The organism is Mesorhizobium abyssinicae, from assembly GCF_049887195.1.
Taxonomy (GTDB): domain Bacteria; phylum Pseudomonadota; class Alphaproteobacteria; order Rhizobiales; family Rhizobiaceae; genus Mesorhizobium; species Mesorhizobium abyssinicae.
The window spans coordinates 1-56,927 of the sequence record NZ_JARAKC010000013.1 but is presented as its reverse complement, the minus strand read 5'-3'; the positions used below and the strand labels follow the sequence as shown (position 1 = coordinate 56,927).

The window sequence follows — 56,927 nt, the reverse complement described above, 5'->3', positions numbered from 1 at the left end:
TGATGGAGTTCCTGCTGATCAACCATCCGCTCGACTGCCCGATCTGCGACCAGGGCGGCGAATGCGACCTGCAGGACCAGGCGATGGCCTTCGGCGTCGATTCCTCGCGCTATCACGAGAACAAGCGCGCGGTGGAAGACAAGTATATCGGGCCGCTGGTCAAGACGGTGATGAACCGCTGCATCCACTGCACGCGCTGCGTCCGCTTCACCACCGAGGTCGCCGGCATTTCCGAACTCGGCCTGATCGGCCGCGGCGAGGATGCAGAGATCACCACCTATCTCGAGCAGGCGATGACCTCGGAGCTGCAGGGCAATGTCATTGACCTTTGCCCGGTCGGCGCGCTGACCTCCAAGCCGTTCGCCTTCCAGGCGCGGCCGTGGGAGCTGACCAAGACCGAATCCATCGACGTCATGGATGCGGTCGGCTCGGCGATCCGCGTCGACAGCCGCGGTCGCGAGGTGATGCGCATCCTGCCGCGCGTCAACGAGGCGGTGAACGAGGAATGGATCTCGGACAAGACCCGCTTCATCTGGGACGGCCTGCGCACGCAGCGCCTCGACCGCCCCTATGTGCGCAAGGATGGCAAGCTCGTTGCGGCAAGCTGGGCGGAAGCCTTCGCTGCGATCAAGGACGAGGTGGGCAAGACGGCGTCCGAGCGGATCGGCGCCATTGCCGGCGATCTCGCCGCGGTCGAGGAAATCTATGCGCTGAAGCTTCTGATGGCGGCGCTCGGCTCGAAGAATACCGACTGTCGCCAGGACGGCGCCGCGCTCGATCCCTCGCTCGGACGCGCCAGCTACATCTTCAACCCGACCATCGAGGGCATCGAGCAGGCCGACGCGGTGCTGATCATCGGCGCCAATCCGCGCTTCGAGGCCTCGGTGCTCAATGCCCGCATCCGCAAGCGCTGGCGCATCGGTAACCTGCCGGTCGGCGTCATCGGCGAGGTCGGCGACACGCGCTACGACTATGAGCAGATCGGCGCCGGTCCGGAATCGCTGAAGGACCTGGCCGACGGCAACGGCAAGTTCTTCCAGGTGCTGAAGAAGGCGACGCATCCGCTGATCATCGTCGGCCAGGGCGCGCTGGCGCGCGCCGACGGCGCGGCCGTGCTCGGCCAGGCGGCCAGGCTCGCCGCGTCCGTCAATGCCGCCCGCGCCGACTGGAACGGTTTTGCCGTGCTCCACAATGCCGCCGGCCGCGTCGGCGGCCTCGACCTCGGCTTCGTGCCGGGCGAGGGCGGCAAGGGCGTCGCTGCCATGCTCGGCGAGACGGACGTGCTGTTCCTGCTCGGCGCCGACGAGATCGACATGGCCAAGACCGGCGGCGCGTTCGTCGTCTATGTCGGCACGCATGGCGACGCCGGCGCGCACCGCGCCAACGTCATCCTGCCAGCCGCCGCCTACACCGAAAAGTCCGGCACCTACGTCAACACCGAAGGCCGCGTGCAGCAGACCAATCGCGCCGGCTTCGCGCCCGGCGACGCGCGCGAGGACTGGGCGATCCTGAGGGCGCTGTCGGATGTGCTCGGCAAGAAGCTGCCCTTCGATTCGCTGCCGCAGCTGCGCGCCAGGCTCTATGGCGAATATCCGCATCTTGCCCGCATCGACCAGGTTCTGGCCGGCAGCGCCGACGACGTTGCCAAGGTGGCGAAGCTCGGCGGTCGGCTGAACAAGGGCACCTTCACCTCGCCGGTGAAGGATTTCTACCTGACCAACCCGATCGCGCGGGCCTCTGCCGTGATGGCGGAATGCTCGGCGCTGGCCAAGAGCGGCTTCAAGCAGGCGGCGGAATAAGCATGGAAACCTTCTTCTCCTTCTACGTGCTGCCGGCGCTGCTGATCCTGCTGAAGTCGGTCGTGCTGATCGTCGTGCTGCTGATCTTCGTCGCCTACATCCTCTACGCCGACCGCAAGATCTGGGCGGCGGTGCAGTTGCGCCGCGGTCCGAACGTGGTCGGCCCCTGGGGCACGCTGCAGGCCTTCGCCGACCTGTTGAAGTTCGTCTTCAAGGAGCCGGTGATCCCGTCAGGCGCCAACAAGGGCGTCTTCCTGCTGGCGCCGCTGGTGTCGGCGGTGCTGGCGATCTCGGCCTGGGCGGTCATTCCGGTCAACGAGGGCTGGGCGATCGCCAACGTCAATGTCGGCATCCTCTACGTCTTCGCCATCTCCTCGCTCGAGGTCTATGGCGTGATCATGGGCGGCTGGGCGTCCAATTCGAAATATCCGTTCCTCGGCGCGCTGCGCTCGGCCGCGCAGATGGTGTCCTACGAAGTCTCGATCGGCTTCGTCATCGTCACCGTGCTGCTTTGCGTCGGCTCGCTCAACCTGTCCGACATCGTCATGTCGCAGCATGATGGGCTCGGCACGCGGCTTGGCCTGCCCAACACCTTCCTCGACTGGCACTGGCTGTCGCTGTTCCCGATGTTCGTCATCTTCTTCATCTCGGCGCTGGCCGAGACGAACCGCCCGCCCTTCGACCTGGTGGAGGCCGAATCGGAACTTGTCGCCGGCCACATGGTCGAATATTCGTCGACGCCGTTCCTGCTCTTCTTCCTCGGCGAATATGTCGCCATCGTCCTGATGTGCGCGCTGGCCACCATACTGTTCCTCGGCGGCTGGCTGCCTCCGTTCGACTTCGCCCCCTTCACCTGGGTGCCGGGGCTGATCTGGTTCGTGCTCAAGGTCTGCCTGGTGTTCTTCGGCATTTCCATGGTCAAGGCGTTCGTGCCGCGTTACCGCTACGACCAGCTGATGCGGCTGGGCTGGAAGGTCTTCCTGCCGATCTCGCTGTTCATGGTCATCGCCACCGCGGCCTTCCTCAAGCTCACGGGATTTGCGTGATGTCCGCTCTCGCCCAAGCCGCAAAGGCGCTGCTGCTGAAGGATTTCGTCAGCGCTTTCTTCCTGTCGATGCGCCAGTTCTTCGCGCCGAAGGAGACGATCAACTATCCGCACGAGAAGGGGCCGATCAGCCCGCGCTTCCGCGGCGAGCATGCGCTGCGCCGCTATCCGAACGGCGAGGAACGCTGCATCGCCTGCAAGCTGTGCGAGGCGATCTGCCCGGCGCAGGCCATCACCATCGAGGCCGGCCCGCGCCGCAACGACGGCACGCGCCGCACTGTGCGCTACGACATCGACATGGTGAAGTGCATTTATTGCGGCTTCTGCCAGGAGGCTTGCCCGGTCGACGCCATCGTCGAAGGGCCGAATTTCGAATTCGCGACGGAGACGCGCGAGGAGCTTTACTACGACAAGGACAGGCTGCTCGCGAACGGCGACCGGTGGGAGCGCGAACTGGCGCGCAACATCGCGCTGGACTCGCCCTATCGCTGACATTTGACGCATGGACGGGGCGAGGGGCCTCGTCTAAGGAACACGCGGCTTCGCAACCGGAGGCGGAAACGAAGCCAGAAAGAGCAAACAGGACGAACGTCCTGTTTGGACAGGAACCCGGGGGAACCCCATGCTGAGTGGACTAGAGGCGGCTTTCTTCTACCTCTTCGCCTTTGTCGCGGTGGCGTCGGCGTTCATGGTCATTTCGTCGCGCAACCCCGTGCATTCGGTGCTGTTCCTGATCCTGACCTTCTTCAACGCCGCCGGCCTGTTCATGCTGACCGGCGCCGAGTTCCTGGCGATGATCCTGCTCGTCGTTTATGTCGGTGCGGTCATGGTGCTGTTCCTGTTCGTCGTTATGATGCTCGACGTCGACTTCGCCGAGATGAAGGAAGGCGCGCTGCAATACGCCCCGATCGGCGCGCTCGTCGGGCTGATCCTGGCGGCGGAGCTGATCGTGGTGCTCGGCGGCTACACTTTCGCGCCGCAGCTGGCCTCGACGGTGGCCAAGCCCATTCCGGATCTCGCCCAGCGCACCAACACCGCCGCGCTCGGCGACATCCTCTACACGGACTACCTCTATTACTTCCAGATCGCCGGCCTCGTGCTGCTGGTCGCCATGATCGGCGCCATCGTGCTGACGCTGCGCCACAAGCCGGGCGTCAAGCGGCAGTCGATCGCAGCCCAGGTCGGCCGCACGCCGGCGACGGGCATGGAAATCCGCAAGGTCAAATCGGGCGAGGGCATCTGAGATGGTCGTCGGCATCGCGCACTACCTCACCGTATCGGCGATCCTGTTCACGCTCGGCGTGTTCGGCATCTTCCTGAACCGCAAGAACGTCATCGTCATCCTGATGTCGGTCGAACTGATCCTGCTGGCGGTCAACATCAATTTCGTCGCCTTCTCGGCGGCGCTCGGCGATCTCGTCGGACAGGTGTTCGCGCTGTTCGTGCTGACGGTCGCCGCGGCCGAGGCCGCGATCGGTCTTGCCATTCTCGTCGTCTTCTTCCGCAACCGCGGCTCGATCGCGGTCGAAGACGTCAACATGATGAAGGGTTGACGGGACAGTCATGTATCAAGCGATCGTCTTCCTTCCGCTACTCGGCTTCCTGATCGTCGGCCTGTTCGGCACGTCGCTCGGCGCCAAGGCGTCCGAATACATCACCTCCGGCTTCCTGGTGATCTCGGCCGTGCTGTCGTGGATCGCCTTCTTCTCGGTCGGCTTCGGCGAAGGCGAGGTGTTCACCGTGCCGGTGCTGCGCTGGATCCAGTCGGGCGGGCTCGACGCGTCCTGGGCGCTCAGGATCGACACGCTGACGGTGGTGATGCTGGTCGTCGTCAACACCGTGTCGGCGCTGGTCCACATCTACTCGATCGGCTACATGCACCACGATCCGAACCGGCCGCGTTTCTTCGCCTATCTGTCGCTGTTCACCTTCGCCATGCTGATGCTGGTGACGGCCGACAATCTGGTGCAGATGTTCTTCGGCTGGGAAGGCGTGGGTCTCGCCTCCTACCTGCTGATCGGCTTCTGGTACAAGAAGCCGTCGGCCAACGCCGCGGCGATCAAGGCTTTCGTCGTCAACCGCGTCGGCGATTTCGGCTTCGCGCTCGGCATCTTCGGCGTCTTCGTGCTGTTCGGCTCGGTCAATCTCGGCACCATCTTCGCCAATGCGGCGAGCTTCGTTCCGGCGGAGGGCGCCGAGCACGGCGCCGCCGTGCTCACCTTCCTTGGCTATGCTCTCGACAAGCACTCGGCGATGACCGTGGTCTGCCTGCTGCTCTTCATGGGCGCGATGGGCAAGTCGGCGCAGGTGCCGCTGCACACCTGGCTGCCCGACGCCATGGAAGGCCCGACGCCGGTCTCGGCGCTGATCCATGCCGCCACCATGGTGACGGCGGGCGTGTTCATGCTGGCCCGGCTGTCGCCGCTGTTCGAGCTGTCGCATTCGGCGCTGACGGTCGTCACCTTCATCGGCGCGTTCACCGCCTTCTTCGCGGCCACGGTCGGCCTGGTCCAGAACGACATCAAGCGCGTCATCGCCTATTCGACCTGCTCGCAGCTCGGCTACATGTTCGTGGCGCTCGGCGTCGGGGCCTATGGCGCGGCGATCTTCCATCTGTTCACGCACGCCTTCTTCAAGGCACTGTTGTTCCTCGGTTCGGGCTCGGTGATCCACGCCGTGTCCGACGAGCAGGACATGCGCAACATGGGCGGCCTGAGGACGCTCATTCCGAAGACCTACTGGATGATGGTGATCGGCACGCTGGCGCTGACCGGCGTCGGCATTCCGGTGACGGTCATCGGCACCGCCGGCTTCTTCTCCAAGGACGCCATCATCGAGAGCGCCTTTGCCAGCCACAATCTGTTCGCCGGCACCGCTTTCGTGCTGCTGGTCGTCGCCGCAGCCTTCACGTCCTTCTACTCCTGGCGGCTGATTTTCATGACCTTCCACGGCCAGCCGCGCGCCAGCCACGAGGTCATGCACCATGTCCATGAATCGCCGCCGGTGATGCTGGTGCCGCTGTTCATCCTGGCGGTGGGCGCGCTGTTTGCCGGCATCATCTTCCATGGCGCCTTCATCGGCGAGGGCTATGGCGAGTTCTGGAAGGCATCGCTGTTCACGCTGCCGGACAATCACATCCTGCACGAGATCCACGAACTGCCGCTGTGGGTCGAACTGGCGCCGTTCATCGCCATGGTCATCGGCTTCGCGGTTGCCTGGAAGTTCTACATCCGCTCGCCGGAATTGCCCGCCAGCGTCGCCGCCAACCATCGCCTGCTCTACGCCTTCCTGCTCAACAAGTGGTATTTCGACGAGCTCTACGACGTCCTGTTCGTGCGGCCGGCGAAACGCCTCGGCAGGTTCCTGTGGAAGACCGGCGACGGCGCCATCATCGACGGGCTCGGGCCTGACGGGGTCTCGGCGCGCGTCGTCGATGTCACCAACCGCGTCGTCAAGCTGCAGACCGGCTACCTCTACCACTACGCCTTCGCCATGCTGATCGGCGTTGCCGCACTCGTCACCTGGATGATGCTCTGATGACCGCCTGGCCAATCCTCTCGCTGGTCACCTTCCTGCCGCTGGTAGGGGTGCTGCTCATCCTGTTCATAAACGACGACAGCGAAAACGCGCGCCGCAACATCCGCGCCATCGCGCTGTGGACGACGAGCATCACCTTCGTCATCTCGCTGTTCATCTGGAAGGGTTTTGACAATTCGCAGGCCGGCTTCCAGTTCGTCGAGAAGGCCGCCTGGCTGGATTCGGGCATTTCCTACCACATGGGCGTCGACGGCATCTCGATGCTGTTCGTCATCCTGACCACCTTCCTGATGCCGCTCTGCATCCTGGCGTCGTGGGAAGCGATAGACAAGCGGGTCAAGGCCTACATGATCGCCTTCCTGCTCCTGGAAACGCTGATGATCGGCGTCTTCTGCGCGCTCGACATCGTGCTGTTCTACGTCTTCTTCGAAGCCGGCCTGATCCCGATGTTCATCATCATCGGCGTCTGGGGCGGCAAGCGGCGCGTCTACGCCTCGTTCAAGTTCTTCCTCTACACGCTCGCCGGCTCGGTGCTGATGCTGCTCGCCATCATGGCGATGTTCTACCAGTCCGGCACCACCGACATCACGACGCTTTTGACGCACAACTTCCCGGCCAACATGCAGACCTGGCTGTGGCTCGCCTTCTTCGCCTCCTTCGCGGTGAAGATGCCGATGTGGCCGGTGCACACCTGGCTGCCGGACGCGCACGTCGAGGCGCCGACGGCGGGCTCGGTGATCCTGGCCGCGATCCTCCTGAAGATGGGCGGGTACGGCTTCCTGCGTTTCTCGCTGCCGATGTTCCCGCTGGCGTCCGAGATGTTCGCGCCGCTGGTATTCACGCTCTCGGTCGTCGCCATCATCTACACCTCGCTGGTGGCGCTGATGCAGGAGGACATGAAGAAGCTGATCGCCTATTCGTCGGTCGCCCATATGGGCTTCGTCACCATGGGCATCTTCGCCATGAACCAGGAAGGCGTGCAGGGCGCGATCTTCCAGATGCTCAGCCACGGCCTCGTCTCCGGCGCGCTGTTCCTGTGCGTCGGCGTCATCTACGACCGCATGCACACGCGCGAGATCGACGCCTATGGCGGGCTGGTCAACAACATGCCGAAATATGCCACCGTGTTCATGGTCTTCACCATGGCCAATGTCGGCCTGCCCGGCACCAGCGGCTTCGTCGGCGAATTCCTGACCATGCTCGGCGTGTTCCGGGTCAACACCTGGGTGGCGTTCTTCGCGGCCACCGGCGTCATCCTGTCGGCGGCCTACGCGCTCTGGCTCTACCGCCGGGTGATCTTCGGTTCGCTGACCAAGGACAGCCTGAAGGGCCTGCTGGACCTGTCGACGCGCGAGAAGGCGATCATCTACCCGCTGGTGGTGCTGGTCATCTTCTTCGGCGTCTATCCCGCGCCCGTCTTCGACGCCACGGCCGCATCGGTCAAGGCGCTCGTCACCAATGTCACCGCATCCATCGGCTCCGCGCAGACCGCGGCGGCGAACTGACCAGGGGTTTTGCGAACCATGACGCCGGACCTTCTCTCCAGCTTTTCGCTCTCGACGCCGGAGCTGATCCTCGCCATCGGCGCGCTAGCGCTGCTGATGGTGGGCGCCTATTCGCGCTCCAACACCACCATGACGGTGACCGGCCTTGCCGTCGCCATACTGGTGCTCGCCGGCTTCTGGGTCGCCTCTTCCGGCGGGCAGGGCACGGCTTACGGCGGCGCTTTCGTCCAGGATACCTTCGCCCGCTTCATGAAGCTGCTGGCGCTGATCGGCTCGGCGGTGACGCTGGTCATGTCGATGCGCTTCGCCAAGCAGGAGCATTTCGACAAGTTCGAGTATCCGGTGCTGATCCTGCTCTGCACGCTGGGCATGATGCTGATGATCTCGGCCAACGGCATGATCGGGCTCTATCTCGGCCTCGAACTCCAGTCGCTGGCGATCTATGTGTTGGCGGCGATCAACCGCGACAGCGTCCGCTCGACCGAGGCGGGCCTCAAATATTTCGTGCTCGGCGCGCTGTCGTCGGGCATGCTGCTCTACGGCATCTCGCTGATCTACGGCTACACCGGCAACACCGGCTTCCAGGAGATCGCGACAGCGCTCGGCAGCGGCGAGCGCCAGCTTGGCCTCGTCTTCGGCCTGGTGTTCGTGCTGGCCGGCCTTGCCTTCAAGATCTCGGCGGTGCCGTTCCACATGTGGACGCCGGACGTCTATGAGGGCGCGCCGACCCCGGTGACGGCCTTCCTGGCGGCGGCCCCCAAGATGGCGGCGATGGCGCTGATCGTGCGCGTCACCATGGGCGCGTTCAAGCCGATCGCCGCGGACTGGCAGCAGATCATCGTCTTCATCTCGATCGCCTCGATGGCGCTCGGCGCCTTCGCGGCCATCGGCCAGACCAACATCAAGCGGCTGATGGCCTATTCTTCGATCGGTCACATGGGCTACGCGCTGGTCGGCCTCGCCGCCAACAGCCAGGCCGGCGTGCGCGGCGTCGCCATCTACATGCTGATCTATCTGGTGATGACGCTCGGCACCTTCGCCTTCATCCTCGCCATGCGGCGCAAGGAGGGCAATGTCGAGCAGATCAGCGATCTCGCCGGGCTCGCCTCGACCAACCCGATCATGGCGACGATCCTCACCATCCTGATGTTCTCGCTGGCCGGCATTCCGCCGCTCGCCGGCTTCTGGGGGAAGTGGTACGTCTTCCTCGCCGCCATCAACGCAGGCCTCTACGCGCTGGCGATCATCGGCGTGCTGGCCTCGGTGGTGGGCGCCTACTATTATCTGCGCATCATCAAGATCATGTGGTTCGACGAGCCGGTCGGCGGCTTCGTGCCGATGGCCAGCGAACTGCGCCTCGTGCTTGGCGTCAGCGGCGCCTTCGTGCTGTTCTACGTGCTGATCGGCGGGCCGATCGGCACCTATGCCGAAGCCGCGGCGAAGACCTTCTTCTGACGGGATGGCGTTTCGGCTGGCTCCAACCGCGGCGTCGGAAGGGTTCCGGCTCGAAGCCCATGATACGGTCGGCTCCACCAACGCGCTGGCGCTTGCCCATGCGCGGGCCGGCGATCCGGGCAAGCTGTGGGTCGTTTCCAAAAAGCAGGAAAGCGGGCGCGGCCGGCGGGGCCGGACCTGGGCGACGCCCGAGGGCAACCTGGCCGCGACATTGCTCATCGTCAGCGGCGGCGAATTGCGGCTCGCCGCGACGCTCGGCTTCGTCGCCGGACTGGCGCTTGCCGATGCGCTCGATGCCGTCGTACCGCAAGGCAGGATCGCGATCGGCGTTGACGGCGCAAGCCAGGGCAAGAACCGCTTCGAGCTGAAATGGCCGAACGACGTGCTTGCCTCCGGCGCCAAGCTCGCCGGCATCCTGCTGGAATCGGCGCTGCTCGAAGGCGATCGCTTTGCGGTGGCGGTCGGCATCGGCGTCAATGTGGTGGCATATCCCGAGGATTTGCCGTATCCGGCGACATCGCTGCGCGCGCTTGGCGCGAATTGCGATGCCGAGACCCTGTTTCTGGCGCTGTCGGATGCCTGGAACGAGAATGCCCGGCTGTGGGACGACGGGCGCGGGCTTGCCGCCATCAGGCGGCGCTGGCTGGCGCGCGCGGCGGGGCTGGGCGGCGAAGTTGCTGTCAGGGTTGACGGTAATGTGGTGCGCGGCACGTTCGAGACCATTGACGAGGACTGCCGTTTCGTGATCCGCGACGATGCGGGAACTGTCGTGACGATCGCCGCCGGCGACGTGCATTTCGGCGCCGTCGCGTCGGCCCGGGTTTGACGGGCCAGGAAGGAAAGAACATGGCGAAAGCGGAAAACGCCGAACTCGTCTTCGTGCCGCTCGGCGGCGTCGGCGAGATCGGCATGAACTTCGCCCTTTACGGCTACGGACCGGCCGATGCGCGCGAGTGGATCGTCGTCGATGTCGGCGTCACCTTTCCCGACACCGCGCATCCGGGCGTCGACCTGATCCTGCCCGACACGCGCTTCATCGAGGAGAACCTCGACAATCTGCGGGGCATCGTCATCACGCACGCGCACGAGGACCATTACGGCGCGCTGCTCGACATCTGGCCGAGGCTGAAGGCGCCGGTCTGGATGACGCCGTTCACCGCCGGCCTGCTGGAGGCCAAGCGGCAGGGCGAGCAGGGCGCGCCGAAGGTGCCGGCGATGATCTACCGGGCCGGCGAGAAATTCACCATCGGCCCGTTCGAGATCGAGGCCATCCCGGTCGCCCACTCGATTCCCGAGCCGATGTCGCTGGCGATCACCACGCCGGCTGGCACCGTCATCCACACCGGCGACTGGAAGATCGATCCGGAGCCGACGATCGGGCCGAAGACCGACGAGGCGCGCTTCCGCGCCTATGGCGACAAGGGCGTGCTGGCGCTGGTCTGCGATTCGACCAACGCGCTGCGGGAAGGGGAATCGCCTTCGGAAGTGGCGGTCGGCGAGGGGCTGAAGGGCGTCATCCAGAGCGCCAAGGGCCGCGTCGCCGTCACCACTTTCTCCTCCAATGTCGGCCGCATCGTTTCCATCGCCAGGGCGGCGCGCGACGCCGGCCGCCAGTGCCTGGTGCTCGGCCGTTCGCTGAAGCGCGTCATCGATGTCGCCGGCGAGCTCGGCTACATGGACGGGCTGCCGGAGTTCATCGCCGAGGAGGATTACGGTTTCATTCCGCGCGAGAACCTGGTCATCATCTGCACCGGCAGCCAGGGGGAGCCGCTGGCGGCACTTGCCAAGCTGTCGCGGGACGAGATGAAATCGGTGTCGCTGACGGCCGGCGATACCGTGGTGTTTTCCTCGCGCACCATCCCCGGCAACGAGAAGGCGATCCTCGAGATCAAGAACCGGCTGATCGACCTCGGCATGAAGATCATCGAGGACGGCGATGCGCTGGTGCACGTCTCCGGCCATCCGCGCCGCAGCGAATTGCGCAAGATGTATGAATGGGTGCGGCCGCAGATCGGCGTGCCGGTGCATGGCGAGGCGGCGCATCTGGTGGCGCAAGGGTCGCTGATGTCGATGTCCGGCATCGGCCAGGTGGCGCAGGTGCGCGACGGCGACATGCTGAGGCTCTATCCGGGCGCCGCGACCATTGTCGACCAGGTGCCGTTCGGCCGCGTCTACAAGGACGGCCGGCTGATCGGCACCGACCAGGCGATGGGCATCCGCGACCGGCGCAAGCTGTCCTTTGCCGGCCATGTCGCCGTCAATGTCGTGCTCGACGACAAATACGAGCTTGCCGGCGATCCCGACCTGGTGGCGATCGGTGTCGCCGAGGCGGACGCCAGCGGCGAGACCCTGGAGGACCTGATGCTCGATGCGGCAATCGGCGCCGTGGACTCGATCCCCCGTCAGCGCCGAAAAGACCTCGACCTGGTGCAGGAAGCGGTGCGCCGCGCGGTGCGCGGTGCCGCCAACGAAGCCTGGGGCAAGAAGCCGCTGGTGACGGTGTTCGTCACGCGGTGACGAACAAGGGAATAGGGGAGTAAGGCAGTAGGGGAATAGGGAAGAATAAGCAGTCTGTATTTGTTCAGACTCGTTTCCCTACTCCCATACTGCCCTACTCCCTTACTCCCCTAAAGCGGAGCGCTTTATGCTCGGACGCCTGAACCATGTCGCGCTTGCCGTGCCGGATCTGGCCGCGGCAATGGCGGCCTATCGCGACACCCTCGGCGCGCGGCTGAGCGCACCGCAGGCGCTGCCGGAACATGGCGTGACCGTGGTGTTCGTCGATGTCGGCAACACTAAGATCGAATTGCTGGAACCGTTGGGCGAGAACTCGCCGATCACAGCCTTCCTGGAGAAGAACCCCTCGGGCGGCATGCACCATGTGTGCTATGAGGTGGATGACATCGTGGCCGCGCGCGACCGGCTCAAGGCCAGCGGCGCGCGCGTGCTGGGTGACGGCAGCCCGAAGATCGGCGCGCATGGCAAGCCGGTGCTGTTCCTGCATCCCAAGGATTTCTTCGGCACGCTGGTCGAACTGGAGCAATCATGAGCTGGGTCTCGTTCATCGCGCTGTTCTTCGCCACCTGGTGGGTGGTGCTGTTCGCCGTCCTGCCGTTCAGCCTCAGAACCCAGGATGAGGACAAGGATGTGACGCTGGGCACCGTTCCCAGCGCGCCGCGCGGGCCGCACATGCTGCGCGCGGCGTTCCGGACGACGATCGCCACGCTGGTTCTTCTCGGCATCTTTTACGGCATCACGCGGGGGCTTGGCCTCGGCATCGACGACATCCCGCACGTCGTGCCGGACTTCAACCAGACGCCGAAGAATTAACGACGCAGTCGAGCCAAAGTCATCCCATTGCTTGCGAGTCGGTTCAGCCGGAAATCCGGTAGCCGGCTTTCGAATTCTCGTTGCGCTGACGTAGGGTAAAGCAGTTTGGCAATCTGTCGTGCTAAGCAGATGATTGCACAAAAAAAATGCAAGGCACGAGGCCTTGCAATTTAAACGCGTCCGATCTGTTTCCGGTATCCGGCGGCTGCGAGTAACCGCGCCTAGATAGCATCCTCCCAAGACTTTGACCGCGTAGGAGAGCAGATTTTTTTCCGCCCTCTCGGTTATCGGGGCACACTAGCCTAAGGCAGATGAAATTGTCACGAAGAATTTTGCCCGGAAACGGGCAATATCGTGCTGCAGTGCACAATAGTACGGCATGCCTTGCTTGTGAAACGATCAACCGGGCGGATGCAGCACTTCGGCCGCTCGCTCGGGTTTCCAATCCGCCATGAAATGGCTATGAAGCCGGGGCAAGCAGCCCATGCCGCGCCGATTCCGGCGGGGCCATCCTCACTTACGGACCAGTCCATGCGTTTGTCGCGCTATTTCCTGCCCATTCTCAAAGAAAATCCGCGCGAGGCCGAGATCGTCTCGCACCGGCTGATGCTGCGCGCCGGCATGATCCGCCAGCAGGGGCAGGGCAGCTTCTCCTGGCTGCCGCTGGGCAAGCGCGTGCTGGACAAGGTCTGCCGGATCATCCGCGAGGAGCAGGACAGGGCGGGCGCGCTGGAGATCCTGATGCCGACCATCCAGTCGGCCGAGCTGTGGCGCGAAAGTGGGCGCTATGACGACTACGGCAAGGAGATGCTGCGCATCAAGGACCGGCAGGAGCGCGAGATGCTCTACGGGCCGACCAATGAGGAAATGGTCACCGAGATCTTCCGCGCCTATGTGAAGTCCTACAAGGACCTGCCGCTCAACCTCTACCACATCCAGTGGAAGTTCCGCGACGAGGTGCGGCCGCGCTTCGGCGTCATGCGTTCTCGCGAATTCCTGATGAAGGACGCCTATTCCTTCGACCTCAACTACGAGGGCGCCAAGGCCGCCTACAACCGGATGTTCGTGTCCTATCTCAGGACGTTCACGCGCATGGGCCTGCAGGCGATCCCGATGCGCGCCGACACCGGGCCGATCGGCGGCGACCTAAGCCACGAGTTCATCATCCTGGCCGACACCGGCGAGAGCCAGGTGTTCTGCCATCGCGACTATCTTTCGCTCGCCGTGCCGGGCGCGAACACCGACTTTTCCAACGACGCCGAGATCGCCGACATCGTCAAGACGTGGACGACGCCATACGCGGCGACCGACGAAATGCATGACGAGGCGGCCTGGGACAAGGTCTCCGAGAGCGACAAAGTCTCGGCGCGCGGCATCGAGGTCGGCCATATCTTCCATTTCGGCGAGAAGTATTCCAAGCCGATGGGCGCCAAGGTGACCGGGCCGGACGGCAAGGATCATTTCGCCTCGGGCGGCTCCTACGGCATCGGGCCCTCGCGACTGGTGGCGGCGATCATCGAGGCCAGCCACGACGACAACGGCATCATCTGGCCCGACGCGGTGGCGCCGTTCGACATCGGCCTGATCAACATGAAGGCGGGCGACGCCGAATGCGACCGCGTTTGCGACGAGCTCTATGCCGCGCTCTCCGGCGCTGGCAAGGACGTGCTCTATGACGACACCGACCAGCGGCCGGGCGGCAAGTTCGCCACCGCCGACCTGATCGGCCTGCCCTTGCAGGTGATCGTCGGGCCGCGTGGCGTGGCGAGCGGCGAGGTCGAGATCAAGAACCGCAGGACCGGCGAGCGCGAGACGCTGCCGATCGAAGCGGCGAAGAAGCGCCTCGGTATCGCCGCATGAGCCAGGCGGCCGCAGCCAAAGCCCCGGCCGTCAAAGCCCCAGCCGCCGGCGCCTTTTCGGTGTTCGAGCGCATGGTTGCCTGGCGCTATCTGCGCTCGCGGCGCAAGGAGACGGTGATCTCGGTCATCGCTTCGATCTCCTTCCTCGGCATCATGCTGGGGGTGGCGACACTGATCGTCGTCATGGCGGTGATGAACGGGTTCCGCGCCGAGCTCTTGACCCGCATCCTCGGCGTCAACGGCCATCTGATCGCGCAGCCGCTGGATTCGCCGCTGGAGGACTACGCCCAGGTGGCGGGCCGCATCAACGGCGTGGCCGGCGTCAAATACGCCATTCCGCTGATCGACGGCCAGGTGCTGGCGCAAGGCAATGTTGGCGGCGGCACCGGCGCGCTGGTGCGCGGCATACGCGGCGAGGACCTCGGCAAGATCTCGATCGTCTCCAGCAATATCAGGCAAGGCACGCTTGACGGCTTCGACACCGGCGAGGGCGTGGCGATCGGCAAGCGCATGGCCGAGAATCTCGGCCTCGTGCTCGGCGACACAATCACGCTGATCTCGCCGGACGGCGACGTGACGCCGCTCGGCACGACGCCGCGCATGAAGGGCTACAAGATCGCGGCGATCTTCGAGGTCGGCATGTCGGAATATGACAGCTCGATCGTCTACATGCCGTTCTCGGAAGCGCAGCTCTATTTCAACATGGACGGGCGCGCGCAGACCATCGAGATCTATGTCGACAATCCCGACAATGTCGACGCGCTGAAGCCGCTGGTCGAGCAGGCGGCGCAGCGGCCGATCGACCTTGTCGACTGGCGCCAGCGCAACGAGACCTTCTTCTCGGCGCTACAGGTCGAGCGCAACGTCATGTTCATGATCCTGACGCTGATCGTGCTGGTGGCGGCGCTGAACATCATCTCGGGCCTCGTCATGCTGGTGAAGGACAAGGGCCACGACATCGCCATCCTGCGCACGATGGGCGCCACGCGCGGCGCGATCCTGCGCATCTTCCTGATGACGGGGGCGGCGATCGGCGTCACCGGCACCATCGCCGGCGTGCTGCTCGGCGTCGTCATCTGCCTCAACATCGAATCGATCCGCCAGTTCTTCTCCTGGATGACCGGCAGGATCCTGTTCAATCCCGAGCTCTATTTCCTCAGCCAGCTGCCGGCGAAGATGGATGCGCGCGAGACGACATATGTCGTCATCATGGCGCTGGGCCTGTCCTTCCTGGCGACGGTGTTTCCGGCCTGGCGGGCGGCGCGGCTCGATCCGGTCGAAGCCTTGAGGTACGAGTGATGGCCGAAGCCATTATCGAGCTGAAGGGCGTCGAGCGGCACTATGTCCAGGGGCCGCGCAAGCTGACCATCTTGAACGGCGCCGATTTCTCGCTGCGCCGCGGCGAGATGGTGGCACTGGTGGCGCCGTCCGGCACCGGCAAGTCGACGCTGCTGCACACCGCCGGCCTGCTTGAGCGGCCGGATGCCGGCGACGTGATTCTCGGCGGCCGCGCCTGCGGCCGGCTTTCCGACGACGACCGCACGGCCATCCGCCGCAACGACGTCGGCTTCGTCTATCAGTTCCATCATCTGCTGCCGGAGTTTTCCGCGCTGGAAAACATCATGATGCCGCAGCTGATCAAGGGGCTGTCGCGCAAGGAAGCGGCCGAGCGGGCGGCACAGCTGCTCGACTACATGCAGATCGGCAAGCGGGCGCAGCATCGCCCGTCGGAGCTCTCCGGCGGCGAGCAGCAGCGGGTGGCGATCGCACGCGCCGTCGCCAATGCGCCGCTGGTGCTTTTGGCCGACGAGCCGACCGGCAATCTCGACCCGGTCACCGCCTCCTATGTGTTCGAGGCGCTGGAAGCGCTGGTCCGGCAATCGGGCCTCGCGGCGCTGATCGCCACCCACAATCACGAGCTGGCTTCGCGCATGGATCGGCGGGTGACGTTGGCCGAGGGCAAGGTCGTCCCCCTTTAGGTCACGGCGATATTCGGGTGAGGCCGGCCTGCGAAAGGCGGCTTCCTGCGCTTCCGGTGCTCACGTACTTCAATGCCGCTCCGCTCCGGTTCTCGGACCCACCATTCTCGACTCGGCCTGACCCGAATCTCGGCGTGCCCCGGCGACCTGACTGGCAAGACTTTCTGTCTGCCGTGAACGCAAGACCGGCGCGCAGCCCGTCAACCTTTCCTTAACCCTGCCGGATTGAGCGCCCGAAATTTCCGGGCCGCGCCTTTCTGAGGTCGTTGACATTCGAACAAAATTAGAACAAAATACGAACATACTAACAACTGGAGAGAGTTATGTCGGACCTTGTTCAGGATGTTGTGTCGCTCGTGTGCATGAGCACGTTTCTGATTTCCATGGCGATCTGGATCGGCGCCATGTGAGGACCATGCCTTGCGGCCGGCTGCCGCAAGCGCTTTCGACGTTAAGCTTTTCTTGCCGCCATTGACGCTAGGGTGCCCGCGAAGACAGGGAGCAACACCGGTGTCGCCGATCGTGATGGCCATCCTCCTGGCCGGCAATCTCGGACTGATCTTTCTGCTGATGACCGTGCCGCTCGGCCTGCGCACGGTCAGGGTGTCGAGGCTGGTGGCGGCGGACCGCCACCGGCTCTGGCAAGCGTTGTGGCCGTTCGGCAGCGATGCCGGCTGGTCGGGCGAGATCGTTTCCGCTGAGGCGCTCGACGGCCAGGGCATGGCCCGGATCGTCCTGTCCTGGGAAGGGCGCGACGGCCAGCCGATCGAACGCAAGGTCGTGCTGGAGGATGTCGTCGAAGGCGGCCGCTTTTCCATGCGCGTCCTCGATGATTCATCGCTCGATGCCTCCTTCTGGGCCAACTACCGCCAGACCACCGAACTGGTGGCCGAGGGCACCGCGACGCGGGTAAGCCTCGGCCAGACCGATCGCTATCGCGGCGTCGCCTTCCTGATCTTCCGCTATTTCGCCATGCGGCGCGAGCTCGGCAAGCTGCAGCGCTGGGCAAGGACCGGAGAGTATCGCAAGGGCGGCTGGTTCGAGCATCCGCTCAGCCAGGTGGGATTCGCCGTGCTTTCAGCCTTCATCCTGTGGCCGTTCTTCGGCCTCAGCCTCGGCGGCCTGGCGCTGGCCGCGATCCTGACCTCGGTGGTCGCCCTGCACGAGCTCGGCCATATGGCGGCATTCCGGCTGATGGGACATAGCAGGGCGCGCATGATCTTCATCCCGCTGCTCGGCGGCATCGCCATCGGCGGCAGGCCCTACGACAGCCGCTTCGAAGTTGCCTTCGTGGCGCTGATGGGCGCCGGCTTCTCGGCCTTCCTGGTGCCGGTGCTGATCGCCGCCAGCGGGCTTGCCAGAGGCGAGGGGCATGGCGCCGTCGCCGCGCTGCTGGCGACGCTTGCCGGCTTTTCCGCGCTGTTCAACATCGCCAATCTGGTGCCGGTGTGGAAGTTCGACGGCGGCCAGGTGCTGCGCCAGATCTGCCCCGGCCCGATCGCCCTGGCGCTGGCTTCGTTCCTGCTGCTGTCCGCCCTGCTGGCGCTCGGCTGGCTGGCCGGCTTTTCGCCGGGCTTCCTGCTTGCGGCCGGCGTCGTGTTCCTGATCCTCAGCCTGCTCACCATGGGCAGCGCGGTGAAGCCGCGCCATGAGCTGAAGCCGATCCGGACCTTCGACCGATTCGCCATGGCCGGCGCGCTGCTCGCGGTCTTCGCCATCCATGGCTATGGCGTGCTGTGGGCGTCCACGCTGCTGGTCTGAACTGGTTCCGGACAGGTTCTCAGCCGGCCTTGCGGGCTGCCTCGACGGGTGAAGCCGCGACAGGGCCGAAGACATGCTCGAAAGCGGATTTCAGCGCCAGGTCGAGGTCGGCCATGGTCACCGGCAGGCCAAGGTCGACCAGGCTGGTGACGCCATGATCCTGGACGCCGCACGGCACGATGCCGGTGAAGTGTCCGAGTTCCGGCTCGACATTTATGGCGATGCCGTGAAAGCTCACCCAGCGCCGCAGCCGGATGCCTATTGCCGCGATCTTGTCCTCGGCCGGCGTGCCGTCGGCAAGCGCGGGACGATCCGGCCGCACGACCCAGACGCCGACCCTGTCCTCGCGCCGCTCGCCGCGCACGTTGAAGGCGGCAAGCGTTGCGATGATCCATTCCTCGAGCGCGGCGACAAAGGCGCGCACGTCCTCGCGCCGGCGCTTGAGGTCTAGCATCACATAGGCGACCCGCTGGCCAGGGCCGTGATAGGTGTATTCGCCGCCGCGCCCTGCCGAAAAGACCGGAAACCGGTCCGGCTCGATCAGGTCCTCGATGCGGGCGCTGGTGCCGGCCGTGTAGAGCGGCGGATGCTCGACCAGCCACACCATCTCGCCGGCCGCACCAGTGCGGATCGCCTCGGCGCGCGCCTCCATGAAGGCGATCGCATCGGGATAGGCGGTGAGGCCGGGCTCGATCCGCCATTCAACCGGCGCGGAGCCGGGCAGGGGCAGGAACGACGTGGCGATCTGGCTGCGTTCTGGCATGATAAATCTCGTGTGCTCCCTCATATGGCGGCAATGGGGGAAAACGTCCAGTTCCCCGGCGTTTTCCAAAGCTGTGGAGCCTTGTGCCGCCAGCTCTGTACGATGCATGTCGCTCCCCCAAAACCGCTACGCACTTTTGGGCGACATGCATTGGCGATTATTCCGCACGGCGCACTTGTTTCGCCGGAAACGATTTGCTACAGGCCCCGAGCCGGTTCGTTCCGGCTCCTACCACGTGCGGTCGTGGCGGAATTGGTAGACGCGCAGCGTTGAGGTCGCTGTGGGGCAACCCGTGGAAGTTCGAGTCTTCTCGACCGCACCAAAATCTCCCTGTTGAATTTTCAACGGTTGCGGCAAAGAGCCCAACCAGCCGCCGGGACGTCGGGTAGCCTGCCCGGTCAGGCCGCCGTTTGAGGCGTGCGCGCCGGTTTGGCGGCTAAGCTCCTGCGTTGCTATGTCAGGCGCGGCAACCCGCGAGCAAAGGTTGTCATTGCGTGCAAAATGCAACCACAAGGAAACCCAATTTAAAGAATGCCAAAGTACCTTCGCCAGCTGTTCCGGGGAGGTTCCTTTGCCTTACAATCCTGCGCTGGATGGATTGCGCGCCATCAGCATCCTGGCTGTTTTGGCTTTCCACTGCGAGGTGCCGCTGCTGCATGGCGGCTTCTTCGGGGTCGATCTGTTTTTTGTGCTTAGCGGCTTTCTGATCACCACCATGCTGCGCAACGAACTTGACGAGACCAACAGCATCGATCTCGGCCGCTTTTACTGGAACCGGCTGGTACGCCTCACTCCGCCCCTTTATCTGATGCTGGCGGCAATCCTGCTCATCGGTCTGGAGACGCCCGGAAAAACTCTTATTGCAGCTGTCTACCTGACCGATTTCTTCGCGCCCTATGAGCACTTCTACGGTGTCCTGCGGCACACCTGGTCGCTGGCCGTGGAGGAGCAATTCTACCTGGTATGGCCGTTGCTGCTGGTGGGCATATTGCGCCTGCCTCGACCGGCTGCCGTGGTTGTCGCCATGTTTTGCATCGCGACAGCCTGGAGGATCGTGCTGCTGCAGGAATTGCCGAGCGAATGGGTCTACTATCGTCCCGACGCCCGCCTGACAGGCTTGCTTGCGGGTGCGATCGTGGCTTTGGCAAAGCCGGAGTTCAAAGACCTATCCCAACTGGACAGCATCGGCAGAACGGCCGCGGGCACAATCCTGCCGTTCATGGTAGGCACGCAGATATTCACGCCGGTCTCGCTGCTGATCATGCAGCCTCTGGTCGAGGTTTCGGCAGCGGCCTTGGTTGTCGTGGCGACGGACAGCAGGAGTGAAATTCATCGCCTCTTGTCCCACCCCATGCTGGTGCGGGTCGGGGTCCTTTCCTATTCGATCTACCTTTGGCATTACCCGATCGCCAACGTCATGAAGCAGTCCTATGGCTGGGCTCCAACCCTGTTCGTAACGGCTGTCCTGTCGATGGCTCTCGCCGTGCTGACGCACAGTCTCGTCGAGATCCCGATGAGGGCGCTTCGTCTGCGACGTCGCGTCGTTGTAGGCTGATTTTGCAGATCTGCCCCGACTGGGACCGTCGCCGGCGCTATCCCGTCCAGCCAAGGCCGGCCGAGATGCAGTTGATCGAGACGAGCAGGGCGTCGGTCGCCCGCTTTTGATCCGCTGTGCCGGTGTTTGCCCGGACTTCCCGCAGCAGATCGACCTGCAGCCGGTGGATGTCGTCCATCTGTCGTCGCAGATTGTCGAAACGCCGCTTGAACATCGGAAAGCGCGCGGAAAGATCGCCTCCCGTGAGGTCGCCGATCAGGCGTCGCGTCAACTCGTATTCGGCACCGATGCGGGCGTGGATTCGCCCGGCCGCATCGCTGTCGGACACCAGGCCGGCGTAGAGCCGCGCGATCTCCATGTCGGACTGGTAAAGCGTCTTCTCGGCCTCGTCGACGATCAGGCGGAAGAAGCGCGAGTGCTCGAACATGCGGGCCAGAAGGTCGCGCCCGGCCTCGCCGCGCACGGTGACGAAGGAACTCATCGCGCTGCCGATGCCATACCAGCCGGTCAACAGATGACGGTTCTGGCTCCAGGCGAACACCCATGGAATGGCGCGCAGGTCGGCAATGCCGCTGGCGCCGAAACGGCGATCCGGCCGTGAGCCCATTTTCAAGAGCGCCAGCTCCGCGACCGGGCTCGCCTGGTTGAAATAGGCGAGGAAGCCGGGCTCGGCCATCAGCCCGGCATAGGATGCCTGCGACATGCCTGCCAGCGCTTCCAGCGCTTCGTCGAATTCCGGCGTTTCCTTCTTCTCGGCATCGCCGGGCGATCCGACACTGTGGGCCAGCACGCCGGCGGCGAGAATCTCGAGCTGGTTGAGGCCGGTGCCGCGATTGGCGAATTTCGACGAGACGACCTCGCCCTGCTCGGTCACCCGCATGGTTCCGGCGACGGTTCCTTGCGGCTGCGCGGCGATCGCCCGGCCGGTCGGCGCGCCGCCACGGCTGACGGAGCCGCCGCGGCCGTGGAAGAAGCTGATCCTGACCTTGTGCTTGCGGCCGACGGCAGCGAGGCGCTTTTGCGCTTTCGCCAGTTCCCAATTGGACGCGAGGAAACCGCCATCCTTGTTGGAGTCCGAATAGCCGAGCATGATTTCCTGGCGCGCGCCGAAATCCCGCACCGTGCGCCTGACCAGCGAAACGCCGAGCAACCCGTCCAGGATGGCGGGGGCGGCCTGCAGATCGGCGATGGTCTCGAACAAGGGCACGATCCGCAGCCGGATTGTGCCGCCGCCACTGGGCGCGGTCGAAAGTCCGCAATATTGCGCCAGCAGATAGACCGCGAGCAGATCGTCTGCCGAGCGGGTCATGCTGAGAACGAAAGCGCCGACAGCATCGCCATCCGATCCGGAGATGTGCCTGGCGATGACCGAGAATGTCGAAAGCAGTTCGCCTGCCTCAGGCGAGAGCCGGCCTGCGTCGATCTCCAGCTGCTCGCCCTGGCTCAAGGCAGCGCGAATGCGCGCCGACCATTGCGGCGTGCCGGCTGCCACCGGATCGGCGGGATTTGCCAGCGCAAACAGCTCGGCCAGCACCCGGTTGACGACGGTGGAGTTCTGCCTGACGTCGAGCGAAACCGTGCGGAAGCCGAAGCTTCCGAGCTGCCAAAGCAGCGGCTGGACGAAACGCCTGGCCACCGCGCGCCCTCCGATTGCTTCGAGGACCGAAGACAGGGCGTTGAGATCAGCCCGAAACGCCTCCGCCGAGGGGTACGCCGCCGTACTGCCATCCCGCGTGGCGTCCAGCCGAGCAAGCAGGGCCGAGGCGAACTGGCGAAGCGGTTCGTCAGGGTTGCGGGCGGCGATCTCGTCGGCCTGTCCGCTTCTATCGAGTGCCGTTTGCAGCACCGGCTCGAAGCTGGCCGGCAGGTCGATGACGTTCGAGCTGGCACTGAGCACCGACACCAGCCGCTGCATCTGCGCCAGATACCAGCCTATGGCGGTGTTGCGGTACTCGGCCATGGCATGGGCCGTGACCGCGGCCGTCACGTTGGGATTGCCATCGCGGTCGCCGCCGATCCACGAGGCATAACGCATGAAGGAGGGAATTCTTATCGGCTCGCCCGGATAGTGACGCTCAAAGGCGCCCTGAAGCTTGCCATAGAGCTGCGGCGTCGCCTCGAAGATGACTTCGCGAAAGAAATGCAGGCCCCAGGCGATCTCGCGCTCGACCGTCGGACGCTCCAGCCGCAGTTCGCCGGTCATCCACAGAAGCTCGATCTCGCTTTCCAGATCGGCGACCAGCAGGTCGCGTTCGCGCGGCGCCCAGCGCGGCTGGTCGAGCTCGGTCAGCTTGCGATAGATGCGGCGGTGGATCTCCAGCACTGTGACGCGCTTGGCCTCCGTCGGGTGAGCGGTCATGGTCGGGCCGACGTAAAGCTCATTGAGCGCGGCCTGGGCCTCCTGCGCCGAGTGGCCGTTGGCCGCCATCTGCGCGATCACGCTGGCGAAGGAGCCGGGCACTTCGTCGACGCCGGCGCCCTGTTCGAGTTCGCGTCGCGCCCGCATGGCAAGCAACTCGTCGGCGATCGTCAGCAGTTGGAACCACACCCCTGTCGCCTGAAGCGCCGGGATGCGCTGGCCAGGGGCGAGGGAGCCAAGCGACCTGCGTCCGCTCAGAACGGCGGCGATCTCCGGCTCGCGGGCGCTTGCGACCTGCAGCAGCAGGCGCAACAAAAGGCTGCGCTCGTCCTCGCGAAACTTGATGCGTCTGCTCTGTTCCAAGGCGCTCTCCTGATCCGTCGGCATCGACCGCCGCTGTAGCCGCGCCCTGAATCGAGGGTGGCGCCGGCTGTCAGGCGACCCGGTCGGGAACCGGACGCCCCTCGAAGAAGGCGGTCAGGTTCTCCACCACCTTCATGCCCATCGCCACCCGCGTTTCCTCGGTCGCGCTGCCGAGATGCGGCAGCAACACGACATTCTCCAACTGCTTCAGCGCCTCCGGAACGGCCGGCTCCTCGGCAAAGACGTCTAGGCCAGCGCCGGCGATCTCGCGCCTTTGCAGCGCGCCGATCAGGGCGTCCTGGTCGACGACGTCGCCGCGCGCGGTGTTGATCAGGAACGCGCTACCCTTCATCAACCGCAGGCTTCGGGCATCGATCAGGTGGCGGTTTTCCGCGCCGCCCGGGCAGTGCAGCGACACGAAATCGGATGCCGTGAGCACACCTTCCAGAGTCTGCATCTGCACCGCGCCCATGGCGCGCGTTTCCTCATCATCGACCGGCGACCGGTTGAAGAACACGATCTTCATGCCGAAGCCGAAATGCGCGCGCCTGGCCGTCGCCTTGCCGATGCGCCCCATGCCGACAATACCCAAGGTCTTGCCCGAAACCTTCGCGCCGGCCATGTGGGTCGGCGACCAGCCGTGCCATTCTCCGGCTCGCAGCTGCCGCTCGCCTTCACCGGTCCGGCGCGCGACCGCCAGCATCAGGCTCAGCGCAAGGTCGGCGGTACAATCGGTCAGCACGCCAGGCGTGTTGGTCACCACGATGTCGCGGTCGCGGGCCGCCGCGACATCGATGTGGCTGAAGCCGACGCCGAAATTGGCGATGATGCGGGTACGGGCGGTGCTCTCGGGGAACACCGCGACCGGCAAGCGGTCGCTGACCGTCGCCAGGATCGCGTCAAAATCCGCGAAGGCGGACGTCATCGCGGCAGCGCTCAGCGGCGTATCGTCTGCGTTGAGCGTCGTGTCGAAGCGCTCTGCGAGGATCGCCTCGACGGCGGTCGGCCATTTGCGGGTGACAATCAAACGCGGTTTCATCGAGTTTCCTGCCGATCGACGGGCCGCCGCGATGCTTGCGCCGGCCCAGATTTCACAATTAGCGATGCGGCGTCACGCCGCCTTCTTGGTCCGCGCCAGTGTCTCGGCCACGACCTCGCCGAAGGAGGCGGGAGTCGGCACGATGACGACGCCGGCTTCCTTGAGGATCTCGACCTTCTCCTGCGCCGACTCGCCAAAGGCGGAGATGATCGCCCCGGCGTGGCCCATGCGGCGGCCCTTCGGCGCGGAAAGGCCGGCAATGTAGGCGATCAGCGGCTTGCGCATGTTGTCGCGCGCCCAGATCGCGGCTTCGGCTTCCTGCGGGCCGCCGATCTCGCCGATCATCACCACGGCATCGGTATCCTCGTCGCGTTCGAAGAGTTGCAGGATGTCCTTGAACGACGAGCCGTTGATCGGGTCGCCGCCGATGCCGACGCTGGTCGACACGCCGATGCCGAGCGCCTTCATCTGCGAGGCCGCCTCGTAGCCCAGCGTGCCGGAGCGGCCGACGATGCCGACGCGGCCGGGCAGGTAGATGCTGCCGGGCATGATGCCCATCAGCGCCTGTCCGGGGGTGATGACGCCGGCGCAGTTCGGGCCGACGAGGCGCATGCGGTCCTCGAAGCGGTAGCGGCGCATGTAGCGCTTGACCTGCATCATGTCCTGCGACGGGATGCCGTCGGTGATGCAGACGCAAAGCTTGATGCCGGCGTCCGCCGCTTCCATGATCGAATCGGCCGCGAAGGGCGGCGGCACGAAAACGATGCTGGCCTCGGCGCGGGTCTCGCGAACCGCACCCTTGACGGTGTTGAAGATGGGCAGGCCGAGATGGGTCTGGCCGCCCTTGCCGGGGGTGACGCCGCCGACGAGCTTGGTGCCGTAGCGCTTCATGTCCTCGGCGTGGAAGCTGCCGATCTTGCCGGTGAAGCCCTGGACGATGACGCGGGTGCTGCGATTGAGCAGGATTGCCATTTTTTAGACCTCCCTCAGGCTGCTTTTTTCTTCTTGGCGGCCGCGCGCCAGGCGGCGACGGCCTTTTCGGCGGCTTCGGCCAGCGTCTCGGCGACGATCACCGCCTCGCCGGAATCGGCCAGGATCTTGCGTCCTTCCTCGACCTTGGTGCCGGAGAGCCGCACCACCAGCGGCACGTCGACGCCGACTTCGCGGATCGCCTTGATGACGCCTTCGGCGACCCAGTCGCAGCGGTTGATGCCGGCGAAGATGTTGACCAGGATGGTCTCGACATTCTTGTCGCCGAGCACGGCGCGGAAGGATTTCGCCACCCGCTCCGGAGAGGCGCCGCCGCCGATGTCGAGGAAGTTGGCCGGCTCGCCGCCGGCGATCTTGATCATGTCCATCGTCGCCATGGCGAGGCCGGCGCCGTTGATGATGCAGCCGATATTGCCCTCCAGGCCGACATAGGAAAGGCCGCGGTCACTGGCGAAGGTTTCGCGCGGGTCTTCCTGGCTCTTGTCGCGCAATTCGGAGATCTCCGGGCGGCGGAACAGGGCGTTCTCGTCGAACGACATCTTGGCGTCGAGCGCGACCAGGCTGCCGTCGCGGGTCACCACCAGCGGATTGATCTCCAGCATCGAGGCGTCGTAGTCGCGGAACACCTGGTAGCAGCCGAGGATGGTTTCGGTGGCCTTGCCGATCAGATTGCTCTCGAGCCCGAGGCCGAAGGCGATCTCGCGCGCCTGGAACCCCTGCATGCCGACACCGGGATCGACCGTGGCGCGGATGATCGAATCCGGTTTCTTTTCGGAGATGTCCTCGATCTCCATGCCACCGGCGGCCGAAGCCACGATCATGACGCGCTCTTCCTTACGGTCGAGCACGAAGCCGAGATAGAGCTCCTGGGCGATGTCGACCGCTTCCTCGAGATAGAGGCGCGAGATCAGCTTGCCGCGCGGGCCGGTCTGATGGGTCACCAGCTTGCGGCCGAGCATGGCCTCCGCCGCGTTGGAGATCTCCTCGTCGTTGGAGCAGAGCTTGATGCCGCCGGCCTTGCCGCGCGCGCCCGAATGAACCTGCGCCTTCAGCACCCATTTCGAACCGCCGATCTCGCGCGCCCGGTAGGTCGCCTGCTCGGGGCTGTAGGCGAGGCCGCCGCGCGGCACATGCACGCCGTGGCGGGCGAGCAGTTCCTTGGCCTGGTATTCGTGAATGTCCATTTTGTCCTCCGGTAATTCTCAGTGCGTCGCAGCCTGGCCGGCGCGCTCGATGGCCTCGCTGACCACCAGCACGTTGCGCGCCATGCGTTCCGACGCGGCGTCGATCATCTTGCCATCGAGTGCCGCCGCGCCCTTGCCGAGCGCCTCGGCCTCCTTCAGCACCTCGAGGATGCGCCTGGCGCGGGTGACCTCTTTCTCCGGCGGCGAGAACACGTCGTTGGCGAGCGCGATCTGCGACGGGTGGATCGCCCATTTGCCTTCGATGCCGAGTGCCGCGGCACGCCTTGCGGCCGCATTGTAGCCTTCGGGGTCGGAGAAATCGCCGAACGGTCCGTCGATGGCGCGCAGGCCGTAGGCGCGGCAGGCGACCGTCATCCGCGACAGAGCGAAATGCCACTGGTCGCCGGGATAGTCGGGGTTGAGGCCGCCGATGTTGACGGTGCGCGCCTTGTTGCTGGCGGCATAGTCGGCAACGCCGAAATGCATCGCTTCCAGCCGGCCGGGCGTGGCGGCGATCGCCTCGACATTGGCCATGCCGAGCGCGGTCTCGATCAGCGCCTCGAGACCGACGCGGGTCTTGTAACCCTTGGCCATCTCGATCTGGTTGACCATGGCCTCGACCATGTAGAGGTCGGCCGGCACGCCGACCTTCGGCACCAGGATGGTGTCCAGGCGGTCGCCGGCCTGTTCCATGACGTCGACCACGTCGCGGTACATGTAGTGGGTGTCGAGGCCGTTGATGCGCACCGAGACGGTCTTGCCCTTGGCGCGCCAGTCGATGTCGTTCAGCGCCTGGATGATGTTCTTGCGGGCGCGCTCCTTGTCGGGCGGCGCGACCGCGTCCTCGATGTCGAGGAAGACGAAGTCGGCGGCGCTGTTCGCGGCCTTGTCGATCATCTCCGGGCTCGAGCCCGGAACCGCCAGCTCGCTGCGCTGCAGCCTGAGCTTCTTCAGGTGGTTGATTGTGTGGCTCATGATCGGTTCTCCTCAGGCGGCTTCGGCAACCGGCACCGCGGCCGAGGCGCGGAAGTGCTGGATGGCGGCGCCGACGCCGGAGCCCGGCGCCAGCTTGACGCCGCAGTCGAGCAGCGCCAGCTCGGCGGCCGACAGCGAGGCCAGCACCATCACCTCGTTCAGCCAGCCGAGATGGCCAATGCGGAACACCTTGCCGGCCACCTTGTTGAGGCCGCCGCCGAGCGATGTCTGGTAGGTCCCGTAGGCGCGCTTGACGACGTTGGCGCTGTCGATGCCGTCGGGCACCAGGATGGCGCTGACCGTGTCGGAGTGCCATTGCGGTGTCCTGGCGCACAGCTTCAGGCCCCAGGCCTCGACCGCCTTGCGCACGCCTTCGGCGAGACGATGGTGGCGGGCGAAGATGTTCTCCAGCCCTTCCTGGGCGATCAGGTCAAGCGAGGCGCGGAGACCGCGCAGCAGCTGGGTGGCCGGCGTATAGGGAAAGTAGCCGGTATCGTTGACGCGGATCATGTCCTCGAAGGAGAAGTAGCAGCGCCGGTGGGTCGCGACCCGCGACGCGGCAAGCGCCTTCTTGCTGACCGACAGGAAGCCGAGGCCGGCGGGCAGCATGAAGCCCTTCTGCGAGCCGCTGACGGCGCAGTCGACGCCCCATTCTTCCTGACGGAAGTCGATCGAGCCGATCGACGAGACGCCGTCGACAAAGAGGAGCGCCGGGTGGTTCGCCGTGTCGAGCGCGGCGCGGCAGCCGGCGACGTCGCTGGTGACGCCGGTCGCGGTCTCGTTCTGGGTGCAGAAGACGGCCTTGATGCGGTGCGCCTTGTCGGCCTGCAGCTTCTCGGCATAGAGCTCGAGCGGGACGCCGGTTCCCCATTCGCAGTCGATGACGTCGACCTCGAAGCCGAGACGCTCGGCCATGTCGACCCACAGATGCGAGAACTGGCCGAAGCGCGACATCAGCACCCGGTCACCGGGGCTAAGCACGTTGGTCATCGCCGATTCCCAGGCGCCGGTGCCGGACGAAGGGTAGATGAAGACGCGGCCGGTCTCGTTCTTGAACACCTTCTTGATGTCCTCGAACAGCGGCAAGGTCAGATCCGGGAAGGAGGAGGCGCGCATGTCCTCCATCGGCAGGTTCATGGCCTGCCGGACCTGCTCCGGAATGTTGGTGGGCCCTGGGATGAAAAGATGGGTGAACCCAGCCATGCGCGAACTCCTCCGGTCATTTGGGATGGTGGAGGAAGTTTCGTTTCGATGAGCCTGAGCGACAACACTCTGGCGGGTAAGTTGTCGCCGCGCGCGGGTAGGTTCCGCCTACCCGGCCGTCCTACCCGATAGGTGATTTGGGCGTACGGCGCTTCTCGCTCGAATAGAGCGCGACCGCCATGGCGCGGTTGCGGACGTCGAGCTTGTCGTAAAGATTCTTGAGGTGGTACTTCACCGTATTCTCGGAAATCCCGGTCCGTGTCGCGATCTGCAGGTTGGTCCAGCCGTCGGAAAGCACCGCCAGCAGCTCGCGCTCACGCACGGTGAGCTGCGCCAAGGGCGTGTCGTTGACCTTGTTGATGTCGATATAGGGGATGCAGATGCGGCCGTGCGCGACCGCCAGGATGGTCTCGAAGATGATCGGCGGGTCGTCGAACTGGAAGCAATAGCCTTGGGCTCCGAGCCGCACGCACTGCTTCAGGATGCCGATGTCGTGGTCGTTGGAAAAGACGGTGATGCGGACGTCGAGCCCACGGTTCTGGACCTCGGCCAGGATGTCGGCGCCATCCATGTCGGCGAGCTTCCAGCCGATGACGGCGACGTCGAAGTCAGGCTCCGCCGCGAATTCCAGGAATTGCTTGCCGCTTTGCACGGTGGCCAGAAGCTCGAAGCGCCCGTCGCATTCCAGCATTTCGCGAAGGGCCGAGATGACGAGCGGATTGCGTTCGGCAACGATCACGCGAACGCGTCGTTCCTCAATTGACCCGTTTCCTCTCTCCGGCTTCGTCGTCAAGGGTTCCCGGTTTTTCTCTTTGCGGCCGGGCGAGCCCGGCCGTGGTCCTCTATGCTGACAATTCTGCCGCAACCGCGCGGGCGTGCTCTTTCCCCAGCGACATGCGCTGTCGCGTCGCCTGAAGCCGGACCGGCATCCCTTTTTGATGGTATCGCCATTCCCGGTGGCTTACCGGACGATGTCTCCTGGCAATGGAATTGATCGGGCGGGAAGGGCGTATTTCGTTTGATATTCCTGAGCGTTAGAGCGATAGGTTCGCAAATCGAATCGTGCTGCCGAACCATCATTCCTTCGAGCTTCGGATTTTCCCAAATGCGGTTTCCCCTTTGGGTTCGATGCTCTAGACCTGAACTCTAGACTATTTGCTTCTGCGCAATTCCGAACGGAAAACCGTTACACACTTTTCCTGGAATTGCTCTAGCTTTTCCGGAATCCTGACGGCGGGAGGCGCTGGTGGAAGGCCAGGACAATCAGACGACCGACGCCAGGCCGCATGAGGAGGCCCACGCCGACATCTATGGCGAAGACGGCGCCGTCCTGTCGTCTTTCCTGGCCCATGTCGGCGCGGCGATCGCCGACCGCGACACGCTCACGCTCAAGCGTGACGTCGGCGACCTGCACCAGTCGGAGCTCGGCGATCTGCTCGAGGCATTGCATCCCGAGCAGCGCCGGGCGCTGGTCGAGCTACTCGGCTCCGATTTCGACTTTTCCGCGCTGACCGAGGTCGACGAGGCGATCCGTCTCGACATCGTCGACAATCTGCCGAACGAGCAGATCGCGCAGGCGGTGCAGGAACTCGATTCCGACGACGCCGTCTACATTCTTGAGGACCTCGACCAGGAGGACCAGGACGAGATCCTGTCGCAGCTGCCGTTCACCGAGCGGATCAGGCTGAGGCGGTCGCTCGACTATCCGGAGGAGTCGGCCGGCCGGCGCATGCAGACGGAATTCGTCGCCGTGCCGCCGTTCTGGACCATCGGCCAGACCATCGACTACATGCGCGAGGACAAGAACCTTCCCGACCGCTTCAGCCAGATCTTCGTCATCGATCCGAGCTTCAAGCTGCTTGGCGCCATCGATCTCGACCAGATCCTGCGCACCAAGCGGGCGGTGAAGGTCGAGGATGTGATGCACGAGACGAGGCACGCCATCCCGGCCACCATGGACCAGGAAGAGGCGGCGCGCGATTTCGAGCAGTACGACCTTCTGTCGGCGGCCGTGGTCGACGAGAACGAGCGGCTGGTCGGCGTGCTGACCATCGACGACGTCGTCGACGTCATCCAGCAGGAGGCCGAGGAGGATCTCCTGCGCATGGGCGGCGTCGGCGACGAGGAACTGTCCGACACGGTGCTCGCGACCTCGCGCTCGCGTGTGCCGTGGCTTCTGGTCAACCTGTTGACGGCCTTCCTCGCGGCCTCGGTGATCGGCCTGTTCGACCACACGATCGAGCATATCGTGGCGCTGGCCGTGCTGATGCCGATTGTCGCCGGCATGGGTGGCAATGCCGGCTCCCAGACGATGACCGTCACCGTGCGCGCGCTGGCGACGAAAGATATCGACATCTACAATGCCGCCCGCATCATCCGCCGCGAGGTCGGCGTCGGCTTCATCAACGGTGCGGTGTTCGCCGTGCTGATCGGCATCGTCGCGGCGGCTTGGTTTCGCGATCCCAACCTGGGCGGCATCATCGCGGCGGCGATGATCATCAACATGTTCGCGGCGGCGCTCGCCGGGATCCTGATCCCGCTGCTGCTCGACCGCTTCAAGATCGATCCGGCGGTGGCGTCGGCCGTCTTCGTCACCACGGTCACCGACTGCGTCGGCTTCTTCGCTTTCCTCGGCCTCGCTACCTGGTGGTTCGCCGTCCCCTGAGGATTGTTCATATTCAGGTGATGCCGGCCTGCAAATGGCGGTCTCCTGCGCTTCCGGTGCTCACGTACCTTTAAGCACGCTCGGCTCCGGTTCTCGGAGACCACCATTTTGCTCGCTTCGCGCCCGTCTTCGACTCCGGCTCGGCCTACACAACAACCCAATCCCAGTTGGGGATCGTGTCTTCAATTGACTTTTACGTAAATGCCGTGCGAGGTTCGGCCAGCTTCCATTCGATTCCGCTCATGGAACGGAGGGGAGGGGCGACGCCACGGACGGCGCCCAGAACCGGCATCGGGAGCGACAATGCGGGAATACTACACGATCACCGAACTGACCCGCGAATTCGACGTGTCGACCCGGACGCTGCGCTTTTACGAGGACGAGGGGCTGGTGCAGCCGGTGCGGCGCGGCCGCACAAGGCTGTTTCGCCCATCCGACCGGCATCTGATCCGCCAGATCATGCGCGGAAAAAGGCTCGGCTTCTCGATCAACGAGATCCGCGAAATCATCCAGATGTACAAGGAACCGCCCGGCGAGGTCGGCCAGCTCAAGCTGATGATCAAGCGCATCGAGGAAAAGCGCGAGGATCTCAGGCAGAAGCGGCGCGACCTGGAAGAAACGCTCGCCGAGCTCGACCAGGCCGAGGAATCCTGCGTCGAACGCCTGGTGGAGCTCGGCGTCAACACCTGAACGTGGCTGTCCCTTGTCGGGCGGTGTCTCCTCAACTGAGCAAGATCACCGCGCTGCCATAGGCTTCGAGTTGCATGGGCCCCGCGGTCGGACGACCGGTCAGCAGGTCTAGGCCTTGGGGCACGCCCGGCACTGCCACCGGTACTTCCGTGGTATTTTGAACGAACATCAGTTGGCGATCCTCGGCCTCGCGGATCGACACTTCCACTCCATCAGGCAGTTCAGGAAGCAGAGGCGCCACGCCAGCCCTGGTCAGAACGCCCTCGGCGATGGCTTCCGCAAGCTCGTGCGTCAGATAGGTGCCGACATAGACGACGCGGCCTTTGCCGAGCTGGCGTGAGGTGATTGCCGGCTGCCCGGCGCAAAAGCGGCTCGACCATGTGCCCAGCACCTCGGTATCCGGCTCGACCTCGAGCAGTTCGTAGAGATGCGCGGCCTCAAACTGCCTGTTGCCGAAGGTGAAATGATACTTGCGCTCCGCCGACGAGGCCGGGAGAGGCGCTGGCGGGACATGGGCGCCAGTCGCTGCCTGGCGGAACAAGGGAAACAGTCCGGCGCCGCCTTGCGGAACGAGGCGGCCGAACTCGGCAACCTTGACGCCGCTCAGTGCCGAAAGGTCGCGCCCGGGTGCCTGCTCGCGAACGATGTGGTTGTTCTCATCCCTTGTGCCGGTCAGCGCCGACAGGATCAGCGTGCCGCCGCTGCGGACGAAAGCCTCGACCGCAGCATTCCATTCCTGCTTCCACATCACCCAATGCGGAACATAGAGCGCCTTAAGTCGCGACAGGTCATCCTCGGGGTGGATGAAGCCGCAGGCTATGCCGTTCCGGTAGCAGTACCGGTGCAGCAGCGTTGCATCGTCGAGCGGGCTCGGCAACCCCATGGCATAGGTCTTATGCGCTTCCTGGTTGTCGAAATCCGCGCCGGCGATGCCGATGTCCATGCGCACGACCGTGCCAAGGATCTGATCCTTGATAGCGGCGATGTCGTGGAAGAACCGGCTCGCCTCGTCGTAGCGGCGTCGGGGCACGTCGTCGTGATCGATGACGCCCATCCAGTAGATCTCTGCGCCAAAATGCGCGGGGCGCCAGCGGAAAAACATGATGCCGTCGGCGCCGCGTGCCACCGATGTCATGGCCATGCGGCGCATCTCGCCCGGCTCCGGTGTCATGGTCGAGAAGCCCGGCTGGCTGCCAAAGCCGGAGGCCTGCTCCGGCACGATATAGTTGCCGGAGTATGCACGGCAGATGTCGAGATGCAGCGCCTGCGTGGCCGCGTGTCCGCCCGTGCGCCGCATTTCGTCATACAGCATCGGGTAGATGTCGAAGCCGATGAAATCGAGGTCCTGTCCGAACTGGCCGCGGAAATCGATGTCGGCGAGCTGGCCGAGATTGTGGAAGACGAACCAGTCCGGATTGGCGGCGCGCAGGATCTCGACTTGGTCGTGCTGGAAAGCCGCCGTCGCCGCGGCCAGGAAGCGATGGTAGTCCTGCACCTGCCCGGGGCTCGGATAGGATGGCATCAGCGGCCGCGGCAGATCGATTTGTGAGAAATCGTCGTAGGCCGTCGCCCAGAAATGGCCGCCCCAGGCGAAATTCAGCGCGCCGATCGCGCCGTATTTGTGCTGCAGGAATTTCTGGAATTCCAGCCGCGTCGAAGGCGCGAACGACTCCGAAACCGTCGTGTTGAGCTCGTTGTCGGTCTGCCAGCCGATGACGCGAGGATTGTTGTTGTAGTGCTCGGCCATGGCGCGCGTGATGCGGCGGCTGTGAGCGCGAAACACGGGGCTGGTGGTGTCGGCGTGCTGACGCGATCCATGGCTCGCGCGGTGGCCGTTGACGTCGACGCGCAACACCTCGGGATAGTTGACGGTCAGCCAGCGCGGCGGCGTCGCTGTCGGCGTGCACATGATCGTGTCGATTCCGACAGCGCCGAGAACCTCGATTGCCCGGTCGAACAGATCGAAGTCGAACTTGCCTTCATAGGGCTCGAAAATATGCCAGGCGAACTCCCCCATCCGGACCGTGTTGACGCCGGCGGCAAGCATGCGCTCGGCATCGCGTCGCCAGCAGCTCTCGTCGACATGTTCGGGATAGTGCGGTGCTCCCAGAAGAAAGCGGTCGAGATTGAGCGGTCGCCAAACCGAAAGCGGGGCGGGCTTCTTGCAGTGCATGCGGATGATACTCTTGGATGCGAGGGTCAGGTTGCGGGAACGGGTTTTCGCGACGTCAGCGTGCGGCCATCGGGTCCGAACAGATAGGCGTCGGCGATCTCGAAGCCGGCCGCCAGCCGGGCGCCGACACTGATGGGCGACACCTTGTTGAGCTGCACCGTGAAATTGCCGGTGCCGCTGTCCGAATTGGTTGCTTGGAGGGGGGAAGCGTCGAGGTAGAGAACCGTTTCCCGTCCCAGATGTTCGACCAGCCGCACCTGGCCAGGGAACGATGCCTGGCCTGCGTCTGCCCGCTCGAGCACATGCAGGTTTTCCGGTCGGATTCCGACGGTCACCGCGTCGCCAGCCGAAATGCCGACCGGATCAATGTCGCCGAAGGCAAATGCCGGCATTCCCGCCGCCGTCAGCGTCAGGCTGGCTGCGCCGACGGTTTCCACCCGCGCTTCGATGAAGTTCATGCGCGGCGCGCCGAGAAAGCCGGCGACGAAGATGTTGGCCGGGTTGGCGTAGAGCTCGAGAGGGGAGCCGACCTGCTCGACCTGCCCTTTGTTCAGCACCACGATCCGGTCCGCCATGGTCATGGCTTCGATCTGGTCGTGGGTGACGTAGACCATGGTGGAGCCGAGCTGGGCATGCAGGCTCGAAAGCTCCACCCGCATCTGCGTACGCAGCGCTGCGTCGAGGTTCGACAGCGGTTCGTCGAACAGAAACACCTCCGGCGAGCGGGTGATGGCGCGGCCGATCGCGACACGCTGGCGCTGCCCGCCGGACAATTGCTTGGGTCGTTTGTCGAGCTGCTCCTCAAGGCGAAGGATTTTGGCGGCGCGCTTGACGGCGGCATCGATCTCCGCCTTTGGCCGCTTCGCCATCCGCAAGCCGAAGCCCATGTTTTCCGCCACGGTCATGTGCGGGTAAAGCGCGTAGGACTGGAACACCATGGCGATGCCGCGATCGCCGGGTTCTTCCCGGGTGACATCGTGGCCGTTGATCACGACCTGGCCGGAATTGATGGTCTCAAGCCCGGCGATTGTCTTCAGCAAGGTCGACTTTCCGCAGCCCGAAGGCCCGACCATGACGACGAATTCGCCCTTTTCGATCTTCAGGTCGATCGCCTTCAGGGCATGATAGCCGGCGTAGTGCTTGTCGACCTTGCGCAATTCCACGCTGCTCATCGCGAGGCGCCTTTCCGTGTCTGCCGGTTGCGTCCGTATGGTCCGACCTGAAATCCTGAAGCGAAGATCATCCCTTGACCGCCCCCATGGTGAGGCCGCTGATGAAGTGCTTCTGCATCAGGAAGAACATGACGACCGGCGGCAGGGCGACGAAGATCGTTGCCGCCGAAATGATGTTCCAGGCCGACGTCCACTCGCCGCGCAGATTGTTGAGCCCGGCAGTTACGGGTTTGACCGCGTCGCTCTGGGTCAGCACGATCGCCCAGAAATAGTCGTTCCAGATGAAGGTGAAGGTGAGGATGGCGAGCGCCGCCAGTGCGGGCCGCACCAGCGGAACCACCACATGACGCAGCACCTGGAAGGGCGAAGCCCCTTCGGCGCGCGCGGCCTGGAACAATTCGCCGGGCAAGGCGGCGATGAAGTTGCGCATGAAAAGCGTCGCAAAGCCAGTCTGGAAGGCGATGTGGAAGACGATCAGGGCGTAGACGGTGTCGTAGAGGCCGAGCCTCACCATCAGATCACGCACCGGGATCATCATGATCTGGGCCGGCAGAAAATTGCCGCCGACAAACAATGCGAAAATGAGGTTTGAACCGCGGAACGGATAGCGAGACAGGACGAAGCCGCTCAACGTCGACAGGATCAGCACGCCGATCACCGAGGGAACGGTGATCAGCAGGCTGTTGAGGAAGAAGCGCAGCATCGCGGTCTGTTCGAAGACCGCCGTGTAATTCTCGATCAGGCTGAATTTCTGCGGCCAGCCCCAATAGTTGCCCGCCATCAGCTCTTCGTTGGAGCGGATCGACGTCAGCATCACGGCGAAGAGCGGCAACAGCCACAGCGCGACGACCAGGGTCACGCCGCCGACATAGAGCGCACGCTGGAGCTTGGCGTCTTCAGGGATCGGGCGGGGATACATCAGGCATTGCTCCGTTCGGCCTTGATGAGGCCTCGCAGGTACCAGGCGATGAAGACGATCATGATGGCGAAGAGAACCGTGGCGATCGCTGCGCCGTAGCCGAAGCGATAGGAAAAGATCGATTCCTCGTACATCTGGTAGGCGAGCACCGTCGACGAGCCATAGGGGCCGCCGGTGGTCATGACCGCGACCATGTCGAAGGAGCGCAGCGCGCCGATCACCGTGACCGCGATGGCGATGAAGCCGACCTGCGACAGTTGCGGCAGGATCACATGGCGCAGCATGCGCCAGCCGCGCGCGCCGTCGACGCGTCCGGCGCCGATCAGGTCCTCGTTGAGGTTGTTCAGGCCGGCCAGGAACAGCACCATGCAGAAGGCGATCTGCGGCCACAGACCGGCGGTGGCCACCGCGAAGGTGGCGAAATTCTCGTCGGAAAGCAGCGCCGGCGCGGTGCCGCCGAACAGGCCGAAGATCAATTGCAGCAAACCATAGGTCGGATCGTAGACCCAACCGAAAACGACGCCCACGGTCACCGTGGCCAGCACCAGCGGGACAAAGAACAGCGATTTCAGGATGCGCATGCCGCCGATCTGCTGGTTGACGATCAGCGCCAGCGCGAGGCCGATCGGCGGCGCCAGCATGAAGATCAGCAGCCAGATGATATTGTTCTTGAGCGAGACGTAGAATTGCGGGTCTTCGGCCAGCTCGACATAGTTGGCGAGGCCGACCCAGGTCTTCGCGCCGATACCGTCCCAGTCGTGCAGCGAAATCCAGACCGTCTCGAAGGAGGCGGCAAGAATCACCAGGCTGAACAGGATGAGACCCGGCAGAAGGAGAAGTGCCGGTGTCATCCAATGACGATTTCTGCGCCAGAAGCGGGGCATGGGAATTCATCCAAAAGAGAGACGGGACCGCCGGGAGAGGCGGCGGCCCGTCAGGTCCGGGAGGACTAACCGAAGATTCTCTTGCGGGTCTTTTCCAGCCGCTCGAGGATCTGCTCGCGCCGTTCGGGCTTGACCATGAATTCCTGGAGCCCGGTCATGCCTTCCTGGGCCATGTCCGGATCCGTGTCGCGATCGTAATATTGCGACGTGCCGACCACCTTCTTCAGTTCCTCGACCGCGGCGTTGACCAGCGGATCCTTGCTGGGCGGGCAGTCGTTGCGCGGCGGGATGGCTCCCTCGGCGGCGAGGAAGGCGCCCAGGTTCTCCGGCTTGTAGAAATAGGCGAGGAAGTCGCGCGCGCCTTGCTTGTTCTTGGCGTTGGCAGGCACGTGAATGGAGTTGACGGAGAAATCCTCATACCGGGCGACGCCGGGGACGACTTCGGGAAACGGCGCATAGGCGAGTTGCGGAACGTCGGCCTCCGGGAAGGCGGATCTGACGAAACCGCCGAGGTCCAGCATGGCCGCCTTCTTTTGCGCCAGCGCCGCACCTGCCTGTTCCCAGCCGAAGGAACTGTGGTTGGGCGAGAAGAAACCGGCCTTGATCAGATCGTTCCATTTGTCGAAGACGGGCGTCAGCATCGGATCGGTGTACTGGACCTTGCCGTCCATCAGCGCGATGTGCTTGTCGAGACCGTTGATGCGCAGGTTCATGTGGTCGAACCAGCCACCTGCGGGCCAAAGCTCCTTGGTGCCCATGCTCATCGGGATCATGCCAGCGGATTTCGCGGCCTCGCCGAAGGCGAGAAGGTCGGTCCAGGTCTTCGGCGGGGTCCAGTTGTGTTCGGCAAAGACGTCCTTGCGGTAGAACAGGCCCCAGAGCAGGCCGCCCATCGGCAGGCCATACTGCTTGTCGCCGACAGTGACGGCACTGGTCGTGGCGCCGAGCACGCTCTTGAAGTTCTCGCGGGCAAACAGATCGGAGATGTCGTCGAACAGGCCCTTGTTGACGAACGCCTTCATGCGGTTGTCGGAGAACCAGAAGCAGATATCGGGGGCGCCGACGACGAGATAGCTGCGGATCGCGGTCTTGTGCGCCTCGTGATCCATGTTGTTGATGGTGACCTTGGCGCCGGATTTCGCCTCGTATTCGGCCGCCAGCCTGTGCAGGATGTCGCGTTGCCCGACATTGCTGAGGTTGGAGATGATGGTGATTTCCTGCGCCTGCGCCAGGGCCGGCAAGCAAAGCCCGCTTGCGGCGGAAGCGGCGAGGGCTGCGCCGGTGCCCTTCAGGAAACGGCGCCTTGTCGTGGACAGAGTCGTGACGTCGATGGCCATGGCTATTTTCTCCTCCCTGAGAGCAGCCGGATTCCGATTGAACCGGGGCAAGTCGTAGCGTATGCAGATGAAGTCGGTCAATAGTTAATTTACAAAATTAATAATGAGGCTAGAAATGAAACTCAAGGGTGATCAGCAGACATCGCGCGCCATGAACCGACGATTGATCCTGAACATGATCCGCGCCGACGGACCGATGAGCAGGGCGGACATGGCGATGCGCAGCGGTCTGAGCCCGGCTGCGGTGACCTTCGTGGTCTCCGAGCTCTTGGACGAGAACATCCTCGTTGAGGGAGAAGCCAGCCTGGGGGCGCCGGGGAGGCGGCCTATCCCGATCAGTATAAATTATGCGGGCCGCCTGGTCGTAGGGCTCAAGCTGAAGGCCGGCGCCATCGATTGCGTGCTGACCGATCTTGCGACGACCCCGCTTGTCTCCAGGCAGGTGGCGGTGCCCGACCCGTCGCCTCAAAGTACGGTCGAGGCCTGCGCGGCCGCCGTCAAGGAATTGCTAGCGGACCGCAAGGCGCCGAGCGGCGCGCAGCTAAGCGGCATAGGCATCGCGGTGCCAGGTGTCATCGACAATGGCGTTTGCCGGCTCAGCCACCGGTTCAACTGGATCGACGTACCAATCGCGGCCATGCTCGCCGAACTCGTGCATGTGCCGGTCTGGGCTGACGACGACACCAATGCTTTCGCGCTGGCGCAGCAATTGTTCGGCCTCGGCCGGCATCATCGCACGGTCGGCGCGTTGGCGATCGGAGCCGGCATCAGCTGCGCCGTGGTGATCGACGGCGCCGTGCATCACGGCGCAAGCGGTGCCGCGGGCAAGATGGGGCACTCCATCTACAATCCGAACGGGCCACAATGCGAATGCGGCCGGCGCGGCTGCCTGCAGACCTTCTTCTCGGAGCCGGCCCTGGTGAGGCGGTGGCGTGAAGCGAAAGGCCTGCCGGGCGAGGCCTCCCGCCATGACATGTTCGATGCGGCCCAGGCCGGTGACGAGACCGCCGTGGAGATCCTGCGCGAAGCCGGCGAAGGCATAGGCCGGTTCCTTGGCGGCTTCTGCAACATCATTGATCCGGAGGTCATCGTCGGCGGCGGTGAAGCGGTCAGCTTCGGCGACTATCTGTTCGAGCCGATGCGCGACGCGTTGAAGCGCTATGCGATGTGGAACCCGCCGCCGATCACGCCTGACTGGGCCGACGATTCCTGGGCGCGTGGCGCTGCCGCATTGGCTACCCAGAGGCTTTTCGATTTCGAAAGCAGGCCTGGGGAGACCAGGGCGGTCATGTAAACGAGGACCCGATCAAGTCTGGCGGCGCTTGCCCGCGAGGCTCAAATCCAGCGCCGCACCCGCTTGGCGTAGTCGCGGTATTTCTTGCCGAATTTCGCCGCCAGCACCTTCTCCTCCTTCTCGATCGCCAGCTTCTGCGTGGCGAAGGCGGCGATGAAGGCAAACAGCAGGAACCAGGCGATCCCGGTGATGAAGGCGACGCCGATCAACAGCAGCGTGTTGGCGAGGTACATCGGGTTGCGGGTGATCGAGAACGGACCCGAAGTGACGAGATGATCGGGCACCGCGTTGGGATTGAAGGTCGTCCTCGCCCGCAGCATGACCCGGATCGCCGTGAACCAGAGCGCGGCGACGAAGAACAGCGCCACCCAGCCGGCGGCAAACATAAGGTCGCCCAACAGGTCGCCGATCCACGGCAGCGGAAAGAAGAGGCCAAGCACGACGCTGGCGGCGATGGCAACGACATAGATCAGCGGCGGCCACGGGATGAGCCCGGGTTTCGGCTGACTGTCGGTCATTGCTGTCCTCCCTCCGTCGCGTCGTCGGTGCTCGCCGTGCAGGCGCCGGCGAGATCGGCGATATGCGCCTTGAACTCCGGTGTCTGGTCGCCGTTGTAGAGCCTGTCCAGCGTCCCTTCGCCCCGCAGCGTATCGAGCATGCAGCCACAATAGCTCGTACAGAATTTGCTGTCGCGCTGCTGCTCGCAGGATATCTGGCAGGATTTGAGGAAGCTGGCGTCCTGGTTCAGCGGCGCAGCCGGCATCAGTTGCGAAAACAGCCAGACCGAGCCGAACAGCAGCGGCTGGTGGATCAGATAGAAGGCGAGGCTGTGCCGGCCGATGAAGACCAGCGGGTTCGACCAGCGGCCGGGCGCCAGCTTCGCCAGCCGGGCGAGCACGCCGGACGTGGAGGCAAGTTTCGCCGCGGCAATGCCCAGCAGCACGGCGCCGAACCAAGGGAAGAGCGGCACGTAGTCGTTGGAGCGCGGATTGGTCGCCGACAGGCCGACCCACCACAGCGCCGGGTGGTCGAAGGCTTGCGAGCGCAGATAGAGCGGGGCGGCAATCACAAGCGCAGCGACCGCGATCGTCACCAGCGAGGGCAATCGCAGGAAGGCGAGGCCGAGCAGGGATGCGAGCGCGATCTCGTGCAATATGCCGAAGAAGATGAAGCCATCGGGCGTGGCGATGCGAGTGATCAACGAAATGGCCAGCGCCGCCACGGCGACCATGGCAAAGCGCTTCCAGAAGCCCGGCCAGCGGATCTGCCTTCCATGGGCGAGGAACAGGCTGACGCCGACCAGGAACAGGAAGGTCGAGGCGATGCAGCGCGCGTAGATCTTCCACCAGCCGAAGGCGGTGAGGCCGGGATCGGTATAACCGAAATTCTCGAGGTCCCAGGTGAAATGGTAGCTCGCCATGGCCAGCAGGGCCAAGCCGCGCACGATGTCGATGGCGACGATGCGTCCTTGCTTCGGCGTGTCCTGAACAGGTTCGGCCGGCGGTTGAAGGCTCATCGTGTCTCGCATTCCGATTCAGTGATGCCAAACGACTATCATGGTTCAGCCAGACAAAAGAAGGCGGGACCGCGGTCGCATGGGCGTGAAACAGCCCGCCGGGTTCTTCTGGGCTTCCGAACTCGCTTTTAACGTTCAGCCGGAAAGGATTGATGCCGCGCGCGCACCCATTCGTGGAAACGGTGCAGGTCGTACTCCTCCGGCATCAGCACGCCGGCCTCGTGGCGCATCGAACGCAGGCCCTTCTGGTTGACCTCGCAGATCGCCGCGTCCTCCTCCAGCACCTGCCTGCCGAAGGCGACGATGTTGTCGATATCGGCCTCGGGCGAAGCGAGCGCTTCGGCCGGAAACAGCCATTCGGCGGTGAGTTCCGTCTGCTCCGGGCCGAGCGGTATGAGCCGCACGGTGCGGACATAGTCGACATGGCCGACGATGAACATCGAGGGGAGCGACGTCGCATAGGTCTGGCCGGCGGCGCATTCGGCTGGCGTCAGGCCGGCAAACACCGGACCGTGCACGTGGCCGTCGCGCGACCAGGTCTCGGCGCCGGCGCGCAGGCCGCCGGAGAATTCCGGCGCGTCATTGTCGGCGTGGCGCGCCCATTCGGGATCGTCGTGCCTCGCCATCAGGCCTCGGCCATAGATCGGCACCAACCGCGACAGATCCTTGTGGACGCCGGGGCAATGCAGGCACTCGTTGAAGTTCTCCCAAAAGATCTTCCAGTTGCAGTTCATCACCTTGCGCAGCGCATGGCCGGTGACCAGCGTCTCCAGCGGCCAGTTGGTGAGATTGCCGGAAGCCCGGTCGAAGGAGGCTTCCGCCGAGCCGGCGGCATCTTCGGCGAGGTTGATGAAGACGAAACCGCGCCACACCGACAGCGCCACGCCATAGAGCGGATAGTCGGCCTTGTCGAAGCCTTCGGGCAGCGACTTCGACGGCACGCGCACGAGGTCGCCGCGCAGCGAATAGGACCAGGCGTGGTAGGGGCAGGTCAGCAGCCTGGCCTTCAGCCTTCCCTCGCTCTCCTGGCAAAGCTGCGAGCCGCGATGCCGGCAGGTGTTGTGGAAGGCGCGCAATTCGCCGGCCTCGTCGCGCAGCACCACGATCTCCTGCGTGCCGACGCGGAATGTCCTGAAAGCCAGCGGCTGGGCAAGGTCGGCCTCGCGGCAGACCAGCAGCCAGCTTTTGTACCAGATCGCGTCGAGGTCACGACCGTAAGCTCCGGCATCCCAATAGGCCGACGAGGGCAGGGTCGGCTCAAGCCTGGTCAGGCCGGTGTAGAGGTCGTCGCTCGGTTTGGGCTGCATAAGCGGCTCCCTTAATGGTCCAGCCGACACCCGGCCAGGATGTTTGTCAATCGCTCGCGCCGTGGCCATTGTGGCACGCAATCGCCGCCCCTAAGGTCGGCGCTTCACAAGTCGGGTGCCCAGGGACAGTTCATGCCGCCAAGGACAATGTCGCTCACCGAGGAGCTGGTCGCGCGCTGCTTTCGCGTCGTCGAGGACAGCGGGCCTGATCCCAACGCGATGCATCTGGACGATGCCGACTATGAAGCGATGCTGGACACGCTCGAGGCTGAGCTGCCTGGCAGCGAACCGCTCTGGCTGTTCGGCTACGGCTCGCTGATCTGGAAGCCCGAGATCGATCATGTCGAGGAACGGGTTGCGGTCGCGCGCGGCTGGCACAGGTCCTTCTGCATGAAGATGACGCGCTGGCGCGGCACCAGGGAGCAGCCTGGCCTGATGATGGCGCTGGACCGGGGCGGGCAGTGCAAGGGCGTCGCCTTCAGGCTTGGCGACGCGGACCGGCGCCAGCAGCTCGACAAGGTTTTGCGGCGCGAGGTGACACTGAAGCCGACCAGCTATCATCCGCGCCTGCTCAATCTTTCGAGCGACGGCGGCACGTTGCGGGCACTGGCCTTCGTCATCAACCGCAAGGGCACAACCTATGCCCGCCCGCTCGAGGAAAAAGAGGTGGTGGAAAGGCTGGCGACATCCTGCGGGCACTGGGGATCGGGCGCAGACTATCTTTACAACACGGTGAAGAACCTCGAGCAGCGCGGCATCCATGACCGCCATCTGTGGCGGCTGCAGCATCTGGTCGCCGAGCGGATTGCCGCGTCGGACAGCTAGGCCCGGTGGCGCATTTGCGCTGGTGGCCGCCGGAATTTGGTTTGCCGGGCGCGACGATTCTGCCTATAGTCCTGCCGTCGTCGGTTCCGTTTTTGGAGCCAAGAGGGAATGCGGTGAGGGCGAATTCGTCCAATGCCGTGGCTGCCCCCGCAACTGTGTGCGGTAGTCCTCTCCAAGACCACTGAGGAAAATCCTCGGGAAGGTGGGGAAGGGCGCTGATCCGCGAGCCAGGAGACCTGCCGGCGACAGAAACGTTGAATTCTATGCCCTCGGGTGGAGGGCGAAAGGACAAGACATGACGACCGCTTCCGTCTCCCTCGGCACCTCCGTCTCCTCGCAGTCGCGCTTCATGCAGCTGGCCATGGCCGCGTTGCTCGGCATTTTCGTCGTCGGCTTTGTCGGCTTCTCGCATCTCGATGCGGTCCACAACGCAGCTCACGACTACCGCCACTCGATGGCGTTTCCCTGCCACTGACAAGGGCCTGACATCATGAACCTGTTTCGCAACGTCGTGTTCATCGCGGCGATTGCAGGGCTCGTGGCCGGCGTCGTTCTCGCTTGCCTGCAGGCCTATGCAACCGTGCCGCTGATCCTCAAGGCGGAAGTCTACGAACAGGCCGGCGGCGGCCATCATCATGATCATGCCGCGGCGCCTGCCGAGACCGGCGACGCCATGAGCTCCGCCGCTCCGGCCGGAAATGCCATGAGTTCCGCGCCGGCTCCGGCCGAAGCGGCCGCGCCAGCGGAAGACGAGGGCTGGGCACCGGCCGACGGCTTCGAGCGTTTCGCCTTCAACGTCGTCGCCAACATCGTCACCGGCATCGGCTTCGCGCTGATCCTGGTCGCGGTTTCGGAATTCGCCGGTGGTATCGGCAACTGGCGCCAGGGCGTGTTCTGGGGTCTCGCCGGCTTTGCCGTGTTCACGCTGGCGCCGTGCCTCGGCCTGCCGCCGGAACTGCCGGCGATGCCGGCCGCCGAACTCCTGCCGCGCCAGATCTGGTGGACGGCGACAGCGGTCGCGACCGCCGCCGGACTCGGCCTGATCGCTTTCCGCAAGTCGCTGCCGCTGGCGATCCTGGCGGTAGCCCTGATCGTCGCGCCGCACATGGTCGGCGCGCCGCAGCCGGCAAGCTTCGAGACGCCGATTCCCGAAGGCCTGCATCACCAGTTCGTGGTGGCGGTGACGGTCACCGACCTGGTGTTCTGGCTGGTGCTGGGCGCCGCCGTCGGCGTGGTGCGCGGCCGCTTCACCGGCACGGCCACCAGCCTGCGCGACAGCTTTGCCTGATCGCAGGGGACTGACCTTCATCATCGGCGGTGCGCGCTCCGGCAAGAGCGCGCATGCCGAAACCCTGGTGACGGCGAGTCCCTCGCCATGGGCTTACATCGCCACCGCGGAAGCCTATGACGATGAGATGCGCGAGCGCATCGCGCTGCATCGGGCGCGTCGCGGCGAGGGCTGGGCGACGGTCGACGCGCCGCTCGATCTTGCCGCCGCGATCGAGGCGCTGCCCGATCATCAGCCCGTGTTGATCGACTGCCTGACTCTGTGGCTGACCAATCATATGCTGGCCGAGCGCGACCTCGATGCGGAATGCCGGCGGCTTGTGGATGTTCTATCGCGGCCGCGCGGGCCGTGGTTCGTGGTGTCCAACGAGGTTGGCCTGGGCATCGTGCCCGACAATGCGCTGGCGAGGCGGTTTCGCGATGCGGCAGGCCGACTCAACCAGCAGGTCGCCGCCGTCGCAGATACGGTGCTGCTGATGGTGGCCGGTCTGCCGCTGAAGGTGAAGTGAGATGACCGAGACCGATGACAAGGATGCCGAGCGCCACCGCGCCAAGATGGCCAAGCGCAAGGCTGTGCAGGATGCCGAGGTGGCGGCAAAGACGATCGAGAAGGGGCTGCTGATCGTCAACACCGGCCCGGGCAAGGGCAAGACCACTGCCGCCTTCGGGCTGGCGCTCAGGATGCTCGGCTACGGCAAGCGCGTCGGCGTCGTGCAGTTCATCAAGGGCAAATGGCATACCGGCGAGAAGGACGCCTTCGCCGCCTTCGGCGACCGCGTCGTCTGGCATGCGATGGGCGAGGGCTTCACCTGGGAGACGCAGGACCTGAAGCGCGATATCGCCGCCGCCGAAGCGGCCTGGGCAAAAGCACTGGAGCTGATGGCCGACCCGTCGATCAGCCTCGTCGTGCTCGACGAACTCAACATCGCCCTGCGCTACGACTATCTCGATCTGGAAAAGGTCGTTGCCGCGCTGAAGGCGCGCCGCGCGGACCTGCATGTCGTGGTCACTGGCCGAAACGCCAAGCCGCTGCTCGTCGAGGCGGCCGATCTCGTCACCGAAATGGGCCTCACCAAGCACCATTTCTCGGCGGGCGTGAAAGCCCAGCAAGGCATCGAGTTCTGATCACATCGTCAGATAGATCAACAGCGCCGACAGCATGCCGAACAGCGCGATCAGCAGCCAGTCGGCCACCTGGTAGAGCTTCAGCGCCTGCCTGATGTCGAGGCTTTCAGCCTCGCGCCGGCCGCCTTCGCCCATGTAGGCATCCTCGACGACCACGCCGCTGTAGCTGCGCGGGCCGGCCAGGGCGAGACCCAGCGCGCCGGCCATCGCGGCCTCCGGCCAGCCGGCATTGGGCGAACGGTGCTTTTTCGCGTCGCGCCGCATGGCCTGCCAGGCGTTGCGGGGGTCCGCGCCTTTGACGAAGAAGGCAGCCAGCACGATCAGCAGCCCCGTCAGCCGCGATGCCGGCAGGTTGATCCAGTCGTCGAAGCGCGCCGCCGCCCAGCCGAAGGCCTCATGGCGCGGCGTGCGGTGGCCGATCATCGAATCGGCGGTGTTGGCGGCCTTGTAGGCGACGCCGCCGGCCAGGCCGCAGACCCCGGTCCAGAAGGCCGGTGCGACGATGCCGTCGGAGAAATTCTCGGCCAGGCTTTCGATCGCCGCGCGGGAAACGCCTGCCTTGTCGAGCTTTTCGGGATCGCGGCCGACGATGCGCGAGACGGCAATGCGGCCGAGCGTAAGGCCGCCGGTGTCGAGCGCGTCGGCCACCGCCTCGACATGATCGGCCAGGCTCTTCTGCGACATGAGCGTCGAGGCCAGGATCGCGGTGATGATGAGGCCGACCGGAAACATCTGCCAGAGCAGGAGCTGCACGGCAAAGGCGATGGCCGCCGGCACCAGAACAATGACCAGCAGAGCCATGACGCCCCGGCGACGACGCCGCGCGTCGGAATCAGTGGCGCGGTTGAGCGCGCGATCGAGAAAGGATATCAGCCTGCCGAACCAGGTGACAGGATGGCCGATGGCCCCGAACAGCCAGTCCGGGTAGCCGAGTGCCCGCTCAATGACCAATGACAGGAAGGCAATCAGTATCGACATGAAGCTTCTTGATGGAGCGATTGCGGCAGTGGATCACGGCGGATCCCTTGGCCGGGCGAGCGCGCTCTTCCCTCACGCGCCACGGCCTTTCGTCGATCTCTCGACGGGTATCAATCCGCACTCCTATCCAATTTTCGAATTGCCCGCCACCACCCTGTCGCGATTGCCGGAAGCGGCGCGGCTCGGCGAACTTCGAGCGGTCGCGGCCGGCGCCTATGGCGCGCCGTCGGCGGCGCATGTGGCGGCCGCGCCCGGCACGCAGATCCTTCTGCCGCGCGTTGCCTCGCTGGTGAAGCCCGGCAAGGCGCTGGTGCTCGGGCCGACCTATGCCGAGCACAGCCGAGCCGCCGCCATCGCCGGCCATGCGGCGGCCGACGTCGATGATGTCGAAGCGCTTGCCGAGGCCGACCTCGCCGTTGTCGTCAACCCCAACAATCCGGACGGTCGCGTCGTCGAGCGCGAAAGACTGCTTCAGCTTGCCGCCCACCTTCGCACCAAGGGCGGCCTACTGGTCGTCGACGAGGCGTTCATGGATGTCGGGCCGGGAGCGGAAAGCCTGGCCGGCGATGTCGGGCAGGGCGGCATCGTCGTGCTGCGTTCCTTCGGCAAGTTCTTCGGCCTTGCCGGTGTCAGGCTCGGCTTCGCGCTGGCCGACACGCTGACGGTCGAGCGGCTGGAGACGCAACTGGGACCCTGGGCGGTGGCAGGCCCGGCGCTTGAATACGGCATCCGCGCGCTTGGCGACCTCGATTGGCAGGCCGCCATGCGTGGGCGGCTGGCGCAGGACGCGGCGCGGCTCGACAAGCTGTTCGCCCGGTTCGGCGCTACCGTGGCCGGCGGCACCACGTTGTTCCGCTATCTGCGCCTGCCCGAAGCCGCCGGCCTGTTTTCGGCGCTGGGTGAGCGCGGCATCCTGCTCCGGCATTTCGCCCAGCGGCCACAGGTCCTGCGCGCCGGACTGCCGGGGGATGAGGCCGAATGGCAGCGGCTCGAAGCGGCGCTTGCCGACTGGGCCTCATTGCGCGAGGATCGGACGAAGGAAACCAACCCATGATCCATGTCTGTTCGCTGTCGAAGGTCGAGGAGACGGTGGCGAGAACCGGCGCGCAGCGCCTGCTGTCGCTGCTTGCCGCCGGCACCGAAGTGATGCGCCCGGCCTCGATCGTGGCGGAAAACCACTTGCATCTGGTCATGCACGATATCGCCGTGGCGCAGGAAGGCATGACCATGCCGGGCGAGGAGCATGTCCGCGCGCTGCTCGATTTCGGTTATCGCTGGGATCGGGCAAAGCCGCTGGTCGTGCATTGCTATGCCGGCATCAGCCGCTCGACCGCCTCGGCCTATATCATTGCCGCGGCGCTGGCGCCGAAGCGCGACGAGGTCGAGCTGGCGCAGACGCTGCGCGCGCTCTCGCCCTCGGCGACCCCCAATCCGCGGCTGATCGCCGTTGCCGATGCCTTGCTTGGCCGCGATGGCCGCATGATCGCCGCGATCGAAGCGATCGGGCGCGGCGCCGACGCTTTCGAGGGCATACCTTTCGAGTTGAAGATCGAAGCCTGAACCCCTTCGGGTTACGGCAGCCAGTCGGCGAGCTTTGCCTTGCGGACATCCTTCACCAGGCTGATGAAGCCGTCGGCCTGATGCTCGGCGGTCAGGCGGCCCTTCTCGGCCGTGGCGATCGAGGCGTCGCCGACCACGCCGTTCGGGTTGAGGTCGCTGGCGATCCAGGCGAAGGCGTGCGTGCCGGTGTGGCGCAGCAGGGCGAATTCCTTTTCGGCGCGGCCGACATTGGAAACGAAATTGTCGGCCTTGCCCATGTCGACGAGGTCGGGCCGGAAATGCAGCATCAGCGAGGTCTCGACGTCGCCGCCATGGATGCCGTGGCGGTCCTCCAGCTCGGTGTACATGCCGGCTGGCCGGCCGAAACGCTGCCAGCTCGTCTTCACCGCCAGCATTTTGACACGCACGCGCAGCTCGCGCGTGATGATGCCCATGATCTCCTCATTGCCGCCATGCGAGTTGACGACGATCAGCTTTCTCACCCCGGCCCTGGCGATGGACAGGCCGAGTTCGGTCCAGGCATCGACCAGGGTCGTTGCCGGCAGGGTGAGGGTGCCCGGCGCGTGCAGATGTTCGTTGGATTTGCCCACCGCCTGGACGGGCAGGATACGGATGTCGAGATCGGCGGGCAGGCGGGCGATGACGGTGTCCAGCATGCCGTTCATGATCGAGGTGTCGGTCGACACCGGCAGATGCGGTCCGTGCTGCTCGATCGCCGCCACCGGCAGCACGGCGATCGTCGCTTCCGGGTCGATCGAGGCGTATTCGGTGGTCCGGTAGTCGCCCCACCACACGCGTCTGTTCGCAACGGTCATGTCGTGCCTCTTCAAATCATCGCGCCAGACCTAGCGCGGCTGGCATCGCCTGTCGATCATCCGGCGGCGATCACCTCGACCTCGACCTTGAATTCCGGCCGGGCGAAACCGGAGACGATCATCAATGTCGAGGCCGGCGCCGGGCTGGCGAACAGCCGGTCGCGCACCTCCATATAGGGCCTGAGGAAGGCGCGGTCGGTGACATAGGTGTTGATGCGCACAATGTCGGCAAGGCCAAGTCCGGCCTCGCCGAGAATCGCCGCTACGTTGTCGAAGCAGAGTTCGGCCTGCGCCCCGGCGTCATCCGGAATCTGGTCGTCCGCGGTCATGGCGACCTGGCCTGAACACAGCACCAGGCGCTTGCCGGGAGGCACTTCGACGCCGTGGCTGTAGCAGGCAAAGGGCGGCTTGATCGACTTCGGCGTGAGGAATCGGAACATGGCAATCTCCTGTCTCAGCCTAATGCATGTCGCCCAAAAGTGTGCAGCGGTTTTGGGATAACGACATGCATGAAACAACAACCTAAGGCGCGTCGCATAAGTGCCGTTCAGGCGCGACGGGCTTTAGGTAAGGCACGATCAAAGACGCCTTCAAGATGGCTGTGCCCATCGTCCTTGCGATTATGGACAGGCGTCCAAAAAATAGGCACGATGCCTCTCGTACAGCATGACCCGTCCGCTGCTAGCAGCGACTGTCGCGCGAGCAGGCGGCCCAGGCGGTGGCATGTGTCTTGCTTCTTGAACCAATGGTGTCGAGCCCGGCGCGCAGCGCGTCGGAGCAAATTGAGGGTGATGTTCATGGTCGGAAAACGGAAGATCCTGGCGGGCGCTGTCGTCCTGCTTGCGGCGGGCACGCTGGGCGCGGCCGCCAACGAGAAAGTCACCTTCGGCACCAACTGGCTGGCCGAGCCGGAGCATGGCGGCTACTACCAGGCGGTCGCCGACGGCACCTATGCCGCGTGCGGCCTCGACGTCACCATCATGCAGGGCGGCCCGCAGGTCAGCGGCCGGCCGATGCTGCTGGCCGGCAAGATCGATTTCTATATGGGCGGCAACCTTCTGTCGGCCTTCGACGCCGTGCAGCAGGGCATTCCGATGCGCGTTGTCGCGGCCGACTTCCAGAAGGACCCGCAGGTCATCATGTCCCAGCCCGGGCAGGGGCTGGACAAGTGGGAAGACCTGAAGAACGCCGACCAGTACATCCTCGGCGACGAGGGTGCGCAGACCTTCTTCCAGTGGATGGTGACCGAGCTCGGCTTCGATGCCGCCAAGCGCGTGCCCTACACGTTCAACCCGGCGCCATTCATCGCCAACAAGAAGTCGATCCAGCAGGGCTACGTCACGTCGGAACCGTTCGCGGTGCAGAAGGCGGGCGGCTTCGTTCCGAACCAGTTCCTGCTCGCCGACTATGGCTGGGATACCTACGCGACCACCGTCGAGGTCATGCAGGACACGATCGACAAGCGGCCGGAGGTGGTGCAGTGCTTCGTCGATGGCTCGGCCAAGGGCTGGTACAACTACCTGTACGGCGACAACAAGGCCGCCAACGACCTGATCAAGAAGGACAATCCGGATATGACGGACGAGCAGATCGCCTTCTCGATCGAGCAGCTGAAGAAGTTCGGCGTCGTCGATTCCGGCGATACCGAAAAGCTCGGCATCGGCGGCATGACGGAAGCGCGTATCCAGAGCTTCTACGACAAGATGGTCAAGGCCAAGGTGGCGCAGCCGGGCATCGACATCAAGAAGGCCTATACGCTGGCCTTCATCAACAAGGGCGTCGGGCTGGACCTGAAGAAGTAACCGTGAAGCTGGAGAAAGTGGCGCAGGCGCCGGCAACGGCATCGGGTGAAGGCCCGATGCTGTTGGCGCTGCGCAATGTCGGCAAGGTCTTTTCCAACGGCGTGACGGCGCTGAGCGACGTCGACCTGACAATCCGCGAAGGCGATTTCCTCAGCCTTCTCGGACCGTCGGGCTGCGGCAAGTCGACGGCGCTCAGGCTGATCGCCGGCCTGTCGACGCCGACCTCCGGGCTGCTCGACTGGCGCGGCGGCATCGATCGCTCGAACATCGGCTTCGTCTTCCAGGAGCCGACGCTGCTGCCCTGGGCGAATGTCTTCGACAATGTCTGGCTGCCGCTCAGGCTGAAGGGCGTGTCGCGCGCAAAAGCCGAGCCTGCGGTGATGGCGATGCTGGCGCGCGTGCATCTCAACGGCTTCGAAAATGCCGTGCCGCGCGAGCTCTCCGGCGGCATGAAGATGCGCGTCTCGATCGCGCGGGCCATGGTGACCAAACCGCGCATCCTGTTGATGGACGAGCCCTTCGCGGCGCTCGACGAGATCACACGCTTCAAACTCAACAACGACCTTCTGAAACTGTGGCAGGACGAGCGCTTCACCGTCGTCTTCGTCACCCACAGCGTTTTCGAGAGCGTGTTCTTGTCCAGTCGCGTGGTCGTGATGGCGGCGCGGCCGGGCCGCGTTCACGGAGAGCTTGCCGTCGACGCGCCCTATCCGCGCGATGACGCGTTCCGAACCTCGCCCGATTATGCCGCGCTCTGCCGCCAGGCGTCCGACGTGCTGGTCAACGCCATCAATTCAACCGCCGGACCGCACCATGACGGCCATTGAAGACACAGTCCTGAAGCTTGATCCCGAAGAGGCGCGCCGCGTCCGCCAGGAGCGGCTGGAACGGATCGGCAGATGGGTGCTGCCGCTGGCGATCATGGTGCTGGCGATCTGGCTGTGGGACAGCATCTGCGTCTGGAACGAGATCCCGCAATACATCCTGCCGCGCCCGGGCGTGGTGCTGCAGACGCTGCATGACGATGCCGGTCTGTTGTTTTCCTCGCTGCTGGTGACGCTCAGGATCACCTTCCTCAGCCTGCTCCTTGCCGTCATCGGCGGCGTCGGGCTGGCGGTGCTGTTCGCACAGTCGAAATGGGTGGAGATGTCGTTCTTCCCCTTCGCCATCGTGCTGCAGGTGACGCCGATCGTCGCCATCTTCCCGCTGATCAACATCTACATCAACAACCAGACGACCAAGCTGCTGCTCTGCGCCTGGATCGTCGCCTTCTTCCCGATCCTCTCCAACACCACGCTTGGTCTGAATTCCGTTGACCGCAACCTGCGCGACCTGTTCAAGCTCAACGGCGCGACCCGCTGGCAGCAATTGCGCTATCTGCGCCTGCCGGCGGCGATGCCCTATTTCCTTGGCGGGCTGAAGATCGCCGGCGGTCTGTCGCTGATCGGCGCGGTGGTGGCGGAGTTCGTCGCCGGCGCGCAGGGGCAGTCGTCGGGGCTCGCCTCGCGTATCATCGAGGCCGGCTATCGGCTCAACGCGCCCCGCCTGTTCGCGGCACTGATCCTGATCTCGCTCACCGGCATCCTGATTTTCCTGGTGCTGTCGCTGGTGTCGCATCTGATCCTGCGCCGCTGGCACGAGAGCGCGCTGAAGCAGGAGCGGTAAGGTGGTGTCTGTCCGCGTAATCCGAGGAGTTGCGGCTTGATACCGGCCTCTGGTTCTTACCATCTCGCCAATGTCCGCGTTCACCAATCGCTGACACCCGGCCTCACTGCCACATTCGACAGCGACGGCTTCGCGCTCGCCGACATCGCCGTCGCCGACGGCAAGATCGCCAGCATCGTCGCGCGCGGTCGCTCGAAAGCACCGGCCGATGCCATCGATCTTGCCGGCCGCATCGTGCTGCCATGCTTCGTCGACTGCCACACCCATATCGACAAGGGCCATATATGGCCGCGCAAGCCCAATCCCGACGGCACTTTCATGGGCGCGCTCAATGCCACGGGCGCCGACCGCGCCACGCGCTGGAGCGCGGAGGATGTGGCGCGGCGCATGGATTTCTCGCTGCGCTCCGCCTACGCGCACGGCACCAGGGCCTTGCGCACGCATCTCGACAGTGTCGCGCCGCAGGAGGAAATCTCCTGGCCGGTGTTCGAGACGATGCGCGAAAAGTGGCGCGGTCGGATCGAGCTGCAGGCGGCCTGCCTGCTGGGCATCGAGAGCGTGCGCGACAAGGCCTGGTTCGAGCGGTTGGCGAAACGTGTCGCCGCCGCCAAGGGCGTGCTCGGTGTCGTCACCTATATGGTGCCGGACCTGGAAGAACTTCTCGACCAGGTCTTCGCCCAGGCGATCAAGCACGGGCTCGACCTCGATTTCCACGCCGACGAGACCGACGATGTCGCGGCGATATCGCTGAAGAAGATTGCCGAGGCCTCGCTGTGGAATGGTTTTGACGGCAACATCCTGGTCGGCCATTGCTGCTCGCTCTCGCGCCAGCCCGACCTTGAAGTGCTGGACACGCTGGACAAGGTGGCGAAGGCAGGGCTCGCCGTGGTGTCGCTGCCGATGTGCAACCTCTATCTGCAGGACCGGCGCAGCAACAACACCACGCCGCGCTGGCGGGGCGTGACGCTGCTGCATGAGATGAAGGCGAGGGGCATTGCGGTCGCCGTCGCGTCGGACAACACACGCGATCCGTTCTACGCCTATGGTGATCTCGACATGCTCGAAGTCTACCGCATGGCGACGCGCATCCTGCATTTCGACCACCCGGTCGGCGACTGGCCGCAAGCGGTCGCGGCGACGCCGGCCAAGGTGATGCGGCTGGAGGGCTTTGGTACACTCAGCGCCGGCGGCAGCGCGGACTTCATCGTCTTCAAGGGGCGGAGCTGGACCGAAATGCTGTCGCGGCCAGAATCGGATCGCATCGTCGTGCGCGAGGGCAGGGCGATCGAACGGAAACTGCCCGACTATGCCGAACTCGACGAATTGATGGTGTGACGATGGATATCGCAGCGCTGAAGCGTGACCTCGAAGGGCTCAAGATCGACGACCATCCGGCGATCGTCCAGCAGAAGAGCCGCGACTTCTACTGGTACAGCCCGGTGCTCAAAGCACAGCTCGACCATGTCACCGGCGACCTGATCGTCACGCCGAAGAGCGAGGACGAGGTGATCCGCGTGCTCGCGGCATGCCATCGGCGCGGCGTCCCGGTGACGCCGCGCGGCAGCGGCACCGGCAACTACGGGCAGGCGATGCCGCTGTCCGGCGGCGTGGTGCTGAACCTCGCCGAAATGAACCAGGTCAAGGCGATCGCACCGGGGCGGGTGGTCACCGGACCGGGCGCGGTGCTGGCCGAGATCGACAAGGCGACGCGCGCGCATTCGGCGCAGGAGCTGCGCATGTCGCCCTCGACCTACAACACGGCGTCGATCGGCGGCTTCGTCGCTGGCGGTTCGGGCGGCGTCGGCTCGATCCGCTGGGGCGGCTTGCGCGACCTCGGCAATGTCATCCGGCTCCGGACCGTGACGATGGAGGCGGAACCGCGCGTCATGGAACTGACCGGCGAGGAGGTGCTCAAGGTCATGCACGCCTACGGCACCAACGGCATCATCACCGAGGTCGAGATGCCGCTGACGGCGTCCTATGACTGGATCGATGTCATCGTCGGCTTCGACGATTTCATGGACGCGGCCGGCTTCGGCAACGACCTCGCCATCCAGGACGGCATATTGGCGAAGCTGATCACGCCGATCGCCGCACCGATCCCCTACGACTATTTCAAGCGGCACCAAAAATTCTTCCGACGCGAGCAGAGCATCGTGGTGTGCATGATCGCGCCGCATGCGATCGAAGCCTTTGTCGCCTTCGTGAAGAGCGGCAAGGGCGAGATCGTCTTCCGGGCCGACCAGGAGGCCGATCTCAAGGGGCTGCCGCCGGCCTACGAATTGACCTGGAACCACACGACGCTGCGGGCGATCCGCGTCGATCCGACGATCACCTATCTGCAAGCACGCTATCCGTCGCCGGATCATCTTGCCCACGTCAAGGCGATGGTCGACCGCTTCGGCGACGAGGTGCCGGCGCATCTGGAATTCATCCGTTTCGACGGCGCGATCGGCGCTGCCGGCCTGCCGTTGGTGCGCTACACCACGCAAGAGCGGCTGGACGAGATCATCCGCATCCACGAGGATAATGGCTGCTGGATCTTCAATCCGCACCGCTACACGCTGGAAGAGGGCGGCATGAAGCGGACCGACGATGTCCAACTCGCCTTCAAGCGCGAGACCGACCCGCAAGGCCTGCTCAACCCCGGCAAGATGATCGCCTGGGAGAACCCGGACTATGATTACCGCTCCGGCAAGTCGTTCCTGTTCAAGGGGCTGCAAAAGGTGGGGTGAGACGATGACGGGCGTTTGGCGCTGCACCCCCCTCTGGCCTGCCGGCCATCTCCCCCTCAAGGGGGGAGATCATTCGCTCCGCCGCTTTCGCCAACCTCCAACGTTGCAAGGACAGGCGTGGCGGAAAAGGGTGCCTGGCGCTGACCTAGGGAAACTCCTCCCGTGAACATCCTCGTCCTCTACGCTCATCCGGTGGAGACCAGCTTCAATGCCGGCCTGCACCGGACGATCGTCGAGCGGCTGAGCACGGCAGGTCACACGATCGACGACTGCGACCTCTATGCCGAGGATTTCGATCCCCGGCTGACGCGGGCCGAACGGCTCGGCTACCACGACCAGCGCGGACCGGATGACGCCGTGGCCGGCTATGTCGAAAGGCTGCGGAAAGCCGAAGCGCTGGTGCTGTCATTCCCGGTGTGGAATTACGGCTATCCGGCGATCCTGAAAGGCTTCTTCGACCGCGTCTTCCTGCCTGGCGTGTCGTTCAAGCTGGTCGACGGCAAGGTGCGGCCGACGCTGCACAACATAAGCAAGCTCGCCGCTGTCACCACCTATGGCGGCAGCCGGTTCCGGGCCCTGCTGATGGGTGACCCGCCGCGCAAGGTGGTCAAGCGCATGCTGCGCGCCACCATCAAGCCGGGCGCCTCCGTCTCCTACCTCGCGCATTACTCGATGAACCTCTCCACCGACGCGTCGCGGGCGGCCTTCACGGCGAAGGTCGCGGCGAGCATGGATCAATTCTGATGCGCGTGCTGGTGGTCTATTGCCATCCGGTGCCCGAGAGCTTTTGCGCATCGATCCGCGACAGTGCCGTCGAGGTGCTGACCCGACGCGGTTGGGAGGTCCGGCTGCTCGATCTCTATGCCGAGAATTTCAACCCGGTGATGAGCTGCGAGGAGCGGCGTTTCTACAACGAGCGCGCGCCGCAGGATCCGGCGCTCAAACCGCATTTCGAGCATCTCATGTGGGCCGAGGCGATCCTGTTCGTCTATCCGACCTGGTGGTACGGGCTGCCGGCAATGCTGAAGGGCTGGCTCGACCGGGTCTGGGCGACCGATGTCGCGTTCAAGCTGCCGGCCGGCAAGGGGCGGATCACGTCGCTGATGCGGCATGTGACCAAGGTCGGCGTCATCACCACCTGCGGCGCGCCGACCTGGTGGAGCGTCGTCGTCGGCCAGCCCGGCCGCAAAACCATCCTGCGCGGCATGCGGGCGCTGTGCGCCACGCGCTGCCGGACCTTCTTCCTGGCGCATTATCTGATGGACGCCTCGACGCAGAAGAGCAGGGCGGCGTTCCTGGCGAAGGTAAGGGCGCGGTTGGAGAGGTTTTGATAGCCTTCTTCGCCCCGTTTACGGGGAGAGCGACTGTCTTGGCTGTCAAGCTGTTTGCCATGGTTTTTGGTCGCGGATGATGGCGTTGAGAATGGTCAGCAGCTTTCGCATGACGGCCACGACGGCGACGATCTTCGGCTTGCCGA

53 protein-coding genes, 1 tRNA gene, 1 pseudogene and 1 riboswitch (1 of these 56 running past the window's edge) are annotated in these 56,927 nt (G+C 64.6%); of the genes and pseudogenes, 35 read left to right on the top strand and 20 right to left on the bottom strand.

Annotated features, from left to right (window positions below; genetic code table 11):
* From nuoG to PU724_RS23945, 16 genes are all read left to right on the top strand, one after another.
* Nucleotides 1-1,799, top strand: the 3' portion of a protein-coding gene (nuoG, locus tag PU724_RS24020; protein ID WP_354424055.1) for an NADH-quinone oxidoreductase subunit NuoG. The gene continues 283 nt to the left of window position 1, outside the view; the window shows 1,799 of its 2,082 coding nt (coding positions 284-2,082); the start codon falls outside the window, past its left edge; its stop codon occupies nt 1,797-1,799.
* Nucleotides 1,800-1,801: 2 nt separating this feature from the next.
* Nucleotides 1,802-2,845 carry an NADH-quinone oxidoreductase subunit NuoH gene (nuoH, locus tag PU724_RS24015; protein ID WP_127284944.1) on the top strand — a complete coding sequence of 348 codons (1,044 nt, stop codon included), beginning with the start codon at nt 1,802-1,804 and terminating at the stop codon, nt 2,843-2,845.
* The gene (nuoI, locus tag PU724_RS24010) at nt 2,845-3,336 is read left to right on the top strand and encodes an NADH-quinone oxidoreductase subunit NuoI (RefSeq protein WP_127284943.1); all 492 of its coding nucleotides are present in this window, start codon (nt 2,845-2,847) and stop codon (nt 3,334-3,336) included. Before nuoH ends, nuoI begins: the two co-directional genes overlap by 1 nt.
* A gap of 130 nt (nt 3,337-3,466) precedes the next feature.
* A complete protein-coding gene (locus PU724_RS24005; RefSeq protein ID WP_126054028.1) occupies nt 3,467-4,087 on the top strand; it encodes an NADH-quinone oxidoreductase subunit J in 621 nt (206 codons plus the stop codon).
* 1 nt (nt 4,088) lies between these two features.
* A complete protein-coding gene (gene nuoK / locus PU724_RS24000) occupies nt 4,089-4,397 on the top strand; it encodes an NADH-quinone oxidoreductase subunit NuoK (protein WP_019858930.1) in 309 nt (102 codons plus the stop codon).
* A gap of 10 nt (nt 4,398-4,407) precedes the next feature.
* Nucleotides 4,408-6,381, top strand: a complete 1,974-nt coding sequence (nuoL, locus tag PU724_RS23995; protein ID WP_354424050.1) for an NADH-quinone oxidoreductase subunit L — start codon at nt 4,408-4,410, stop codon at nt 6,379-6,381.
* A complete protein-coding gene (locus PU724_RS23990; protein WP_127309014.1) occupies nt 6,381-7,886 on the top strand; it encodes an NADH-quinone oxidoreductase subunit M in 1,506 nt (501 codons plus the stop codon). Before nuoL ends, PU724_RS23990 begins: the two co-directional genes overlap by 1 nt.
* Before the next feature lie 18 nt (nt 7,887-7,904).
* The gene (gene nuoN, locus PU724_RS23985; RefSeq protein ID WP_354424049.1) at nt 7,905-9,341 is read left to right on the top strand and encodes an NADH-quinone oxidoreductase subunit NuoN; all 1,437 of its coding nucleotides are present in this window, start codon (nt 7,905-7,907) and stop codon (nt 9,339-9,341) included.
* Between the two features lie 4 nt (nt 9,342-9,345).
* Nucleotides 9,346-10,167, top strand: a complete 822-nt coding sequence (locus tag PU724_RS23980; protein ID WP_128273502.1) for a biotin--[acetyl-CoA-carboxylase] ligase — start codon at nt 9,346-9,348, stop codon at nt 10,165-10,167.
* A gap of 20 nt (nt 10,168-10,187) precedes the next feature.
* A complete protein-coding gene (locus PU724_RS23975; RefSeq protein WP_127391984.1) occupies nt 10,188-11,858 on the top strand; it encodes a ribonuclease J in 1,671 nt (556 codons plus the stop codon).
* A 127-nt stretch (nt 11,859-11,985) separates the two neighbouring features.
* The gene (gene mce / locus PU724_RS23970; RefSeq protein WP_126054034.1) at nt 11,986-12,390 is read left to right on the top strand and encodes a methylmalonyl-CoA epimerase; all 405 of its coding nucleotides are present in this window, start codon (nt 11,986-11,988) and stop codon (nt 12,388-12,390) included.
* The gene (locus tag PU724_RS23965; protein ID WP_127284972.1) at nt 12,387-12,671 is read left to right on the top strand and encodes a DUF1467 family protein; all 285 of its coding nucleotides are present in this window, start codon (nt 12,387-12,389) and stop codon (nt 12,669-12,671) included. The genes mce and PU724_RS23965 overlap by 4 nt, the downstream gene beginning before the upstream one ends.
* A gap of 531 nt (nt 12,672-13,202) precedes the next feature.
* Nucleotides 13,203-14,531 (top strand): proline--tRNA ligase, encoded by a 1,329-nt coding sequence (proS, locus tag PU724_RS23960; RefSeq protein WP_354424046.1) that lies wholly within the window; start codon nt 13,203-13,205, stop codon nt 14,529-14,531.
* Nucleotides 14,528-15,829, top strand: coding sequence for a lipoprotein-releasing ABC transporter permease subunit (locus tag PU724_RS23955; protein WP_127284974.1), 1,302 nt, complete (start codon nt 14,528-14,530; stop codon nt 15,827-15,829). The genes proS and PU724_RS23955 overlap by 4 nt, the downstream gene beginning before the upstream one ends.
* On the top strand, nt 15,826-16,509 hold the full coding sequence (locus PU724_RS23950) for an ABC transporter ATP-binding protein (protein WP_320320294.1): 684 nt from the start codon (nt 15,826-15,828) through the stop codon (nt 16,507-16,509). The genes PU724_RS23955 and PU724_RS23950 overlap by 4 nt, the downstream gene beginning before the upstream one ends.
* 510 nt (nt 16,510-17,019) lie before the next feature.
* Nucleotides 17,020-18,270, top strand: a complete 1,251-nt coding sequence (locus tag PU724_RS23945; RefSeq protein WP_354424043.1) for a site-2 protease family protein — start codon at nt 17,020-17,022, stop codon at nt 18,268-18,270.
* A 19-nt stretch (nt 18,271-18,289) separates the two neighbouring features.
* Here the strand turns inward: PU724_RS23945 and lipB are convergent, their stop codons facing one another.
* Nucleotides 18,290-19,033, bottom strand: a complete 744-nt coding sequence (gene lipB / locus PU724_RS23940; protein ID WP_354424042.1) for a lipoyl(octanoyl) transferase LipB — start codon at nt 19,031-19,033, stop codon at nt 18,290-18,292.
* Nucleotides 19,034-19,270: 237 nt separating this feature from the next.
* Between lipB and PU724_RS23935 the strand changes: the two genes are divergently transcribed.
* Together PU724_RS23935 and PU724_RS23930 are read left to right on the top strand one after the other, a co-directional pair.
* Nucleotides 19,271-19,355: transfer RNA gene (locus tag PU724_RS23935), tRNA-Leu, on the top strand.
* A 249-nt stretch (nt 19,356-19,604) separates the two neighbouring features.
* Entirely contained in the window at nt 19,605-20,588 is a 984-nt protein-coding gene (locus tag PU724_RS23930) for an acyltransferase family protein (RefSeq protein WP_354424041.1), read from the top strand.
* Nucleotides 20,589-20,625: 37 nt separating this feature from the next.
* Here PU724_RS23930 and PU724_RS23925 read toward each other — a convergent pair whose 3' ends face one another.
* The 7 genes from PU724_RS23925 to PU724_RS23895 all read right to left on the bottom strand — a co-directional run bounded on the left by PU724_RS23925 (nt 20,626) and on the right by PU724_RS23895 (nt 29,440).
* On the bottom strand, nt 20,626-23,310 hold the full coding sequence (locus PU724_RS23925) for a phosphoenolpyruvate carboxylase (protein WP_127284979.1): 2,685 nt from the start codon (nt 23,308-23,310) through the stop codon (nt 20,626-20,628).
* A 70-nt stretch (nt 23,311-23,380) separates the two neighbouring features.
* Nucleotides 23,381-24,349, bottom strand: coding sequence for a 2-hydroxyacid dehydrogenase (locus tag PU724_RS23920; RefSeq protein WP_292347944.1), 969 nt, complete (start codon nt 24,347-24,349; stop codon nt 23,381-23,383).
* A 72-nt stretch (nt 24,350-24,421) separates the two neighbouring features.
* Nucleotides 24,422-25,321, bottom strand: coding sequence for a succinate--CoA ligase subunit alpha (sucD, locus tag PU724_RS23915; protein ID WP_127285818.1), 900 nt, complete (start codon nt 25,319-25,321; stop codon nt 24,422-24,424).
* 14 nt (nt 25,322-25,335) lie between these two features.
* A complete protein-coding gene (locus PU724_RS23910) occupies nt 25,336-26,523 on the bottom strand; it encodes a malate--CoA ligase subunit beta (protein WP_127285817.1) in 1,188 nt (395 codons plus the stop codon).
* Nucleotides 26,524-26,541: 18 nt separating this feature from the next.
* Nucleotides 26,542-27,498 (bottom strand): HpcH/HpaI aldolase/citrate lyase family protein, encoded by a 957-nt coding sequence (locus PU724_RS23905; protein WP_127312040.1) that lies wholly within the window; start codon nt 27,496-27,498, stop codon nt 26,542-26,544.
* A 12-nt stretch (nt 27,499-27,510) separates the two neighbouring features.
* Nucleotides 27,511-28,701 (bottom strand): aminotransferase class V-fold PLP-dependent enzyme, encoded by a 1,191-nt coding sequence (locus tag PU724_RS23900; protein ID WP_354424039.1) that lies wholly within the window; start codon nt 28,699-28,701, stop codon nt 27,511-27,513.
* A gap of 121 nt (nt 28,702-28,822) precedes the next feature.
* Entirely contained in the window at nt 28,823-29,440 is a 618-nt protein-coding gene (locus PU724_RS23895; protein ID WP_407046009.1) for a LuxR C-terminal-related transcriptional regulator, read from the bottom strand.
* Nucleotides 29,441-29,947: 507 nt separating this feature from the next.
* Between PU724_RS23895 and mgtE the strand changes: the two genes are divergently transcribed.
* Nucleotides 29,948-31,366 carry a magnesium transporter gene (gene mgtE, locus PU724_RS23890; protein ID WP_127285813.1) on the top strand — a complete coding sequence of 473 codons (1,419 nt, stop codon included), beginning with the start codon at nt 29,948-29,950 and terminating at the stop codon, nt 31,364-31,366.
* Between the two features lie 303 nt (nt 31,367-31,669).
* Nucleotides 31,670-32,056 carry a MerR family transcriptional regulator gene (locus tag PU724_RS23885; protein ID WP_112618641.1) on the top strand — a complete coding sequence of 129 codons (387 nt, stop codon included), beginning with the start codon at nt 31,670-31,672 and terminating at the stop codon, nt 32,054-32,056.
* 31 nt (nt 32,057-32,087) lie between these two features.
* Here the strand turns inward: PU724_RS23885 and PU724_RS23880 are convergent, their stop codons facing one another.
* The 5 genes from PU724_RS23880 to PU724_RS23860 all read right to left on the bottom strand — a co-directional run bounded on the left by PU724_RS23880 (nt 32,088) and on the right by PU724_RS23860 (nt 38,541).
* Nucleotides 32,088-34,229 (bottom strand): beta-galactosidase, encoded by a 2,142-nt coding sequence (locus PU724_RS23880; protein ID WP_354424036.1) that lies wholly within the window; start codon nt 34,227-34,229, stop codon nt 32,088-32,090.
* Nucleotides 34,230-34,255: 26 nt separating this feature from the next.
* Nucleotides 34,256-35,401, bottom strand: a complete 1,146-nt coding sequence (locus PU724_RS23875; protein WP_354424034.1) for an ABC transporter ATP-binding protein — start codon at nt 35,399-35,401, stop codon at nt 34,256-34,258.
* A gap of 67 nt (nt 35,402-35,468) precedes the next feature.
* Complete coding sequence (locus tag PU724_RS23870) at nt 35,469-36,320, bottom strand: carbohydrate ABC transporter permease (protein WP_354424032.1); 852 nt, start codon at nt 36,318-36,320, stop codon at nt 35,469-35,471.
* Nucleotides 36,320-37,204, bottom strand: a complete 885-nt coding sequence (locus tag PU724_RS23865) for a carbohydrate ABC transporter permease (protein ID WP_292169034.1) — start codon at nt 37,202-37,204, stop codon at nt 36,320-36,322. Before PU724_RS23865 ends, PU724_RS23870 begins: the two co-directional genes overlap by 1 nt.
* A 65-nt stretch (nt 37,205-37,269) precedes the next feature.
* The gene (locus PU724_RS23860) at nt 37,270-38,541 is read right to left on the bottom strand and encodes an ABC transporter substrate-binding protein (RefSeq protein WP_354424030.1); all 1,272 of its coding nucleotides are present in this window, start codon (nt 38,539-38,541) and stop codon (nt 37,270-37,272) included.
* Between the two features lie 115 nt (nt 38,542-38,656).
* Between PU724_RS23860 and PU724_RS23855 the strand changes: the two genes are divergently transcribed.
* A complete protein-coding gene (locus PU724_RS23855; RefSeq protein ID WP_354424028.1) occupies nt 38,657-39,835 on the top strand; it encodes an ROK family protein in 1,179 nt (392 codons plus the stop codon).
* A gap of 41 nt (nt 39,836-39,876) precedes the next feature.
* On the opposite strand, the gene PU724_RS23850 is transcribed toward PU724_RS23855, so the two are convergent.
* The 3 genes from PU724_RS23850 to PU724_RS23840 form a co-directional block, all read right to left on the bottom strand.
* A complete protein-coding gene (locus PU724_RS23850) occupies nt 39,877-40,353 on the bottom strand; it encodes a methyltransferase family protein (protein WP_354424027.1) in 477 nt (158 codons plus the stop codon).
* Nucleotides 40,350-41,351: a heparan-alpha-glucosaminide N-acetyltransferase gene (locus PU724_RS23845; protein WP_354424025.1), complete on the bottom strand. Its 1,002-nt coding sequence runs from the start codon at nt 41,349-41,351 to the stop codon at nt 40,350-40,352. The genes PU724_RS23850 and PU724_RS23845 overlap by 4 nt, the downstream gene beginning before the upstream one ends.
* 128 nt (nt 41,352-41,479) lie before the next feature.
* A complete protein-coding gene (locus PU724_RS23840; protein WP_354424022.1) occupies nt 41,480-42,658 on the bottom strand; it encodes an aromatic ring-hydroxylating oxygenase subunit alpha in 1,179 nt (392 codons plus the stop codon).
* A gap of 132 nt (nt 42,659-42,790) precedes the next feature.
* On the opposite strand from PU724_RS23840, the gene PU724_RS23835 reads away from it, so the two are divergent.
* From PU724_RS23835 to cobO, 5 genes are all read left to right on the top strand, one after another.
* Entirely contained in the window at nt 42,791-43,483 is a 693-nt protein-coding gene (locus PU724_RS23835) for a gamma-glutamylcyclotransferase (RefSeq protein WP_354424020.1), read from the top strand.
* 64 nt (nt 43,484-43,547) lie between these two features.
* A riboswitch (cobalamin riboswitch) is annotated at nt 43,548-43,741 on the top strand.
* A gap of 37 nt (nt 43,742-43,778) precedes the next feature.
* Nucleotides 43,779-43,958 carry a CbtB domain-containing protein gene (locus PU724_RS23830; RefSeq protein ID WP_126054052.1) on the top strand — a complete coding sequence of 60 codons (180 nt, stop codon included), beginning with the start codon at nt 43,779-43,781 and terminating at the stop codon, nt 43,956-43,958.
* 15 nt (nt 43,959-43,973) lie between these two features.
* Complete coding sequence (locus PU724_RS23825) at nt 43,974-44,771, top strand: CbtA family protein (RefSeq protein WP_354424018.1); 798 nt, start codon at nt 43,974-43,976, stop codon at nt 44,769-44,771.
* Nucleotides 44,764-45,279 (top strand): bifunctional adenosylcobinamide kinase/adenosylcobinamide-phosphate guanylyltransferase, encoded by a 516-nt coding sequence (gene cobU, locus PU724_RS23820; RefSeq protein ID WP_292169039.1) that lies wholly within the window; start codon nt 44,764-44,766, stop codon nt 45,277-45,279. The genes PU724_RS23825 and cobU overlap by 8 nt, the downstream gene beginning before the upstream one ends.
* Nucleotide 45,280: 1 nt before the next feature.
* A complete protein-coding gene (cobO, locus tag PU724_RS23815; protein WP_354424016.1) occupies nt 45,281-45,895 on the top strand; it encodes a cob(I)yrinic acid a,c-diamide adenosyltransferase in 615 nt (204 codons plus the stop codon).
* Here cobO and cbiB read toward each other — a convergent pair whose 3' ends face one another.
* Entirely contained in the window at nt 45,896-46,873 is a 978-nt protein-coding gene (cbiB, locus tag PU724_RS23810; protein ID WP_354424014.1) for an adenosylcobinamide-phosphate synthase CbiB, read from the bottom strand.
* Between cbiB and cobD the strand changes: the two genes are divergently transcribed.
* Nucleotides 46,872-47,927: a threonine-phosphate decarboxylase CobD gene (cobD, locus tag PU724_RS23805; RefSeq protein WP_354424012.1), complete on the top strand. Its 1,056-nt coding sequence runs from the start codon at nt 46,872-46,874 to the stop codon at nt 47,925-47,927. The two genes, cbiB and cobD, sit on opposite strands and share 2 nt — an antisense overlap.
* Entirely contained in the window at nt 47,924-48,433 is a 510-nt protein-coding gene (locus PU724_RS23800; RefSeq protein ID WP_127309397.1) for a tyrosine phosphatase family protein, read from the top strand. The genes cobD and PU724_RS23800 overlap by 4 nt, the downstream gene beginning before the upstream one ends.
* An 11-nt stretch (nt 48,434-48,444) precedes the next feature.
* On the opposite strand, the gene PU724_RS23795 is transcribed toward PU724_RS23800, so the two are convergent.
* Nucleotides 48,445-49,248, bottom strand: coding sequence for a creatininase family protein (locus PU724_RS23795; RefSeq protein WP_128275570.1), 804 nt, complete (start codon nt 49,246-49,248; stop codon nt 48,445-48,447).
* Nucleotides 49,249-49,304: 56 nt separating this feature from the next.
* On the bottom strand, nt 49,305-49,688 hold the full coding sequence (locus PU724_RS23790; protein ID WP_354424009.1) for a RidA family protein: 384 nt from the start codon (nt 49,686-49,688) through the stop codon (nt 49,305-49,307).
* A 357-nt stretch (nt 49,689-50,045) separates the two neighbouring features.
* Between PU724_RS23790 and PU724_RS23785 the strand changes: the two genes are divergently transcribed.
* The 7 genes from PU724_RS23785 to PU724_RS23755 all read left to right on the top strand — a co-directional run bounded on the left by PU724_RS23785 (nt 50,046) and on the right by PU724_RS23755 (nt 56,781).
* Nucleotides 50,046-51,050, top strand: a complete 1,005-nt coding sequence (locus tag PU724_RS23785) for an ABC transporter substrate-binding protein (protein WP_127284955.1) — start codon at nt 50,046-50,048, stop codon at nt 51,048-51,050.
* Between the two features lie 2 nt (nt 51,051-51,052).
* A complete protein-coding gene (locus PU724_RS23780; protein WP_354424007.1) occupies nt 51,053-51,877 on the top strand; it encodes an ABC transporter ATP-binding protein in 825 nt (274 codons plus the stop codon).
* Nucleotides 51,864-52,715: an ABC transporter permease gene (locus PU724_RS23775; protein ID WP_354424006.1), complete on the top strand. Its 852-nt coding sequence runs from the start codon at nt 51,864-51,866 to the stop codon at nt 52,713-52,715. The genes PU724_RS23780 and PU724_RS23775 overlap by 14 nt, the downstream gene beginning before the upstream one ends.
* A gap of 36 nt (nt 52,716-52,751) precedes the next feature.
* Entirely contained in the window at nt 52,752-54,050 is a 1,299-nt protein-coding gene (locus PU724_RS23770; RefSeq protein ID WP_354424004.1) for a cytosine deaminase, read from the top strand.
* 2 nt (nt 54,051-54,052) lie between these two features.
* On the top strand, nt 54,053-55,450 hold the full coding sequence (locus tag PU724_RS23765) for an FAD-binding oxidoreductase (protein ID WP_127284951.1): 1,398 nt from the start codon (nt 54,053-54,055) through the stop codon (nt 55,448-55,450).
* Nucleotides 55,451-55,612: 162 nt separating this feature from the next.
* Nucleotides 55,613-56,194 (top strand): NAD(P)H-dependent oxidoreductase, encoded by a 582-nt coding sequence (locus PU724_RS23760; RefSeq protein WP_354424002.1) that lies wholly within the window; start codon nt 55,613-55,615, stop codon nt 56,192-56,194.
* Nucleotides 56,194-56,781, top strand: a complete 588-nt coding sequence (locus tag PU724_RS23755; RefSeq protein ID WP_127311991.1) for an NAD(P)H-dependent oxidoreductase — start codon at nt 56,194-56,196, stop codon at nt 56,779-56,781. Before PU724_RS23760 ends, PU724_RS23755 begins: the two co-directional genes overlap by 1 nt.
* Before the next feature lie 45 nt (nt 56,782-56,826).
* Here the strand turns inward: PU724_RS23755 and PU724_RS23750 are convergent.
* Nucleotides 56,827-56,927: pseudogene (locus PU724_RS23750) on the bottom strand (IS110 family transposase); the annotation flags it as partial.

Bases quoted from the DNA above. Each gene is read 5' to 3' on its own strand.
- nuoH (WP_127284944.1), top strand. From the start codon at position 1,802: ATGGAAACCTTCTTCTCCTTCTACGTGCTGCCGGCGCTGCTGATCCTG.
- nuoI (WP_127284943.1), top strand. From the start codon at position 2,845: ATGTCCGCTCTCGCCCAAGCCGCAAAGGCGCTGCTGCTGAAGGATTTC.
- PU724_RS24005 (WP_126054028.1), top strand. From the start codon at position 3,467: ATGCTGAGTGGACTAGAGGCGGCTTTCTTCTACCTCTTCGCCTTTGTC.
- nuoK (WP_019858930.1), top strand. From the start codon at position 4,089: ATGGTCGTCGGCATCGCGCACTACCTCACCGTATCGGCGATCCTGTTC.
- nuoL (WP_354424050.1), top strand. From the start codon at position 4,408: ATGTATCAAGCGATCGTCTTCCTTCCGCTACTCGGCTTCCTGATCGTC.
- PU724_RS23990 (WP_127309014.1), top strand. From the start codon at position 6,381: ATGACCGCCTGGCCAATCCTCTCGCTGGTCACCTTCCTGCCGCTGGTA.
- nuoN (WP_354424049.1), top strand. From the start codon at position 7,905: ATGACGCCGGACCTTCTCTCCAGCTTTTCGCTCTCGACGCCGGAGCTG.
- PU724_RS23980 (WP_128273502.1), top strand. From the start codon at position 9,346: ATGGCGTTTCGGCTGGCTCCAACCGCGGCGTCGGAAGGGTTCCGGCTC.
- PU724_RS23975 (WP_127391984.1), top strand. From the start codon at position 10,188: ATGGCGAAAGCGGAAAACGCCGAACTCGTCTTCGTGCCGCTCGGCGGC.
- mce (WP_126054034.1), top strand. From the start codon at position 11,986: ATGCTCGGACGCCTGAACCATGTCGCGCTTGCCGTGCCGGATCTGGCC.
- PU724_RS23965 (WP_127284972.1), top strand. From the start codon at position 12,387: ATGAGCTGGGTCTCGTTCATCGCGCTGTTCTTCGCCACCTGGTGGGTG.
- proS (WP_354424046.1), top strand. From the start codon at position 13,203: ATGCGTTTGTCGCGCTATTTCCTGCCCATTCTCAAAGAAAATCCGCGC.
- PU724_RS23955 (WP_127284974.1), top strand. From the start codon at position 14,528: ATGAGCCAGGCGGCCGCAGCCAAAGCCCCGGCCGTCAAAGCCCCAGCC.
- lipB (WP_354424042.1), bottom strand. From the start codon at position 19,033: ATGCCAGAACGCAGCCAGATCGCCACGTCGTTCCTGCCCCTGCCCGGC.
- PU724_RS23920 (WP_292347944.1), bottom strand. From the start codon at position 24,349: ATGAAACCGCGTTTGATTGTCACCCGCAAATGGCCGACCGCCGTCGAG.
- sucD (WP_127285818.1), bottom strand. From the start codon at position 25,321: ATGGCAATCCTGCTCAATCGCAGCACCCGCGTCATCGTCCAGGGCTTC.
- PU724_RS23910 (WP_127285817.1), bottom strand. From the start codon at position 26,523: ATGGACATTCACGAATACCAGGCCAAGGAACTGCTCGCCCGCCACGGC.
- PU724_RS23905 (WP_127312040.1), bottom strand. From the start codon at position 27,498: ATGAGCCACACAATCAACCACCTGAAGAAGCTCAGGCTGCAGCGCAGC.
- PU724_RS23900 (WP_354424039.1), bottom strand. From the start codon at position 28,701: ATGGCTGGGTTCACCCATCTTTTCATCCCAGGGCCCACCAACATTCCG.
- PU724_RS23885 (WP_112618641.1), top strand. From the start codon at position 31,670: ATGCGGGAATACTACACGATCACCGAACTGACCCGCGAATTCGACGTG.
- PU724_RS23880 (WP_354424036.1), bottom strand. From the start codon at position 34,229: ATGCACTGCAAGAAGCCCGCCCCGCTTTCGGTTTGGCGACCGCTCAAT.
- PU724_RS23875 (WP_354424034.1), bottom strand. From the start codon at position 35,401: ATGAGCAGCGTGGAATTGCGCAAGGTCGACAAGCACTACGCCGGCTAT.
- PU724_RS23870 (WP_354424032.1), bottom strand. From the start codon at position 36,320: ATGTATCCCCGCCCGATCCCTGAAGACGCCAAGCTCCAGCGTGCGCTC.
- PU724_RS23865 (WP_292169034.1), bottom strand. From the start codon at position 37,204: ATGCCCCGCTTCTGGCGCAGAAATCGTCATTGGATGACACCGGCACTT.
- PU724_RS23860 (WP_354424030.1), bottom strand. From the start codon at position 38,541: ATGGCCATCGACGTCACGACTCTGTCCACGACAAGGCGCCGTTTCCTG.
- PU724_RS23855 (WP_354424028.1), top strand. From the start codon at position 38,657: ATGAAACTCAAGGGTGATCAGCAGACATCGCGCGCCATGAACCGACGA.
- PU724_RS23850 (WP_354424027.1), bottom strand. From the start codon at position 40,353: ATGACCGACAGTCAGCCGAAACCCGGGCTCATCCCGTGGCCGCCGCTG.
- PU724_RS23845 (WP_354424025.1), bottom strand. From the start codon at position 41,351: ATGAGCCTTCAACCGCCGGCCGAACCTGTTCAGGACACGCCGAAGCAA.
- PU724_RS23840 (WP_354424022.1), bottom strand. From the start codon at position 42,658: ATGCAGCCCAAACCGAGCGACGACCTCTACACCGGCCTGACCAGGCTT.
- PU724_RS23835 (WP_354424020.1), top strand. From the start codon at position 42,791: ATGCCGCCAAGGACAATGTCGCTCACCGAGGAGCTGGTCGCGCGCTGC.
- PU724_RS23830 (WP_126054052.1), top strand. From the start codon at position 43,779: ATGACGACCGCTTCCGTCTCCCTCGGCACCTCCGTCTCCTCGCAGTCG.
- PU724_RS23825 (WP_354424018.1), top strand. From the start codon at position 43,974: ATGAACCTGTTTCGCAACGTCGTGTTCATCGCGGCGATTGCAGGGCTC.
- cobO (WP_354424016.1), top strand. From the start codon at position 45,281: ATGACCGAGACCGATGACAAGGATGCCGAGCGCCACCGCGCCAAGATG.
- cobD (WP_354424012.1), top strand. From the start codon at position 46,872: ATGAAGCTTCTTGATGGAGCGATTGCGGCAGTGGATCACGGCGGATCC.
- cbiB (WP_354424014.1), bottom strand. From the start codon at position 46,873: ATGTCGATACTGATTGCCTTCCTGTCATTGGTCATTGAGCGGGCACTC.
- PU724_RS23800 (WP_127309397.1), top strand. From the start codon at position 47,924: ATGATCCATGTCTGTTCGCTGTCGAAGGTCGAGGAGACGGTGGCGAGA.
- PU724_RS23795 (WP_128275570.1), bottom strand. From the start codon at position 49,248: ATGACCGTTGCGAACAGACGCGTGTGGTGGGGCGACTACCGGACCACC.
- PU724_RS23790 (WP_354424009.1), bottom strand. From the start codon at position 49,688: ATGTTCCGATTCCTCACGCCGAAGTCGATCAAGCCGCCCTTTGCCTGC.
- PU724_RS23785 (WP_127284955.1), top strand. From the start codon at position 50,046: ATGGTCGGAAAACGGAAGATCCTGGCGGGCGCTGTCGTCCTGCTTGCG.
- PU724_RS23775 (WP_354424006.1), top strand. From the start codon at position 51,864: ATGACGGCCATTGAAGACACAGTCCTGAAGCTTGATCCCGAAGAGGCG.
- PU724_RS23765 (WP_127284951.1), top strand. From the start codon at position 54,053: ATGGATATCGCAGCGCTGAAGCGTGACCTCGAAGGGCTCAAGATCGAC.
- PU724_RS23755 (WP_127311991.1), top strand. From the start codon at position 56,194: ATGCGCGTGCTGGTGGTCTATTGCCATCCGGTGCCCGAGAGCTTTTGC.